General features: G+C 53.7%; 40 protein-coding genes and 1 rRNA gene. 32 read left to right on the forward strand and 9 right to left on the reverse strand.

All coding sequences use genetic code 11. The features are described from left to right. The first annotated feature begins 9 nt into the window (after positions 1 to 9). A 5S ribosomal RNA gene (gene rrf / locus ACFQI7_RS35380) occupies positions 10 to 126 on the forward strand. A gap of 231 nt (positions 127 to 357) precedes the next feature. Then, positions 358 to 1,233, forward strand: coding sequence for an AraC family transcriptional regulator (locus ACFQI7_RS35385; protein ID WP_218102011.1), 876 nt, complete (start codon positions 358 to 360; stop codon positions 1,231 to 1,233). 280 nt (positions 1,234 to 1,513) lie between these two features. Here ACFQI7_RS35385 and ACFQI7_RS35390 read toward each other — a convergent pair whose 3' ends face one another. Together ACFQI7_RS35390 and ACFQI7_RS35395 are read right to left on the reverse strand one after the other, a co-directional pair. Beyond that, on the reverse strand, positions 1,514 to 4,363 hold the full coding sequence (locus tag ACFQI7_RS35390) for a stalk domain-containing protein (RefSeq protein WP_218102010.1): 2,850 nt from the start codon (positions 4,361 to 4,363) through the stop codon (positions 1,514 to 1,516). Positions 4,364 to 4,612: 249 nt separating this feature from the next. Beyond that, positions 4,613 to 5,935: an ABC transporter substrate-binding protein gene (locus ACFQI7_RS35395; protein WP_218102009.1), complete on the reverse strand. Its 1,323-nt coding sequence runs from the start codon at positions 5,933 to 5,935 to the stop codon at positions 4,613 to 4,615. A 921-nt stretch (positions 5,936 to 6,856) separates the two neighbouring features. On the opposite strand from ACFQI7_RS35395, the gene alaS reads away from it, so the two are divergent. The 16 genes from alaS (at position 6,857) to ACFQI7_RS35475 (ending at position 27,076) form a co-directional block, all read left to right on the forward strand. Next, positions 6,857 to 9,472 (forward strand): alanine--tRNA ligase, encoded by a 2,616-nt coding sequence (gene alaS / locus ACFQI7_RS35400; RefSeq protein ID WP_218102008.1) that lies wholly within the window; start codon positions 6,857 to 6,859, stop codon positions 9,470 to 9,472. A gap of 212 nt (positions 9,473 to 9,684) precedes the next feature. After that, positions 9,685 to 9,945 (forward strand): IreB family regulatory phosphoprotein, encoded by a 261-nt coding sequence (locus ACFQI7_RS35405; protein ID WP_218102007.1) that lies wholly within the window; start codon positions 9,685 to 9,687, stop codon positions 9,943 to 9,945. Between the two features lie 112 nt (positions 9,946 to 10,057). Continuing rightward, positions 10,058 to 10,471, forward strand: a complete 414-nt coding sequence (gene ruvX, locus ACFQI7_RS35410; RefSeq protein WP_218102006.1) for a Holliday junction resolvase RuvX — start codon at positions 10,058 to 10,060, stop codon at positions 10,469 to 10,471. Further along, entirely contained in the window at positions 10,468 to 10,806 is a 339-nt protein-coding gene (locus tag ACFQI7_RS35415; RefSeq protein ID WP_218102005.1) for a DUF1292 domain-containing protein, read from the forward strand. The genes ruvX and ACFQI7_RS35415 overlap by 4 nt, the downstream gene beginning before the upstream one ends. Before the next feature lie 239 nt (positions 10,807 to 11,045). Further along, on the forward strand, positions 11,046 to 11,354 hold the full coding sequence (locus ACFQI7_RS35420; protein WP_218102004.1) for a DUF1292 domain-containing protein: 309 nt from the start codon (positions 11,046 to 11,048) through the stop codon (positions 11,352 to 11,354). Between the two features lie 116 nt (positions 11,355 to 11,470). Continuing rightward, positions 11,471 to 12,538: an endolytic transglycosylase MltG gene (mltG, locus tag ACFQI7_RS35425; protein WP_218102003.1), complete on the forward strand. Its 1,068-nt coding sequence runs from the start codon at positions 11,471 to 11,473 to the stop codon at positions 12,536 to 12,538. A gap of 47 nt (positions 12,539 to 12,585) precedes the next feature. After that, positions 12,586 to 13,524, forward strand: coding sequence for a peptidase U32 family protein (locus ACFQI7_RS35430; protein WP_218102002.1), 939 nt, complete (start codon positions 12,586 to 12,588; stop codon positions 13,522 to 13,524). Positions 13,525 to 13,555: 31 nt separating this feature from the next. Continuing rightward, the gene (locus tag ACFQI7_RS35435) at positions 13,556 to 14,842 is read left to right on the forward strand and encodes a peptidase U32 family protein (RefSeq protein WP_218102001.1); all 1,287 of its coding nucleotides are present in this window, start codon (positions 13,556 to 13,558) and stop codon (positions 14,840 to 14,842) included. Positions 14,843 to 15,090: 248 nt separating this feature from the next. Beyond that, positions 15,091 to 16,419, forward strand: coding sequence for an ABC transporter substrate-binding protein (locus ACFQI7_RS35440; protein ID WP_218102000.1), 1,329 nt, complete (start codon positions 15,091 to 15,093; stop codon positions 16,417 to 16,419). 144 nt (positions 16,420 to 16,563) lie between these two features. Next, positions 16,564 to 17,448: a carbohydrate ABC transporter permease gene (locus tag ACFQI7_RS35445; RefSeq protein WP_218101999.1), complete on the forward strand. Its 885-nt coding sequence runs from the start codon at positions 16,564 to 16,566 to the stop codon at positions 17,446 to 17,448. A gap of 14 nt (positions 17,449 to 17,462) precedes the next feature. Continuing rightward, positions 17,463 to 18,281 carry a carbohydrate ABC transporter permease gene (locus tag ACFQI7_RS35450; RefSeq protein ID WP_218102020.1) on the forward strand — a complete coding sequence of 273 codons (819 nt, stop codon included), beginning with the start codon at positions 17,463 to 17,465 and terminating at the stop codon, positions 18,279 to 18,281. Positions 18,282 to 18,328: 47 nt separating this feature from the next. Further along, positions 18,329 to 20,125, forward strand: coding sequence for a sensor histidine kinase (locus ACFQI7_RS35455; protein ID WP_230415485.1), 1,797 nt, complete (start codon positions 18,329 to 18,331; stop codon positions 20,123 to 20,125). Continuing rightward, on the forward strand, positions 20,100 to 21,725 hold the full coding sequence (locus tag ACFQI7_RS35460; RefSeq protein WP_218101998.1) for a response regulator transcription factor: 1,626 nt from the start codon (positions 20,100 to 20,102) through the stop codon (positions 21,723 to 21,725). The genes ACFQI7_RS35455 and ACFQI7_RS35460 overlap by 26 nt, the downstream gene beginning before the upstream one ends. 423 nt (positions 21,726 to 22,148) lie before the next feature. After that, positions 22,149 to 24,332, forward strand: a complete 2,184-nt coding sequence (locus ACFQI7_RS35465; RefSeq protein WP_218101997.1) for a methyl-accepting chemotaxis protein — start codon at positions 22,149 to 22,151, stop codon at positions 24,330 to 24,332. 163 nt (positions 24,333 to 24,495) lie between these two features. Next, entirely contained in the window at positions 24,496 to 25,071 is a 576-nt protein-coding gene (locus ACFQI7_RS35470; RefSeq protein WP_218101996.1) for an LOG family protein, read from the forward strand. Positions 25,072 to 25,201: 130 nt separating this feature from the next. Beyond that, the gene (locus tag ACFQI7_RS35475) at positions 25,202 to 27,076 is read left to right on the forward strand and encodes a peptidoglycan D,D-transpeptidase FtsI family protein (RefSeq protein ID WP_230415483.1); all 1,875 of its coding nucleotides are present in this window, start codon (positions 25,202 to 25,204) and stop codon (positions 27,074 to 27,076) included. A 99-nt stretch (positions 27,077 to 27,175) separates the two neighbouring features. Here the strand turns inward: ACFQI7_RS35475 and ACFQI7_RS35480 are convergent, their stop codons facing one another. The 3 genes from ACFQI7_RS35480 to ACFQI7_RS35490 all read right to left on the reverse strand — a co-directional run bounded on the left by ACFQI7_RS35480 (position 27,176) and on the right by ACFQI7_RS35490 (position 29,755). After that, entirely contained in the window at positions 27,176 to 28,231 is a 1,056-nt protein-coding gene (locus tag ACFQI7_RS35480) for a metallophosphoesterase family protein (RefSeq protein ID WP_218101995.1), read from the reverse strand. Positions 28,232 to 28,418: 187 nt separating this feature from the next. Beyond that, positions 28,419 to 28,613, reverse strand: coding sequence for a hypothetical protein (locus ACFQI7_RS35485; RefSeq protein WP_218101994.1), 195 nt, complete (start codon positions 28,611 to 28,613; stop codon positions 28,419 to 28,421). 68 nt (positions 28,614 to 28,681) lie between these two features. After that, entirely contained in the window at positions 28,682 to 29,755 is a 1,074-nt protein-coding gene (locus ACFQI7_RS35490) for a branched-chain amino acid aminotransferase (RefSeq protein WP_218101993.1), read from the reverse strand. Positions 29,756 to 29,882: 127 nt separating this feature from the next. On the opposite strand from ACFQI7_RS35490, the gene ACFQI7_RS35495 reads away from it, so the two are divergent. The 6 genes from ACFQI7_RS35495 to ACFQI7_RS35520 all read left to right on the forward strand — a co-directional run bounded on the left by ACFQI7_RS35495 (position 29,883) and on the right by ACFQI7_RS35520 (position 36,031). After that, positions 29,883 to 30,773 (forward strand): LysR family transcriptional regulator, encoded by an 891-nt coding sequence (locus ACFQI7_RS35495; protein WP_218101992.1) that lies wholly within the window; start codon positions 29,883 to 29,885, stop codon positions 30,771 to 30,773. A gap of 187 nt (positions 30,774 to 30,960) precedes the next feature. Beyond that, a complete protein-coding gene (locus ACFQI7_RS35500; protein ID WP_218101991.1) occupies positions 30,961 to 31,830 on the forward strand; it encodes a LysR family transcriptional regulator in 870 nt (289 codons plus the stop codon). A 163-nt stretch (positions 31,831 to 31,993) separates the two neighbouring features. Continuing rightward, a complete protein-coding gene (locus ACFQI7_RS35505; protein WP_218101990.1) occupies positions 31,994 to 32,683 on the forward strand; it encodes a type 1 glutamine amidotransferase domain-containing protein in 690 nt (229 codons plus the stop codon). Between the two features lie 25 nt (positions 32,684 to 32,708). Further along, positions 32,709 to 33,926 carry an MFS transporter gene (locus ACFQI7_RS35510; RefSeq protein WP_218101989.1) on the forward strand — a complete coding sequence of 406 codons (1,218 nt, stop codon included), beginning with the start codon at positions 32,709 to 32,711 and terminating at the stop codon, positions 33,924 to 33,926. 336 nt (positions 33,927 to 34,262) lie between these two features. Beyond that, complete coding sequence (locus ACFQI7_RS35515) at positions 34,263 to 35,498, forward strand: DUF2157 domain-containing protein (protein WP_218101988.1); 1,236 nt, start codon at positions 34,263 to 34,265, stop codon at positions 35,496 to 35,498. Further along, complete coding sequence (locus ACFQI7_RS35520) at positions 35,495 to 36,031, forward strand: GDYXXLXY domain-containing protein (RefSeq protein WP_230415481.1); 537 nt, start codon at positions 35,495 to 35,497, stop codon at positions 36,029 to 36,031. Before ACFQI7_RS35515 ends, ACFQI7_RS35520 begins: the two co-directional genes overlap by 4 nt. Before the next feature lie 98 nt (positions 36,032 to 36,129). Here ACFQI7_RS35520 and ACFQI7_RS35525 read toward each other — a convergent pair whose 3' ends face one another. Together ACFQI7_RS35525 and ACFQI7_RS35530 are read right to left on the reverse strand one after the other, a co-directional pair. Next, positions 36,130 to 37,014 carry an RNA polymerase sigma-70 factor gene (locus ACFQI7_RS35525; protein WP_218101987.1) on the reverse strand — a complete coding sequence of 295 codons (885 nt, stop codon included), beginning with the start codon at positions 37,012 to 37,014 and terminating at the stop codon, positions 36,130 to 36,132. 71 nt (positions 37,015 to 37,085) lie between these two features. Continuing rightward, a complete protein-coding gene (locus tag ACFQI7_RS35530; protein WP_218101986.1) occupies positions 37,086 to 38,438 on the reverse strand; it encodes a phytoene desaturase family protein in 1,353 nt (450 codons plus the stop codon). Between the two features lie 182 nt (positions 38,439 to 38,620). On the opposite strand from ACFQI7_RS35530, the gene ACFQI7_RS35535 reads away from it, so the two are divergent. Next, the gene (locus ACFQI7_RS35535; protein WP_218101985.1) at positions 38,621 to 39,550 is read left to right on the forward strand and encodes a lipoate--protein ligase family protein; all 930 of its coding nucleotides are present in this window, start codon (positions 38,621 to 38,623) and stop codon (positions 39,548 to 39,550) included. A gap of 27 nt (positions 39,551 to 39,577) precedes the next feature. On the opposite strand, the gene ACFQI7_RS35540 is transcribed toward ACFQI7_RS35535, so the two are convergent. Continuing rightward, positions 39,578 to 40,504, reverse strand: coding sequence for a LysR family transcriptional regulator (locus tag ACFQI7_RS35540; RefSeq protein WP_218101984.1), 927 nt, complete (start codon positions 40,502 to 40,504; stop codon positions 39,578 to 39,580). A gap of 159 nt (positions 40,505 to 40,663) precedes the next feature. On the opposite strand from ACFQI7_RS35540, the gene ACFQI7_RS35545 reads away from it, so the two are divergent. Beyond that, positions 40,664 to 41,620: a bile acid:sodium symporter family protein gene (locus ACFQI7_RS35545; RefSeq protein ID WP_218101983.1), complete on the forward strand. Its 957-nt coding sequence runs from the start codon at positions 40,664 to 40,666 to the stop codon at positions 41,618 to 41,620. A gap of 187 nt (positions 41,621 to 41,807) precedes the next feature. After that, positions 41,808 to 42,374: an HD domain-containing protein gene (locus ACFQI7_RS35550; RefSeq protein ID WP_218101982.1), complete on the forward strand. Its 567-nt coding sequence runs from the start codon at positions 41,808 to 41,810 to the stop codon at positions 42,372 to 42,374. Positions 42,375 to 42,563: 189 nt separating this feature from the next. Here the strand turns inward: ACFQI7_RS35550 and ACFQI7_RS35555 are convergent, their stop codons facing one another. After that, the gene (locus tag ACFQI7_RS35555) at positions 42,564 to 43,292 is read right to left on the reverse strand and encodes an alpha/beta hydrolase (protein WP_218101981.1); all 729 of its coding nucleotides are present in this window, start codon (positions 43,290 to 43,292) and stop codon (positions 42,564 to 42,566) included. A gap of 500 nt (positions 43,293 to 43,792) precedes the next feature. On the opposite strand from ACFQI7_RS35555, the gene pdhA reads away from it, so the two are divergent. The 5 genes from pdhA to ACFQI7_RS35580 all read left to right on the forward strand — a co-directional run bounded on the left by pdhA (position 43,793) and on the right by ACFQI7_RS35580 (position 49,830). Continuing rightward, positions 43,793 to 44,896 carry a pyruvate dehydrogenase (acetyl-transferring) E1 component subunit alpha gene (pdhA, locus tag ACFQI7_RS35560; RefSeq protein ID WP_218101980.1) on the forward strand — a complete coding sequence of 368 codons (1,104 nt, stop codon included), beginning with the start codon at positions 43,793 to 43,795 and terminating at the stop codon, positions 44,894 to 44,896. A gap of 25 nt (positions 44,897 to 44,921) precedes the next feature. Continuing rightward, on the forward strand, positions 44,922 to 45,902 hold the full coding sequence (locus ACFQI7_RS35565) for an alpha-ketoacid dehydrogenase subunit beta (RefSeq protein ID WP_218101979.1): 981 nt from the start codon (positions 44,922 to 44,924) through the stop codon (positions 45,900 to 45,902). A gap of 29 nt (positions 45,903 to 45,931) precedes the next feature. Further along, positions 45,932 to 47,269 (forward strand): dihydrolipoamide acetyltransferase family protein, encoded by a 1,338-nt coding sequence (locus ACFQI7_RS35570; RefSeq protein WP_218101978.1) that lies wholly within the window; start codon positions 45,932 to 45,934, stop codon positions 47,267 to 47,269. Between the two features lie 6 nt (positions 47,270 to 47,275). Continuing rightward, entirely contained in the window at positions 47,276 to 48,691 is a 1,416-nt protein-coding gene (lpdA, locus tag ACFQI7_RS35575; protein ID WP_218101977.1) for a dihydrolipoyl dehydrogenase, read from the forward strand. Positions 48,692 to 49,056: 365 nt separating this feature from the next. Then, positions 49,057 to 49,830: a class I SAM-dependent methyltransferase gene (locus ACFQI7_RS35580; RefSeq protein ID WP_218101976.1), complete on the forward strand. Its 774-nt coding sequence runs from the start codon at positions 49,057 to 49,059 to the stop codon at positions 49,828 to 49,830. The last annotated feature ends 246 nt before the right edge of the window (positions 49,831 to 50,076 follow it).

Here is a 50,076-nt window from a genome sequence, read left to right on the forward strand (position 1 = left end):
CATCAACCGTTTGGTGATGATGGCGGAAGGGAACCACGCGTACCCATCCCGAACACGAACGTTAAGCCTTCCAGCGTCGATGGTACTTGGACCGCAGGGTCCTGGGAGAGTAGAACGTCGCCAAGCAGCAGAAAATCCCCATGAATTGGGGATTTTTTTTATGAAGAGAAGAAAGTATAAAACTATTGAGGGATCCAGGGTTCGGGGAAGTATTTCTGCGCCACAGATCTCAAAAAGTTAAGGCGTGTCCAGTGAGACTAGAACATTTAGCTGTGACCGAGCGTACAACCGGCTTTTTCGTGATATAATAAGCAGGTATAGCTGTATTGTATCGTGGGGGGAAAGGAGGGCAAGCCGATGTTTACTGCGGCAAACAAGAAAATAGAAACATTCGAAGGTAAACGCTTTCCTTTCAAAATGAGCATACAGCGGGACAGGCATTTTCTGGTCAATTCACATTGGCACGAGCACTTGGAATTAATTAAAATTGTACAAGGACCGGCAAGGCTTCAGATCGATCAACATAGCTTTGACGCCGAAACGGGCGAAATTTATTTTATTAACAGCTGTCAGATTCATTCCGTCACCTCTTTCCCTGGAGCTAACTGCGTCATTCAAGGGATGGTGTTCGACAAGACGCTGTTGTTTTCTCAGGAAAATTTGGAAATGAGGCACCTGCTGTCCCTTTTCCTCAGGTCGGATAAAGTTGCAAACAGGTATGTAAAGACCCATCCACTGTGGCCGGGACTGAATTTCGAGATGGACACCGCATACCAGGAGTACACCGAAGCGGAAGTGGGGCATGAATACAGCATTCTCTCCAGCGTGTATAGAATCATTGTCCCCATGCTGCGTCTATATGAGAAAGACTTGAACAGCGGCCCTCCGCGCCATTACGCCAACCAATACATGCGGCTGAAGCCAGCCATCGATTACATGGAGGAACATCTTGCCGATAAAGTGTATATGGAAACGGTTTGCGAGAAGGTCAATATGAGCCTTTACTATTTTTCCAGCCTGTTTAAAAAAGTTTTCGGCATGCCTCCGGTACAATACTTGATCCAACTGCGTATCGATCACGCTAAGCGGCTATTGCTCGATGAGGAAAGGTCCATCACGGAAATTGCCGAGCTCTGCGGGTTTTGCAACATTAATTATTTTGACAAAGTATTTAAAGAGAAGAGCGGATTTACGCCAATGGATTTTCGCAAGCGGTATGTCCATCAGGGTTAACTATGGAGGAATCAAGCCATGTCTGTCCAAGCAGGCGGGCATTCGGTATAGTCCTCTCCGTTGAAACGAATATGAGTATAGCCACGTGAAAGAGGCTGCCGTATAATTGGCAGCCTCTGTTTGAAGTACGCGCAGCATGAGCATCATCTCTACAATGAAAGTCCGGAATCGGGACTGGCTACTTGGGACCGCTGTTTGCGACAGCATGTACGGTGGCATGAGAAGGCGGGACTAGCCGCCCCATTTACTCGAATGAATATACACCGATCCCAGCATAAAGCTATTCGACGAAAGTCGTTACGCTTTTCGGTGCAAGCGTGTACTCAAAGCTGCCGCCGCCCGTCGTATAGTTTCCGATCGATGCTATATTTTCCGTGCCACTCGTTCGGTATACCGCGACCGATGTGCCGGTCATCCCGTTAATCGTTACGGTTATAGGCTCGGAAGAACGATTGGCCGCAACGAGCGCCGCTTTGTTCGTTGCCGTGTTTTTGGCTGCCGTCACGGTGACGTAGCTGTTGCCGCTGTCTGCCTTCACGTTGCGATCTCCCGGCCGGATGAAGCGGCTGAATTGCCCCATCGTATACAGCCTCTTGTTGATGGTATACGTGCCATCGAGTTTCAGATCGACGAGCGATTGGCGAGAAACGCCGGAAGTGGCCGCGGTAGGCTTCGTAACAAACCACCAATACAAGTATGAGCTGTAGCCCTGCTCCAATGCGGCACTGATTTGATCGGCGACCGCAAGTCCCCCTTCAATCGTAGAATCGTTCGGATCAGGCATGCTGTATTCCATCATAAATAACGGTTTGTTAAACTTGCGCAGATCATAGTTATAAACGTCATAGGTATCCCATGCATAGAAATGAGTGGCGATATAATCGAGCTTTTGTATGACCGCCGAATCCATCTGATTTAACAATTTAAACGACGAGCCCAGGTGCCCGCCTTCAGGGGCTCCGATTCCTACATCGATTCCATCCATCTTGAACGCCTCATACACAGTGGATACCACGCTGCTCATCTCCGGTCCCGTATAAATCGCCGATGCATAATCCATCAACGCTTCGGGCTCATTCTGGATACTGAGCCAGTTGACGTCGTATCCGTAGTCTTCCTTGTATTTTTTGGCCCAGGTCAGCAAATACTCGGCAAAGTCGTCATAATGCTCCGGCTTCAGATGGCCTCCGCGAATCGCGGACGCGTTGTCCTTCATCCAGGCCGGAGGGCTCCAAACCGATGCGGCGAACCGCATAGTGGGGTTGCGGCTGATCGCCTGATCGGCGAACCACCTTTGATGGATATCCGTATCAAAGTCCCATACGCCCGGTGTAGGCTCTATCGAAGCCTGGAATGCATTTCTCGGATCGGGATCGCTTTTCGTGAACGGATTAATTTCAAGTCTGACGATATTGAGACCGGCTTCATCGTCTTCCATGCCGAAAAATTTATCAAGCAGCAATTGCTGCGTCGTCGTATCGATGCTCATGAAGTCGTAGACCGGGTCGTTGGCCGTAGCGCCGAAGCCCCATATTTCCTGCTGAACCGTATTTTTGTCCACCTGAATGAGATTGGCCTTCTTCGATACGATCGTAACAATCTTGTCTTCCGCATTCCATGATACCGTCGCTTCCAGCGCATCGGCGACAAAGTGCGCCGGCACCATCAGTACCCCATCCTTGAGGTATGCCGATCCAGCGAGGGCGACATTCGAGCCGTTCACCTGCGCAATGGATTCGCCGGCGGTTATCTGGCTCGTTCTGCCGTCCTTTACGGCCGTCGCCGTCAGCGTCTGTTCATTCCACGACACATCGGCTCTCAATGTGGCGAAGGTTTTGGGCAACTGCAGATATGGAATGCTGTTTTTCGTCTCCGGCTTGCCGTTCAAGTACACGACCGGTTTGCCGTCCACGACGGCCTGCATCGCTTTGGGAGGGATTCGCGAAGGCGGAATTTCCGTCGTCACGCCGGTCTTCACGACTTCCACATCGTCGATGTACAGCTTGCCGACAACGTCGGTATAACCGGGGAGCGACATTTGCTCGATCGCGATGCCGTAAACGGGGTCCACCCCGATCGTATACGGAAGCGTAATTTGCACCCAGTCCTGATCGGTGACGAGCGCCCGGTAATTGGCTCTGTCGTTGTAGTAGCCCGTGTTGGTTAGCGTGCCGTCAATATCGATGACGGAAAGGTGGAAGTAGCCGGCCTTTACGGGGCTGGTGGAATCCACTCTGGCATAGAGGGACAAGTTGTACTGCGTGCCCGGGGTCGCATCGAGCCCCGTGAAAGCGTCGTTTATTTTGACCCGGTTATACAATTCCGTTCGTCCGGCAATGTGAACGCTTTTGCCGCCATATACGCCGTGTACGACGGTATTGTCCAGCGACAAATTCCAGAGCGCTTGCCCGCCTCCAACGCCGATATTCGCGTTCTGTATGCTGGTAGCGTCATCGTACGTAATATGTTTCGAGGTCGGCGGCGGCACTTCGGCGATCTCTACGTCGTCAATATGGAACACCGGCACCGTTTGGGTCCAGCTTCCGGAGCCGATCTGTTCGACGGCTATCCCATACACCGGGTCTCCGGTCGCCAAGTACGGAAGCGTCAGCTTCGTCCAGCCGTCCTGGCCGACCAAAAATTTATAATTAGTCGTGTCGAAATAATATGGCGGGTCCGATGGCTGCTTCGTGCCAGGATATGTCACGACGGACAAGAAGAAATATCCGTTCGTCACGCTGCTGCTCGCGCCAACCTTTGCCCACACGGAAATGTCGTAATGCTTGCCTGCCTGCATATCGAGACCGTCAAAAGCATGCGTTATTTTTAACCGGTTATATGGCTGTGTGCGTCCGCCAATTTTAATGCTTTTCCCGGAATTGCCGCGGTAAACGGCGGAATCCAGACTAACATTGGACATGCTCAATCCACCGCCGGCTTCCAAATTCGCCTGCGAGATGTTCGAATACACGTCGAACGTAATGCTGACGGACGGCAAGGGTGATCCCGATCCGCCGCTTTCTTCGGCCTGTGCCTCGGAGACGAAACCGAACATTTGGAGCAATAAACTAAATACCAAACATAAGCGCAAATAGTAGCCTGTATATGGTCTCTTCCATGCATTTTTCATGACAGAGGCCCCTTTCGAATGGTTTTGATCGATGCGCCGCTATACGCATGCAGGATGTTTAGAGGGAAGGCGATGCGCGGAGAGGGGCCGGGCCGGGCGTTTTCCTGTCGAGGCGGTCCCAGCCAATGGCCTCTTGAGGCCCGTCCGAAGAGTTTCGCCAGACCCCGCAGCCGCCATGCTCATCGCAGTTCAGCGCAACTCGTTGTCGTCTTTCAGGTGCATCTGTACCGGGTTCAACAGGCCGCGGCGCTATTTAACTGCGTTCGCTTCCACGCGTTTGTTAACTTTGTCTTCGGCTTCCCTCAGGGCGGTGTTCAGATCTTTGCCGTTCATATATTCCTCGAAGCTTTTGAAAACCAGATCTCTGCCGAGCGAATTGTACTGCGAAAATTCCGGCGCCGTAGGAGACGTGCTTTTGAAAATGGATTGCAAATTTTTACCTTTGAGAAACGGCATATCCGCTCCGAGCGCCTTCTTCATCTCCGGATTTTTCAGCGAGGACAACCGCGCCGTTGTCTTCGCGCTCTGCATCTGCACCTCATCCGAGGACATGACGCTTAGAAACTGTGCCGCCTGATCCTTGTATTTGCTCGTTTTGGCAATGAGGAAAAGCTGCGAATCGACATGGTTGTACAGGTTCGGCTTCTCCTTGAAGCTCGGATATTGCGCCAAATCCCAGTTCAGGCCAAGCTTGGTTGCCTCTTCGAGACCGATATTGAGCAAATTGTTGTACGGAAGCATCGCGATCGTCTGATCTTTCATAAACCAGTTGCGGGCTTGGAACGAGTTCAGCTTTTCCGGCCTGTTGTGGGGAATACTCCAAATTTCTTTGGCTGTTGTAAATATGGTCCGCCATCCGTCCGTATTTACGACGGCCCGGTTCGTCTTGGAGTCGACGTAGGTAAGCGATAGCGGCATGGCCATGCGGGCGATCGTATCGGGATCAAGTCCCCGGTATTCGACGCCGTTGTCCAGGCGTGATACTTTTTTGGCGACCTCAATCGCGTCTTCCCATGTCATGCCGTCCTTTGGATAAGGGACGCCGAACTTGTCGAATATATTCTTGTTGTAATAAAGCGCGCTGAAGTGGGCGAAGAAGGGCAAGCCGTACAGTTCGCCCTTGTCTGACTTGGCGCTGGCAAGCATAGCCGAATCGAAACGTTCCAGATTCACCTGATGCTTCTTCATGAGCGGGGTTATATCCTCAAGCAGATCCAGCATCTTGTACGTGCCGATATCCATGTTGTTCGTATAGATGAGATCCGGCGGCTGCCCGGCTGCGACCAGCTCGGCAATCGTCGTTCCTTTGCCCTGCCGGATCGGCTCCACGCTAATTTGCGGAAATTTTTTCTTGAGCGGCGCCACAATCAGCGTGTTCAGATCTTCGTCGGTGATCGAGCTGTTGGATACATACACCTTCAAGGTCGCAGGGCTCGTATTGACAACCGGTGTGCCCGGCGCATCGGATTGGCCATTAACGCCGCCGGTTCCCGAATTGGTTCCCCCGCAGCCTGCCAACGCCGTAATCATGGCGAGCATGGATAATCCTGTTATCGTTTTGTTCGGCTTCATTCAAACTCTCCTCCTGATTAATATAATATAATACCGAAATAAAGCGCTTTCATTTAAATGCCTTTGAAGGTCAAGGGCAACGGCATCTGCGGTCGATCCACATTTGCCGGCATGAAGGCGTCAAAATTTCAGCTAGGTGCGGTCAACAACGGCGAGAACACGTTGCTTCCAGCAAGAAACGCCGATTCGACTCCCCTTATTGCATATACCTCGATGTTGGGGTATGCCTCCCTCCTTAAACTTACAGTTCGCTTTTCATTTATACTATAACGGATGATCTTTTTGAAATTCTACCTAACTTTATTGAAGAAATTTAAGTTTTTTTGCTGTTTTACAAGTTCGCGCTCAACGATTGAGAACGCAGAAGAGACAGTAGATATGTATCGCCTAAAGCAGCTCAGAAAGCTGCCTATGGCATTTAACGAATTCTCCATGTGCAAGCAAGCCGACATGAGCAGGCCGCGAGCAGCCGTCATATTGACATGACAGCACAAGGAAGGTTATAATTTATTTTCAATAGTGCATATTTGGAAAGCGTTGAAGAAATACAGTAGGTCATAGCCCATTAGCCAGAGAAAAGGCTTTGTACGGTAGTGTGCACGTCGTACGCACCGTCCAGCTGTGAAAGCCTTTCTAATGAAGGATGACTGAACGCTCATTTCTGAGCGCGGATGAGAAGGCCGGCGTTGATTGGGACGCATGGTTCGAAAAACCCGCCGGCGGGAGCCGTTACAATCCGTTCTGAGGAGATTGCGTTACGTTCCGTAAGGAAAGCGCAATAACCAGGGTGGTACCGCGAGCACATCGTCCCTGTTACAGGGGCGATTTTTTATGTTTTTTACACAAATATTCCATTTCAGATGGACAACTGACAACGTTGATTCATCGTTGCAGCAGTTGCAAATATAGGAGGAGCTATCGATGAAAGCCAGTGAAATTCGCGCAAAATGGTTGAAGTTTTTTGAAAGCAAAGGCCATAAGATCGAGCCGAGCGCACCGCTTGTTCCGCATAACGACCCGTCGCTGCTCTGGATTAATGCCGGGATGGCGCCGCTAAAGCCTTATTTTGACGGCCGTGTCGTGCCGGACAACCCGCGGATTGCCAACTCGCAAAAGTGTATCCGCACCAACGATATCGAAAATGTAGGGAAAACGCGCCGTCACCATACGTTTTTCGAAATGCTCGGTAACTTTTCGATCGGCGATTACTTCAAAGAAGAAGTGATCACGTGGGCGTGGGAATTTTTGACCGACCCGCAGTGGATCGGCTTCGATCCGAATCGTTTATCCGTAACGGTGTACCCGGAGGATACCGAAGCGTTCGAGCTGTGGAACAAAAAAATCGGTCTGCCGGCGGAACGCATTTACAAACTGCAGGAAAACTTCTGGGATATCGGCGAAGGCCCGTGCGGCCCGTGTACCGAGATTTTCTACGATCGCGGCGACGCATATGGCGACCTGAACGATCCGGAATGCTGGCCGGGCGGAGAGAACGAGCGGTTCCTTGAAGTATGGAACCTCGTATTCTCGCAGTTTAACCACAACAAGGACGGCAGCTACACGCCGCTTCCGAACAAAAATATCGATACGGGCGCAGGGCTGGAGCGTTTTGCTTCGATTCTGCAGGACGTTGACAGCAACTTCGACACCGATCTGTTCCAGCCGATCATTCAAAAAACGTGCGAGCTGGCCGGAGTGAAATATAAGCAAAATGAAGAGTACGATGTCGCGCTCAAAGTGATCGCCGACCATATTCGTACGGTTGCCTTCTCCGTAGGCGACGGCGTGCTGCCGTCCAACGAAGGACGCGGGTACGTTATCCGCCGTTTGCTGCGCCGCGCAGTGCGTTACGGCAAAGTGCTTGGCATGGATAAGCCGTTCCTGTACTTGCTGACGCCGATCGTAGGCGACATTATGGGCGTATACTATCCGGAAGTGGTGGAAAAGCGCGAATTCATCGAGCGCGTGATTCGCACAGAGGAAGAGCGTTTCCATGAAACGCTGTCCGACGGATTGGCCATTTTGGCGGAGCTTGTAGAGAATGCGCGCAAAGAAGGAAGCAACCAAATCAGCGGTCCGGATGCGTTTAAATTGTACGACACCTACGGCTTCCCGTTCGACTTGACGGAAGATTTCGCTGCGGAAAAGGGGCTTACGGTTGACCGCGACGGCTTCGACCGGTCGATGCAGGAGCAGCGGGACCGCGCCCGCGCCGCGCGCCAAGAGTCGGAAAGCATGAAGGTACAAGGCGGTCCGCTCGCCGACTTTACGGTTAAAAGCGAATTTGTTGGTTATACTGAATTGGTAACTACTGCTAAAGTGATCGCGATTGTGCATGAGAACCAATTCGTCGATTTGGTCGGAACGGGTGAAACGTGCCAAGTTCTACTGGATCAGACGCCATTCTATGCGGAAAGCGGCGGTCAAGTCAGCGACCACGGCTATATTACAGCTGGCGACTCAGTGCTCAAGGTGGAAGATGTGAGCAAGGCGCCGCACGGACAGCACGTGCATACGGTCGTCGTGGAAGCCGGCGTTCTGCGCAAAGGTGATTCCGTGCAAGCGACGGTCACGCAAGAAGTGCGTGAGGATATCATCAAAAACCATACGGCTACGCATTTGCTGCACAAAGCGCTGAAAGAAGTGCTCGGCGACCACGTAAACCAAGCGGGCTCGCTGGTGGCGCCGGAACGGCTTCGTTTCGACTTCTCCCATTTCGGAAGCATTACGCCGGAAGAACTGCAAGATATCGAACAGCGCGTCAATGCGCAAATTTGGAAGAGTACGGCGGTAAAAATTTCCCTGAAGCCGATCGCAGAAGCGAAGGCTATGGGGGCTATGGCGCTGTTCGGTGAGAAGTATGGCGAGGTGGTACGCGTTGTGCGCGTCGGCGGCTACAGCTTGGAATTGTGCGGCGGCTGTCACGTAGACAATACGAGTCAGATCGGATTATTCAAAATCGTAAGCGAGTCGGGCATCGGCTCCGGCATTCGCCGGATCGAAGCGGTAACCGGCCGCAATGCGTATCAATATTTGGATGGACAGCTGCAATTGCTTCGCGAAGCGGCCGGTCTGCTCAAATCGAACATTGCCGACGTACCGAAGCGGATCGAAGCTTTATATGTCCAGCTTAAGGATGTATCGCGCGAAAATGAATCGCTTAAGGCGAAGCTCGGCGGCATCGAAGCCGGTTCCTTGACGGAACAGGCCAAATCGGTGAATGGCGTGACATTGCTTACGGCGCAAGTAAATGCAGGCGACATGGAATCGCTCCGCAATATCGTCGACCAAATGAAAAATAAGCTCGGCTCGGCAATCATCGTACTCGGCGCGGCTGCGGAAGATAAAGTAAATCTCGTGGCTGCGGTAACGCCCGATTTGGTGTCCAAAGGCTACCACGCCGGAAAGCTGATCAAAGAAGTGGCTGCACGCTGCGGCGGCAGCGGCGGCGGTCGTCCGGACATGGCGCAAGCCGGAGGCAAGGACGCGTCCAAGCTGCAAGAAGCGCTGCAAAGCGTGGAACAGCTCGTACAATAGATTGCAATGGCAAGCGGCGAAAGCTTCGAGAGAAGCTTTTCGTCCGCGCGCAATTAAGGTGCGAACCACGCAATAATGGCTCGGAATTTGTGTCTGACAGCGGACAATTCTCTATAAAGAACGCTATTTCTCAATAAATTTCAGGCTGTCAAGAGGAATTATTAGGAAAATAGCGAATAGAGAGTTATAATAAGGTTAGGGGGTGCTGTAGTATGAGCTCGATGGATAAAACAATGAAGTTTAACGTCAAAGCAGAAGAGATTGAAACGTCGCCGAAAGAAGTTATTTTGGCAGTGTACGACGCACTTCAGGAAAAAGGCTATAACCCGATTAATCAGATTGTTGGTTATTTGCTTTCAGGCGATCCGGCATACATTCCGCGCCATAACAATGCAAGAAGCATTATCCGGAAACGGGAACGGGATGAACTGATCGAGGAGCTCGTCCGATCATACCTGCAGCAAAATAAATAATGACGTCATGTTGATAACGGACTCCTTTGTTTGATGGAGGACCCGTTGCGATATGTTGACAACTGTCTCTCTCTCTAGATTACGGAGTAACAGTTGCAACGGGGGAGCGGTTATGCGTTTAATGGGATTGGACTATGGGGACAAGACGATCGGCGTCGCGGTCAGCGATGAGCTCGGCTGGACCGCTCAGGGACTTGAAGTCATTCGACGGACGACCGCAGAGCGGGACACCGCTAGGCTGCGGGAGATCATGGCTGCTTACTCCGTCGGCGAAATCGTGGTCGGTTTGCCCAAAAATATGAACAACACGATTGGGCCGCGTGGTGAAATTTGCATCGCATTCGCCCAAAGTTTGCATGAAACACTACAAGTACCCGTGCATATGTGGGATGAACGGCTAACGACGGCTTCGGCGCAGCGAACGCTGCTGGAGGCGGACGTCAGCCGTAAGAAACGCAAGCAGGTCATCGATAAGATGGCCGCTGCGCTTATATTGCAAGGATATATGGATGCCCATTCTAAATGATCAAAGAGGTGATCGATTTGTCTAAGGATCAAACCAACGACCAGGAACAGCTTCTGGAGGAGCCGGAAATCATCATTATTCCGGACGACGAAGGCAATGAAGAGGAATTTGAAGTCATCATGAAGTTTGAAGTGGATGGCTCGGACAAAAAATACATGATGGTCGTTCCGGTTGATGCCGACGAGGAATCGGATGAAGTGTACGCGTTCCGTTACGAAGAAGACGGAGACGATCTTCAATTGTACACGATCGATGATGAAGAGGAATGGAACATTGTCGAGGAAACGTTCAACACGCTGATGGAAGAAGCGGACGACGAAGAAGAAACGAAATAACAGGGCATAACAGGCGCTTTTAACTCATGCGGTTAAGCGCCTGTTTTTTATATGGATGCCGCACACGGAAAAAAGAAGCAAGCGTTGAATATAATAACGGCTTACACGGCAAGCGGGGTCCGTATTATAACTTCCATGTCCGAATATGATATGATGGTAAGTAGCGGCAAGTTTATAAAAGTAAAAAGACCTGGAGCGATCCATTTGCGGGTAGTTGTCAGGTAAAGGAGGATATAGCGTTGTACCGGATTTCGGATGTCACACCTTCGCAGCAGTTGCGGGAAGCTTTCGGAGATGATATTATTTTGTATGACGAGCAACAGGAATCCGTCGTTTACCGCATTGTTTCCGAGTTTACGCTGCAAGGGCAAGGTTATGCCATGCTGGAGAAAGCGAAGCCCGGCAAAGAGGATGAACCGGAAATTTTCCGGGTCACGAAGGAAACGGACGGCAGCCTAACACTTCAAACGATCGAAGATGACGATGAATGGGAGACCGTCTCCGAACTCTTCGACGAGCTGACTTTTCCGGCTGACGAACAATTATAATTTACGGTTAAGGTAAATTGTTGCCCGAGCGGAGATGATCCGCTCTTTTTCGTTTGTATGCCGAGGCTTCGGGATCAGGCCAAGGCGGCTGACCGGTAGTGGAAGGACGAACTGCAATGAAACGGGTAGTGTTACGAATCAGCGCCATAATGATCATACTAATAATAGGCAGCGGAGCAGGCTTCGCTTTGCATGTCGGCAAAGCGCTTCAGCCCATGCCGGCAGCACCCGAGATACAGCGGATTTCTTATCCACCCGGCACGACGACAGCGCAGCTCGCCGCGCAGCTGCAAGACAAAGGAATCGTACGGGATGCGCGCATTTTTACATGGTACCTGAAATTCAAGAAAGAAGGCTCACGCTTTCAGGCCGGCGAGTACGATATGTCGCCCGGGATTGCCCCCGATCGCATTATCGGGCTGCTCAATCGCGGGGAAACGGTCAAAGAAGAAATGCTGCGTCTTACCGTACCGGAAGGGTACACGGTCCGGCAAATTGCCGAAAAGCTGCAGCCGTTCGGGATCGAAGCGGACGAATTTGTCCGGCAGGCGCAAAGCTTCAAGCCTAAAGGCGAATCGTTGGCGGCGTCCATTCCGAACGATCCGGCGCTCAAGTGGCGGCTGGAAGGGTATCTTTTCGCTGAGACGTATGAGTGGAAGAAGGACGTTAAGCCGCAGGACATGCTTGAGAAAATGATCGCCGAGCTGGACAAGAAGCTGGAGGGACTGCCTCCAGGCTGGCAGGAGACGCTGAAGCAGCGGGGGCTCAGCTTTCACGAGGCGCTGACACTGGCATCGCTGATCGAACGCGAAGTCGTGCTGGACGAAGAACGGGCGCTTGTCAGCGGGGTTATCGCCAATCGTCTCAAGCAGGGCATGCCGCTGCAAATCGACGCGACGGTGCAGTATTTATTCGATAAATCGAAGGACCGTCTTTTCGAGAAAGATTTGCAGATCGAAAGCCCGTACAACACGTATTTGAACAAAGGCTTGCCGCCGGGACCGATTTCCAGCCCAAGTCTGGCGTCGATTAGCGCCGCCATATTCCCCGCGGAAACGAACTATTTGTTCTACGTTACCAAAAAAGACGGCAGCAAAGGTCATTTGTTCGCTGAAACGTACGAGCAGCATAAGAAAAACATTGAGGACAGCAACAAAGTCGCCAGCAGCGGGACGAAGCCTTAATGATAACAAACAAGCAATGCAATAAACGATAAAGACGGTGATAGGTTATGCAAACGGAGCTGTTGATTACGGCCGGCTCAGTGGAAGAAGTCAGGCGTTATATCGCCGCGGGAGCGAATGCGGTCATTGTCGGTGAACACCGGTTTGCGCTGCGGATGCCCGGCGAAGTGACGCTGCCGGAGCTCGCTGACGTCGTGCCCTGGGTTCACGAGCAAGGAGCCAAAGTGTACGTGGCGGTCAATAATATTATGGAGAACGATATGCTTGGAGACTTGTCCGCGTATATCGCAAAGCTCGGCGAGCTCCAAGTCGATGCGATTGCGTTCGGCGATCCCGCCGTGCTGATGGCGGTGCGTCAGGCCGCGCCAGGATTGCCAATGCACTGGAACGCGGAGATGACGTCCACTAATTACGCAACCGCTCGCTATTGGGCAAGCAAAGGCGCAGGACGCATCGTGCTGGCGCGGGAGCTCAATCTGGACGAAACGCTCGAGATCAAGCGGCAGCTCGGCGATGAAATGGAAGTGCAAGTGCAGGTGCACGGCATTACGAACATTTACCATTCGAAGCGGAGCCTGCTGACGAATTATAAGGAGCATCAGGGCCGTCCGGAGGAGCTTGACAAGCTGACGCTCGGACAGGAGGAAGGGTTGTTCCTGATCGAGCAGGAGCGCCAAAATGAGCGCTATCCGGTGTACGAGGATCAGAACGGTACGCATATTATGAGCTCCGACGATATTTGCATGCTGGACAGTCTGCATGAGCTGCTGGAGGGCGGATTGGACAGCTTGAAGATCGACGGACTAATGAAGTCAGTGGAGTACAATGAGACGGTCGTCCGCAGCTACCGTCAGGCGATCGACGCTTACGAAGCGGATCCGGCCGGGTATGAATTTCAGGAACAATGGCTCGATGCGATCCGTGAGCTGCAGGACCCGAGACGCGAACTGTCGTATGGTTTCTTTTATAAAGAGCAAGTGTATTAATAAAAAATGGCTTTAAGCGAGGTGGAAAGAGATGACTTTGGTTCGGGAACAACTATTGGGCAAACGGGTGCGGCTGGAGAAGCCGGAGCTGCTGGCGCCGGCGGGCAGTCTGGAAAAATTAAAGTTCGCCGTACATTACGGAGCGGATGCGGTGTACATTGGCGGACAGCAATACGGCCTGCGGTCGAATGCGGACAACTTCACGTTCGAAGAGATGCGGGAAGGGGTCGAGTTTGCGGAAAAATACGGCGCGAAAGTGTTTGTCGCTACGAATATTTATGCGCATAACGAAGATATTTCCGGCCTGGAAGACTACTTGCGGGGCATTCAAGACGCAGGTGTGCATGCGATTATCGTAGCCGATCCGATTATTATCGAAACGTGCAAACGGGTCGCTCCGAAGCTGGAGATTCACCTCAGCACGCAGCAGTCGACGATGAACCGCGGCGCCGTGCAATTCTGGAAAGATGAAGGCATCGACCGCGTCGTGCTGGCACGAGAGGTGAGCATGGAAGAAATCGTCGATATCAAGAAGAACGTCGATATTGAAATCGAAGTGTTCGTGCACGGCGCGATGTGCAGCTCGTTTTCGGGCCGCTGCGTGCTGTCGAATCATTTTACCGACCGGGATTCGAACCGCGGCGGGTGCTCGCAGTCTTGCCGCTGGAAGTACGATCTATTTACGACCGAGGAAGACAGGTCGCAGCAGCAGATCGGTATGAAAGAGCTGCCGCTGTTCCAGGAAGGCGACAATCCGTTCTCCATGAGCTCGAAAGATCTTGCGATGATCGAGCATTTGCCGGAGCTCATTCGCTCGGGCGTGGACAGCTTCAAAATCGAAGGCCGGATGAAAAGCGTGCATTATGTAGCAACGGTCGTCAATGCGTACCGTCAGGCCATCGACGCTTATTTCGAAGACCCCGAGCATTACGAAATGAAGCCGGAATGGTTGTATGAAATCCAGAAGGCGGCGAACCGGCCGCTGAATACCGGGTTTTTCTTTGACCATCCGGGTCACGAAGATCATATTTTCGAGCCGGAAGACAAGGCGGCGCCGTACGATTTCGTCGGCGTGGTGAAATCGTATGATGCGGCAACGAAGATGGCACTCATTCAGCAGCGCAATCACTTCAAGCCGGGCCAGGAAGTCGAGTTTTTCGGGCCGAAGGGTACGTTCTTCAAGCAGACCGTCTCCGAACTGCACAGCGAGGATGGAGAACAACTGACGGCTGCTCGTCATCCGCTGCAGCTCATTCGCATGCAGGTGGATCATCCGGTGCACCCGATGGATATGATGCGCAAAAAGATTGGTAAATAACCTTAACAATAACGATATTTGACACCAGATAAAGCTCCTTACCAAGACGTTTTGTCCGACACAGTGGATGGCCGCATCCGCTTTTCGGGCAGAACGTCTTTTTTGCTTAACGGCCCGTTATCGATATTGAATTTGCGTTATTTATAGAAATCGCGATCTGGGATAATCTAAGCGTAGGCCCAATAGCGGTGATCGAATCCAATCATAACATCGAGGGCAATATGCAGCATTCCAGGGAGGTCCACGAAATGAATAATACATGGAAACGGATCATGAGCGTAAGTATGGCATCTGTCTTAACGGCAGGATTGCTGGCCGGATGCGGAGGCGGCGCGCAGAAACCTGCGGAAGGCGGGCAAGGGCAAGCCGCGGCGAAGCCGTTCCAAGGCAAGAAGCTGACGCTCGTCACGGCAAACCATCCGTGGGGCGAGGCAATCAAGCCGCTCATACCGAAGTTTGAGGAACAAACGGGGATGAAGGTGGAGCTGCAAAGCTTCTTCGAGGATCAGCTGACGCAAAAGCTGACCGTCCAATTCACGACGGGGGCGACAACGCCGGACGTGTTCATGTATCGTCCATTGCAGGAAGGCAAGCTGTTCTACAAGAACGGATGGGTACAGCCGCTTGACGAGTATGTCGGGAAAGATGCCAATTACGACTTCAACGATTTCTCCAAATCGGCCGTAGGCTCGACGACGGTAGACAAGAAGCTGACGGGCATACCGGTCATTACCGAGCAGGAAATCCTTTATTACCGCAAAGATTTGCTGCAAAAAGCGGGCATCGCGGTGCCGAAGACGCTTGACGAGCTCGTAGCCGCGGTCAAAAAGCTGCATGACCCGAAAAATGAAATGTACGGCTTTGTCGCCCGCGGCCAGCGCTCGCCGCTCGTAACGCAAGTATCCTCCTTCCTGTACTCGGAAGGCGCGGACTTCATGAAGGACGACAAAGCAACGGTCAATACGCCGGAGGCGCTCAAAGCTTTCGGAACGTACGCCACCTTGCTTAAAGATTACGGCCCTCCGGGCGTCATGAACATGTCGTGGCCGCAAGCGATCGGCATATTCGCGCAAGGGAAAGTCGCTTTTTATACCGATGCGAACTCGATCTACAACAACGCGACCGACAAGGAAAAATCGGTTGTCGCCGATAAAGTGGGCTTCGCGGTATTTCCGGGCGGAGCGGCGGGCTCCAAGCCTTACAATATTACATCCTGGGGTCTGGCGATGAACTCCAAGTCGGCGAACAAGGATGCGGCATGGGAATTCATCAAGTGGGCGACAAGCAAAGAAGTCGTTCTCCAGACGCAGCAAAAAGGCAACCCTGGCGCGCGGATGTCCGTATGGGATAAGCCGGAAGGCACAACCGGATTCCCTGCCGAGCTCGTTCCGGTCATTAAGGAATCGTCCAAAGGCGGCGTGGACCATGACCGTCCGACCGTCATCAGCGTAGGGGAAGCCCGCGATGCCGTTGGAGCGATCGTGCTCAAAGCGATTAGCGGCGAAGATATTAAGGCTGCTGCAGAGCAGGCGAATAAAGAGCTGCAGGCGATTATTGACAAAGATAAAACGAAGTGATGAACCAATAGCAATGAAAGCAATACGATGCGAGAGAGTGCTTTCCTGGCAGCTACAGAAGCCGACCTAACGGGAGGCCCTCTCTTTTGTTTTGTTCATCCGGGATGAACGGCTAAATCAAGAATGAAGGAGAGGGGTATGACGATGCCAACCAATTGGTTCGACCGTAACATCAAATGGATCTACACCCTGCCGGCCCTCCTCTTTGTTTTGCTCATGATGGTATTCCCTATTTTGTACACCTTGAGAATCAGCTTCTATGAGTGGAGCATGTCGGCGACCACGCCGCCGAAATGGGTCGGCTTGTCCAACTATATCGATTTATTCAAGGATGGCCGTTTCTGGCATGCGGTCACTTCAACGTTCTACTTTACATTCGCTGCGATCATCATGCAAACGATCCTCGGCGTGGCCATCGCGCTTTTGCTGTACCGCGAATTCCGCGGCAAAAACATCGTGAAGACACTGTTCCTGCTGCCGATGGTCGCTACACCGGTTGCGATGGGTCTTGTATGGCTGCTCATTTATGAGCCGTCGATCGGCGTAGCCAATCAATTGCTGAAAGCGCTGGGACTGCCGCCGATGCTATGGCTCGCCTCCCCGTCGCAGGTCATTCCGTCGCTCGTCATTATCGACATTTGGGAATGGACGCCGATGATCGCGCTGATCGTCATGGCGGGCTTATCCACCTTGCCGTCGGAACCGTACGAAGCCGCGGATGTGGACGGAGCGACCGCATGGCAAAAATTCAGTTACATTACGCTGCCGCTTCTTCGCCCGACGATTATCGTCGCCGTTATGCTGCGGCTGATCGATGTGCTGAAAACGTTCGATATCATTTACTCGACCACCCAAGGCGGGCCGAACCTGGCCTCGGAGACGTTGAACTTGTACGGTTACGTGCTCGGCTTCCAATACTTCAAGCTGGGGATGGCGTCATCGCTGCTCGTGATCTTCTTCGCTTTGGTGCTCGGTCTGACGCTCGCATTGATATGGATTCGTAAACGTCTGGAGGTGTCTTCATCATGAGCGCGACGAAAAGTATGAAAAAAGAACGGCGGGTCAAGGAGATCGTCCTGGGCATTCTGACGTTCATCGTCATCCTGAGTTTCTCGTTCCCGTTCATATGGATGCTGCTCGCCTCCTTCAAGACGCAAGCGCAAATCATGTCCACCAGCCAGTTTTTCTTTTTCACGCCGACGGGGAAAAACTACTCGAAAGTATTCGGGGAATACCAGTTTCTCAAATTCATTTGGAACAGCTTCATTGTCGCCGTAGGCTCAACCGTCGGTTCGTTGATTCTGGGCCTCCCGGCCGCCTATGCGATCGCGAGATACCGGCTTCAAGGGTTGGGGCTTATCATTTTGGTCGCCCGCATTATCCCGGGGATTACGTTCCTGATTCCGTGGTTCATCATTTTCTCGGGCCTCGGTCTGGTGGATACGTATACGGCGCTCATTTTAAGCCATATGCTCGTCGGGCTGCCGTTCATTATCTGGGTCATGATCTCCTTCTTCGAAGGGCTTCCGCATGAGATTGAGGAAGCGGGGCTAATCGACGGCTGCACGCGCAATCAGGTGTTCCGGCGAATCATTTTGCCGATTTCCGGCCCGGGCGTCATTACGTCCTCGCTGCTTTCGTTTATTTTTTCGTGGAACAACTTCATGTTTTCCATTATACTGGCGGGGGATAAAACCAAGACGCTTCCGATCGCCGTATTCAACTTCATGTCCTATTCCGAAATCAACTGGGGCGCTTTGATGGCGGCGGCATGCATGATCACGCTTCCGGTGCTCATCATTGCGCTGCTGGCTCAGCGGTATATCGTCAGCGGACTGGCTGCCGGCGCAGTGAAGGGGTAATCCGCGGCATACGATCGATCGACAGATCAAGGGGTTGACGCAAAAAGATGATGACCGGACCATTCACCATTTTTCGAAAGGCGCTGGCAGCGATCATTGTGCTGCTGGTGCCGATTCTGTTCTTATACAGCTATTCCTACAAGGTCAGCGTTGAGGTCGTGAAGAGCCAGATTCAATCTTCCAGCCTCAATCAGCTGTCCTTTTTCCTTAGCCAATTCGATTCAAACGTGGAGCAGTTGTCGCTCTTCCCAGTCATTCTCAGCTCGGACCCGTATGTCCGGGCTTTTGTCGAGCGGCGGGACGACGGCGGTTTTGACACGATTAAAGAACAATCGAAAGTGTTCGAGAAACTGAGCCTGCAAAGCGTCTCCAGCCCGTGGACGAACGAGTTGACGGTCTATTTGCCGAAAGACCGCAAAGTCGTGTCCTCTAACATTTTCAAAACGTACGACCAGACTTACGTAGCCGAACATGTTCCGATAGCGCAATGGACATATGAGAAAATATCGGTCGGCTCATCGATTGCCGGCCATTTCGCGCGGCAGATCGCCGTTCCGATCAAAGCGGTTACCGTGGAACAAACACAGGCGTTGTTCCAGGTGGCGTTTCCGATCGATAACATTACGCGGATGCTGGACAAAGTCAAAGCGGGGGGCGAGGGGGACCCGTTCTTTTATAAAACGGGATACGATCCTGTCGTCAGCAGCCATCCCGACAGCCGCAAAATCGGCTTGCTGGTGGAAGCGCTGAACGCGGATTCGCCGGATGCCGCGAAGCAAACGATCGGACATCGCGTCGTGCGGATCGAAGACCGCGATTATTCGGTCAATTACGTTCAATCTGCGCAGCTTGGATGGTACTTGGTCGATTATTTGCCGGTCGAGACGATCCTGAGGCCGATTACGACGAGCGGGACGCTTTTTTACGTTACGTTCGCTTTGCTGCTAATTATGGGCGTCGCCGCGGCCCTGCTGCTTTACCGGTATGTCCGCAATCCGATTCAGCGGTTGATGCATGCCGTTCAACGGATGCACAAGGGCGATTTATCCGTGAGGCTCCAGAGCCGGGCGAATAACGAATTCGACTTCCTGTTTCAGCGTTTCAACCGGATGGCGGAGCGGATTCAGGAGCTGGTGGAAGATGTGTACGAGGAAAAAATCCGCGCCCGCGAAGCGACGTTAAAGCAGCTGCAGGCGCAGATCAATCCGCATTTTTTGTACAATAGCCTATTCTTCATTATTAACACGGCGAAAATGGGCGACAAGGAATCGGTCGTCACGATGGCGCAAAGTCTCGCCGAATATTATCGTTACACAACGCGATTGGAAGAACAGAGCGTTCCGCTGCGGGAGGAGCTGGGACTCGTGCAGCATTACTTGAACATTCAAAACTTGCGCATGCAGCGGCTGTATTATGAAATCGACGTTCCGGACGAGATGCTGGAATTGAAAATTCCACGTCTGATGCTGCAGCCGATTGTCGAAAATGCCATTGTACACGGTATCGAACATCAGCCGGGCGAGTGTCTCATTTTTATTAGCGGCACGTCGGAGAACGGCAAGTACCGTCTCGTTGTCGAGGACAACGGGAGGGGCATGACGGAAGAAGAGATGAAGAAGCTGAGAAGGAAGCTGGCGCTGCCGATGGACCGGCATATGGGAACGGGCGTGTGGAACGTTCATCAGCGGCTGCAGTACGCTTACGGGACAGAAGCCGGCCTATTGCTGGAAGCGTCGCCGCTGGGCGGCATGCGCATTACGCTAGCATGGCAGGAAGCGGAGCGGCCCGGTCCGGGAGCAATAGAAGGAGGGGATGCGGATGGCGAGACTGCTGATCGTGGATGACGAAGCGCATGTGGTGGAACGGCTTGCCGGTCTGGTTCCTTGGGACAGCATTCGAGTGACGAAGGTGTACAAAGCGTACTCGGCCTTTGAAGCGTTGGAGCTGCTGGAAGAGCATCCGATCGAGCTGGTCATTACCGATATCCGGATGCCCGGCATGAGCGGATTGGAGCTGGCCGCGGAAATTCAGCGGAAATGGCACAAGACGCGCTGTATTCTGCTGTCGGGCCACGCCGACTTCGCTTACGCGCAGGAAGCGATCGTCCGCGGGACGGCGAACTATTTGCTGAAGCCGGTGACTGACGAGGAGCTGCTGCAGACGGCGCAGGAAGTGCTGCGCAAGCTGGAGGAAGAATGGGCGCAAATCATTTCCCAGGAACGGATCGAGCGGACGCTGCGCGAAAACTTGCCGCAGCTTCGCGGCCAGCTGCTGGCTGAGCTGCTGCAGGGACGGCGCTATTCGAGAGAGGGGCTCGCGAACAAATTAAAGCTGCTTCAGGCGCCCGACCTGATGGATTCCACTTTCGCCATGCTACTGATCCGGCTGGAGGATCCGTTTCCGGGCTACGATGCGCAAAGCATAGCGCTGGTGGAATACGGCATCGGCAATATGGCGGAGGAGCTGTTTGCGCAAGATTTTCAGCTGTGGCAAGGCAAAGATGCGCACGATAACGTCATTTTTCTCGTCAAATGCATCGTGGAGGCAGCGGAGGCGGAGCGAAGCGAGCGTTTGGAGCGAACCGCATCGCAGCTGCAGCATGCGATCCGAACGTACCTGAAAGGCCAAGTATCGATTTTGATCGGCGGGTGGGGCGCCTTCCCCGCCGATCTTACGACCGTGTACGACCGGACGCTCACCGCTCTTCGCCAGCGCGTCGGACGCGAGCAGGAGCTGATTTTGGCCGTTGGCGGTTCGAACGATTTGCCGGGCAAGCTGCCCTTGCTGCACAGCGTATACCAGCTTCCGACGCTCGCCCAGCTTCTTGAGGCAGGGCACTGGGGCAAGCTTGAAGAGCGGATCGATGCCATATTCGCCGAGCTGAAGGGGATGGGAGCGGAATCGGAGGAGTATTTGCTGGAAGTGTTCCTCGCGATTTCTTCGGCGATTACGCAGACGGCGCACAAAAGCGGAATACTGCTGTCCTCGCTGATCGGGACCGACTACGACCGGCTGCTTCAGGGAACGCCTTTCCGAACGTGGAAGCAGCTTCACGACTGGACGCAGGAGGTGTTCGGGCGGTTCAGAAGCCGGTCGGAGGCGGAAACGAAAGACTCGCGGATCGGCTTGATCCGGCAAGTTCGCGAGTTTATCGAGGAAAGCTTGTCCGAGGATGTCTCGCTGCAGGCGATCGCGGATCGCGTGTATTTGCATCCCGTGTACGTTTCCAAAATATACAAGCTGGAAACGGGGGAAAACATTAGCGACTATGTCTACCGTCTCCGTATGGAGAAAGCGGCGCAGCTGCTGCTGAACAGCCAGGAAAAAATATACGAAATTGCCGCGAAGCTCGGCTATCAGCGCGCGCATTCGTTCATCAACGTGTTTAAAAAGCATACGGGCTTGACGCCGCAGGAATACCGGGACCAGCATCTTCCGTCGTAAACAAGACGGTGAATATTTCATATGATGGAAGACAATGAGAGGACCGTGCGTGACTTACCGTCCCAGAGTCCGATGGAGGAAGAAAGTATAGGCATGAAGAACTGATTTAAATGGAAACGGCAGCCGCGGCTGCCGTTTTTTATTGTCGGAACAGCATAAATATGGCAATCTTTTTTCATAAAATCACCCGTATTGGAAAGGATTATCGGGTTTTGTGTCGAAAAACTAATCTATATATATTCGTAGGATGGATAGTTTTTAAGTCTGTAATCCTACTATTTTACTATTGATGGGGGGATATAAAGAAATCATTGTTTACAGGCCGAGCCGGTCGCGGCCATTTATTTGTTTCCTGCATAGTTTCCGTGTACCTTGTTATACGGCCAAATCAGACACATTATTACTTACAAGGCGGTGGACCCTGTGAAGGATAAAATATCCTCACTCAAAGCCAGTCTGCACAAGGCAGGCAAGTTGTTATCCAGCAAATTATCCGATGTTCAATTCAAACGAAAAATAGCGGGCGGAACCGGTTTTTCCGGAGGAGAAAACGTACTGAAAAGCATTGGCTTGCAAAACCTGCTCAAATCGGTCGGCGCCAAGCTGTTCCTCATCTTTTTCGTCAGCATATTGTTCTTTGTTTTGACGGTGGGCCTAACGTCCTATGTCATTTCCAAGGGCATTATCCAGAAAAAAGTGGCAAGCGCTACGGAGCAGACCATTACGTTGGCCGGCGAAAAGCTCGACCTGCTGTATGCGAATTACGAGGATCTGTCCATGCAAGTCGTGTTGGACAACGATTTGAAAAAGATGATTACCGACATTGAAGCGACCAGCAAAGGATCTTATGATAATTTGCTGCTGAGGCAAAAGATCGGCGAGAAACTGAATGTGTACTCCTACTCGAACAAAACGATCAAAGCCCTTTACTTGTTCAATGGCAACGGAGAGCCGATCAATACCGGTTCGACGTCGTTTAGCAAGGAGTCGCTGCTGCAAGAGAATTGGTTCAAGAAAATCGTAGAAAACAACGGCAAGGCGACCTGGCTTGAAACGCGGTCCAAAGGATTTGCCGAAGGCGGGACGACTTCCCCGGCTTTCGCCGTAGGGCGCGTGCTGAAGGGGCTAACCGGCACTACATCGGCGAGTGGGGATGCCGTGCTGATGATGGAGATCAATATTGACGCGATCGGCAAAGAACTTGGCGAAATTAATATGGGGGAAGGCGGCAGAACCGTTATCGTCGGCCCGGACGCCAAACTCCTGTATGATGCGAATCTGGCTTCCATCGGTGCCGACAGCGCCATTGGCGTAGCCTTGGATTCATTCAAAGAAGCGAACGGCAATTTGCTTAGCGACAAAAAAGACATGCAGCTCGTTTATTTTAAATCGGAGAAGACCGGCTGGCTGCTGATCGGGGCGATGCCGGTAGCTATGCTGGTGAAGGACGCCGGTTTCATTTTGATGATGACCTGGATTATGGCGGCTGTCGCAGCGGTCATTGCGGTCATCATCGGTTATTTGATCGCCCGGATGATCGGCAGGCCGATTATTATGCTGCGCAACCTGATGAAGGACGCCGAGGGCGGCGATTTGCGCGTACGCATGACCGTCATCAGCCAGGATGAAATCGGTCAGCTCGGCCTAAGCTTTAACGAGATGATGGAAAAAATTACAGCGCTTGTGCAGCAGACGAACCAGTCTGCGCAAGAGGTGCTGATCACCGCATCCGAGCTGTCGGAAGCATCCAAGCAGACGGCGACGTCAGCCAAAGAAATCGCCGTCGCCACCGAAGAAATCGCAAGCGGCGCTTCGAGCTTGGCCGTTGAATCCGAACGCGGCACCGAGCTGACGCACAACATCGGGCAGCAAATGAAAATCGTCGTCGAATCGAATGTCGTCATGGGAACCGCCGCATCCGAAGTGCAGCAATCTTCGGAGCAGGGGATTGTGTACATGTCGGAGCTGACGGGGAAAACGAACAAAACGGAATCGATGATCCGATCCATGGTCGAGAAGGTCGATCATTTGAAGGAGAGCACAGGCTCCATCCGTAAAATTCTCGAGATGCTGAACAACATTTCGAAACAGACCAATATTTTGTCTTTGAACGCTACGATTGAAGCGGCGCGGGCCGGTGCGGCCGGGAAAGGCTTCATGGTCGTTGCCGATGAAATCCGCAAGCTCGCGGATCAGTCGCGGCAATCCATCGCCGTTGTCGGCGAAATTACCGAGAAAATCCAAAGAGAAATCGATGAGACGGTCCAGGTGCTGTCGCAAGCTTACCCGATTTTCCAGGAACAGATCGTATCCGTCAAGGAAGCCGATCAAATCTTCAAAGAAGTGCAGTCGCACATGGGCGGGTTTATTGCGCAGCTGTCCGATGCGACCGAATCGATCAGCCAGCTCGAAGCATCGCAGCTTGTTTTGAACGATGCGATGACCAGCGTAAGCGCCGTGGCGCAACAGTCGTCCGCAACGTCGGAGGAAGTCGCATCGCTCAGCTCGGAGCAGATGAACATCAGCTCCGGACTCGTTCGCTTGTCGGACAAGCTCGAGGAGCTGTCGAACTCTTTAAAAGATTCGTTATCCCGTTTCCAAGTGTAGACTAGTTCTCAATAACGTCCGGCGTCCGTTCCTTTTGGGGAACGGACGCTTTTTTAGTATAATGCTATAAGATTGCCATCGTCTAAAAGAAAGTTTCGTCCAAAGCGCTATCTTATTACGGCAAGTCGACACCGTCAAATGTCCATTATCGGGGGGATTAGGTATGAAAAGAATATGTGTATTTGCAGGTTCCAACACCGGCAATTCTCCGGAATACGCTCAAGCTGCGAAGCTGCTGGGGCAAGAACTGGCTTCGCGAGAGATGGAGCTTGTCTACGGCGGCTCCAGAATGGGTCTTATGGGCTTGATCGCCGATACCGTGCTAGCCGGCGGGGGTAAAGCGATCGGCGTAATGCCGAAAGGGTTGTTTCGCGGGGAGATGGTCCATAGCGGGCTAACGGAGCTGCGGGAAGTGGACAATATGCATCAGCGAAAGGCTGCGATGTCCGAATTGGCCGATGCCTTCGTTGCTTTGCCGGGTGGGCTGGGCACGTTTGAAGAACTGTTCGAGGTGCTTAGCTGGTCACAACTCGGGATTCATCAAAAGCCGGTAGGGCTGTTGAATGTCAAACAATTTTATACCCCATTGTCCGCATTAATCTCACATGCGATTGGGGCTGGCTTTGCCCGTCCATCGAACATGGATCTATTTCTCGTGGAGGAACATCCTGCGGAACTAGTAAACGGCTTGCAGCGGTTTACCCGGACGGAGCAGCAAAATAAATGGGGGTCCGCTTGATATAAGAAGAAACCGGCTATTTCTGCCTTGACCGTGTCTTGCTGCAATTTCCGCTGCTTGCAGCGTTTGTCGAAACGTACTCCGGATCATAATGGTAGTAAAACTGCCGGAAGTAGGTGCCGTTTGACGAATGGACAGCGATAGTGGCAAAGACCGGATCGAGCGCGCAACGCCTATGGGTGAAGAGGGGAAGCTGAAGAAAAACCGCATTTTCATCGCCCTGCTCCTCATCGTCAGCGTGCTTTTGCTGTGGAATGCGCGTTTGTTCTGGATTCAGGTGGCGGCTTCCCGGAGTTTTGCCGGCCGAGGAATCGATCTGGTCGAGAACTCAGTCGTTCAGCGCGAGAAAGGGATTGTGCTGGACAGCGGAAGGGGCGACTTCTACGACCGCAGCGGCTTGTCCTTAACCGGTACGACGCTTCAAGTGCTCACGCTCTTTCCGATGAAGGAAGAACTATCGGACGAAGAGAAAAGCCGGCGGAGAAAAGAGACGGCTCAAGTCGCACAAATATTGAATATACCGGCGCAGCCGCTACATGATTTCATAAACGGCTTGAAATCGCCGCAAATCTGGAAGCGGGATGGACGTCCCGCTGCACTGACCGACGCTGAGGTGCAGCGCATAGAAGCGCTAGGGCTGGCGAACATAAGGGTCATGCCCTACAAGCTGCGCTACGGGGCGCCACAAGCTGCCGGGCAGGTGATCGGTTACATCGGTCAAAACCCGGAGCGGGTGACCCGGCAGTTTACGGATCAATTCCATAAAGGGGAGCTTCAGCTCACAAGCAAAATCGGCAACGCCGGGCTGGAAAAAACGTTCGAGCCTTGGCTGCAGGGCATCGGGGCAAGAACGGTTTCTTTATTTACCGATGCGGCCAAGCGGCCGCTGGGCGGTCTCGATCTACGGGAGGTCGCGCCGAACAATCCGTATTATCCGCTCAAAGTGATGACGACCCTTGATAGCGTGCTGCAGTCGCGCATTGAAGCGCGAATGGATCAGTTGGGTATATCGCAAGGGGCCGTAGTCGTGCTGGATGCAGGCAATGCGGATACGGTGGCGATGGCCAGCCGGCCGTATTTTGACCCGGAGCATATCGATTTGCAGCACGAGGACTGGAGCAACCGCGCCGTCAAGGCGGTCGCGCCGGGCTCGATCTTCAAGACGGTCACTGCCGCTGCGGCGTTGGAAGAGCACGTGACGGAGCCCGGAGAAACGTTTGAATGCGATGGGGAGCTCGGGGAGTACGGGTTCACATGCTGGAACAAAGAAGGTCATGGCCGCCTCACGCTGGAGGAAGGATTCGCGCAGTCTTGCAACATCGTCTTTGCCAAAGTGGCGCAGCGGCTAGGTGGGGACAAGCTGGAGCAATATGCGCGCAAGCTTGGGCTGGAGGTGCCTGTCGGATGGACGGGAGATGCTCCGGGCGTGAGCGTATTTCATCAGCTGGACGGCGAAGAGAAAGGCCAGATTTACCACAGCGACGCCTTGAAGAAAGACGGCGGCGCGTTGGTGCAAACCGCTATCGGGCAAAGGGATGTGCTCGTTTCTCCGCTGCAGGCGGCGAACTTGGTCGTCACGCTGCTGCATCAAGGCAAAGTGTTGTCGCCGCGCATCGTGGACGAAATACGTTTCCGCAATGATCGGCTGTATTACAAGTTTCCGGCTCAGCGGCTGGACACGGTGAAAGAGCGGGCGATTAAACCGGCAACGGCGAAGACGCTTCTGGAATTTATGGGAGAGGTTGTCGATTCCGGTACAGGCCAATCGCTTCGTTCCGCGAAGTGGGAGCTGGCCGGGAAGTCGGGCACGGCGCAAATGACGCTGAAGAATGGCCATCCGGGCGAAAATCATTGGTTTATCGGCTACGGTCCGGCCGATCACCCGCGCTATGCCGTCGCCGTATTGATCCAGAATGTGCCGGAAGGGCAGCCCAATAAGTCCGTTTCGCTGTTCAAGGAAGTGATGAATGTACTTGCCGGGAGCGGACAGGCGGCGAAGTCATAGCAGAGTGCGCTTCATCGAGGCAGCGATGCATGATTGCAAAAGCCGTTTAAGGCGATAGAAGCGGCATTCACCTTAAACGGCTTTTAACATGCATGGCGGTTAGACGAGTGGTACGGTCCACTCCGCCTTATCGATCCACGAGCGATCGGTGAATTCGCGGCCGCGGACGACAACCTGATGCGGATAAACCTGTACGTACATGCCTTGTGCCGAAGCGCCGCCGGAAGCCGATGTACCGCGGGTCCGGCCGACGGAAGCGTTGTTGAACCAGTGGAACGTGTTCTGCGTGTTGTAATGGTCTTCCCCTACAAAGCTGCGGTGCGTATGTCCCGACAGCACGAAGACGTTGCGGTACGGCTCCAAAATTTCACGGAACCGTGTAGCCCGGATCAGGCGGTGCGTTCCACCGTCGGTTCCGGGTTCGGGCAGCGGCTGATGAATGAACACGATCGCCGGTCTTCCGTCTTTATGCACTTTCATCGTCTCCGCCAGCCAGTCAAGCTGCTGGTCGGAATACCACGCGCCTTCGCCGACATCGGCTTTTTCCTGGACGTAAAGCTCCTGAGATACGAGGATGAGGTGCACGTCGTTCACCCATACGTCGATATACGGCAAATCTTTGTACCCGATAAATTGCTGAAACCGCTTCCTGGACATTGCGTCCGTTTTGCCGTTCGGCATCGTTTCGGTGGAGAAATGACCGTTCGCGTTCAACCAAATATCGTAATAATCGTGGTTGCCCATGTTGCCGTAAACTTTGGGCAGCTTGTATTCGTCCATGATGCGCCGAAGCAGCTTATAATCGCTTTCCCGGCCGAAGTCGGTTAAATCGCCGCCCAGTATGACGGTGTCCACCGGCGAATCGAAGTCGGATACATCCTTGAGCGCAAGATGCAGCTTATCCGTCATGGTCGAATCATCTACGGAAATATGCATGTCGCTGAGCAAAAAAAACGATAATAGCGGTTCTTTCGGTATTTCAGGTACGGCTTTCTCAGACGGGGCTTCTTCCGGTTGGCCGGCGGGTGCCGCTTCCGGGCCGCTTTCCGCTTTAAATTCCTCCTGTTTCAGCGCTTGAAATACCGCCGTGCCTCCCCCGGCGACCAGTGCGATGAGACCGAGCAATTGCTTGATGAACCTGCGTCGAGAAATCATAGATCAGACCCCTTCGGAACGATGCATTATATATTTGTTTAGTTAATTTATATTATATAGGAAAGGGAAACTTTTTTGAATAAGTGAAACATGCGGTTTTTCGCGAAGATGCCGGGAAATTAAAAAAATGCCGGCTCTCGGGAGAGCGGCATTTTTGGCGATGACGGAAACAAGAAACAAGGAGAGCTTATCCGTTCGATTCATGCGGCGGATAATCCGACTTCAGCGCTTCGACCGTATCGTACGACGCCGTTTCAAACACAAATTTGGCCGGTGCTTTATCCGTTTTATTTTTCACGATATGACCGTACACTTTGCCGTTTTTGTTGAATACGAACATCGTTTTATCGGGCTCATTCAACAGAATATACTTTTCGGACACGGACTGCTCACCTCCTTAGGCGGATAGTTCGCTATCGCATCGCAAAATCCTTCCGCCTATCGGTGAAATCAAGAGGAAATTTGTACCAGCCATCCGAACTCGTCTTCCAGCTCCCCGCGTTGTATGCCGGTTAACGTGTTGTAAAGCTTGGAAGACAGTTCGCCGGTCGTACCGCCATGGATGACTAGCCGCTCGTTATTCCAGTTCAACTCCCCGACGGGAGAAATGACGGCGGCCGTCCCTGTGCCGAACGCTTCTTCCAGCGTCCCGTTTTTGTGAGCTTCATACAGCTCGTCGATGGAAATTTGCCGTTCTTTGCACGGGATGTTCCACGAGCGGACCAATTGCAAAATGGAATTCCGGGTAACGCCGTCCAATATGCTGCCGTTCAAGGCCGGGGTCACTACGGTCCCGTTGATTTTGAAGAAAACGTTCATGCTGCCGACTTCTTCGATATATTTGCGATGGACGCCGTCGAGCCATAGCACTTGCGCGAAGCCGTGTTCCGCCGCCGCATCCTGCGCTCGGAGCGAAGCTGCGTAATTCCCCGCCGTTTTCGCCATGCCGACGCCGCCACGTACGGCACGAACATAGTCGGATTCGACATGGATTTTGACTGGATGGATGCCTTCGGCGTAGTACGAGCCGACCGGCGACATGATGATAATGAATTGATAGTGCGTTGAAGTCGACGCGCCCAAAGACGGCTGCGTAGCGATGATGAATGGACGGATATACAGCGATGTGCCTTGCTCCGCAGGGATCCAGTCCTGGTCAATGAGCAGCAGCTGCTTCAAGGCGTCAAGCGCAAACTCCTCGTCGATCGCCGGGATGCTGAGGCGGTCGTTGGAGTGGTTGAGCCGCTGGAAGTTTTTCTGCGGACGGAACAGCACGGTGCGGCCGTCCGGCGTACGGTAAGCTTTCAGCCCTTCAAATACGGTTTGGCCGTAATGGAATACTTTGGCCGCGGGATCAAGCAGGAGCGGTTGATACGGGATAATGCGCGGCCGATGCCAGCCCTGCTCCCCGTCATAATCCATAATAAACATGTGGTCGGTGAAATATTTGCCGAATTCAAGCTGGTCGGTAACCGGTTTCTTTTTTTTGTGAGAAGTAAGTTCAACTTCGATGCTGTTTGCCATCGGTACAGTCATCCCTTCTGAAAAGAGTGCTTTTGTTGAATTGTAGCACCTCTGAAGGTATATTTAAAATATCTTTTTTATCACATATTCATACCGAATAGGTATGGTAGTAGTGGAGGCGGATGAAATGGATATCCGGCAGTTGCGGTACTTTCTGGCCATCGCGAACGAGGGGCAAATTACGCGCGCGGCAAAGGCGTTAAACATCGAGCAGCCGCCTTTAAGCCGTCAGCTGAAGCTGATGGAAGAGGAGCTGAATGTGACGTTGTTCGACCGCAGCGGCCATCGGCTGAAGCTTACGCATGCGGGTGAGCTGTTGCGGCAAAAAGCGGAAGGGCTGCTGCTGCAGTTCTATGAAACGATTCAGGAAGTGAAAGAGGTGGACGAGGGCGTTCGAGGGGTGCTGTCGATCGGTTCGGTCGTCTCGTGCATCTCGCTTTTGCCGCCGATCATCGAAACGTTCCATGAACGGTATCCGGGGGTGACGTTCAAAATTAGCGAGGGCGATCATTTTCTGCTCGGGGAGCAGCTCGAGCGAAGAAGCATCGAGCTCATCGTCGCGAGGCTTCCTTTCGAAGCGGCGCATGACGCCCGGTCGTACTCGGTGCTGCCGCTGCCGTCCGATCCGTTCGTTGCCGTTCTGCCCGCGAGCTGGAGCCTGGCTTCCATGCATGAGGCGATCAAGATGATGGAGCTGGCGGATGTGCCCTTCCTGACTTTGAAAACCGACGAGACGACCGGCATGCACAACCGGGTGATGAACGAGTGCCGGCGGCACGGTTTCGAGCCGCGGGTCATCTGCGAATGCTCCAGCGTGGCGATCATTATCGCCCTTGTGGCGGCAGGCATCGGTGCAACGGTGTTCCCGAAATCCGTCATGGCTTCGTTCCCGCTGCCCGTTATAAAAATGCTGCCGATCGCGGACGCGGACTTTCAATACGATGTCGGCATTTTGTGGCTGAAGGACCGGTATTTATCGAAAAGCGCGCGGCACTTCATCGATATTTTCTCCGAATAGCGATGTACGGCGGCCAGAAGCGTTCCAATGGAGCGGGTTTGACAGACTCGCCCGGTCAAGGTAGTCGCTCGATCCATTCCCGCTTTTGGGTTGCCGCATGCATGAATCCGCCGGATCGGATAAAATGAGAGCAGGAACTTACACGCATCCGGTTCGGAGAAGCGATAATAATTAACGGGAGGATCATATGGTCGATTTTGAATGGTATCGAAGCTTCGTTTCGATTTATAAGCATAACTCGGTCTCGGAAGCCGCAAAGAGCCGCATCATGACGCAGCCGGCCATGAGTCAGCATTTAGCCGCGCTGGAGGCTGAGGTGGGCTGCCCTTTGTTCACCAGAACCGCAAGGAAGCTCGTTCCGACGGAAAGAGGGAAGGAGCTTTACTCGCAGCTGGCACCGCTCGTGGAGACGCTTGAGGAGACGACGATGAGCCTGAAATCCGCCTCATTGCCGGAGCTCAAAGTCATCCGGATCGGGTCGGCGCACGAGTTTTACCATGAAAAAATTCTTCCTCAGCTTACGAAGTACAAACTGTGTACGGTTTCGTATTTCGGAATGGCGGATGAATTGCTGGAATTATTGAAGGAAGACAAGGTAGACATTATTTTTACATCGAAAAAATTTGTCACCCCGGGTATCGAATATGTGAAGCTGTACGACGAGGAGTTTGTCATCGTGGCTCCTACAGAGCTGGATGTTCCCGACATGGCCGCTCTTCCCGCCAAAGAACGGTGGCTCTGCTCGCAGCAATGGATCAGTTACGGCTTGGAATTGCCGATTATACGGCGCATGTGGAGAGAACATTTCAAGAAACGACCGCTCATTAAGCCGGCGCATATCATACCGAACCTGCACATGATTTTGAAGGCGATCGAATACGGGGCGGGTATCAGTCTGCTGCCTACGTATCTATTGGAAAGCTCTGCGTGCGCCCGGGCAAAAGTCATATTCGAAGATTTGAAAGTACACAACGAGCTGTACATTGCTTATAAAATGAAACATAAACATTTGCCGCAAATGAAAGACATGTTGAACATCATCCGCGACGACGCCTAGGGTCAGCTGCTGAAGCACTGAGGCTGATCCTGCTTTTTTGCACGCGTTATATATAAATATATTTATGGATGTATTAATATTTCATAATTTGTTTTATATATGTTTTCGCCTTAAACTAACGATACGAAAGCAGAAATCAGTTAAATACAGGAGGCTGTAAAACATGGCAAAAAACATATTAATCGTCGTTACGAACCATACGGATATTGTGGAGGGCAAGCGGACCGGCATCTGGCTATCGGAATTTGCCGAGGCTTATTTAGGGTTCACCAAGCAAGGGTATGGGGTGACCGTGGCCAGCCCGCTTGGCGGAGCGGGTCCGGTCGATCCGGGCAGCATCGGCGAGAACACGCCGCAAGAGATGATCGAGACGAAACTGCACCTGGAGCATACGGTAAAGCTCGATGAAATATCGGCTGAACCGTTCGACGCGATCTTTTTGCCGGGCGGTCACGGAACGATGTACGACCTTCCCCGGAGTGAAAAGCTAAGGCAGCTGCTTCGCGAGTTTTATGAAGCAAACAAGGTGGTGGCGGCTGTTTGCCACGGTCCTGCGGGGTTAATCCATGCAACGCGATCCGACGGGCAGCCGCTTGTGGCCGGGAAGCGCATCAGCGCATTTACAAACCGGGAAGAAGCGGAAACGACGCTGGACCGGCATCTTCCGTTTTTGCTGGAGAGCAAGCTTCGTGAATTGGGAGCGATCCATACGGCGGCTCCGAACTGGACCGTTCATTACGAGGTAGACGGCAATCTGATTACGGGACAAAATCCGCAGTCTACCGTGGCTGTAACCGATACGGTCATCGCAAAATTGGAGGAAACGTCCGAAATGAGGAACACTACATTATAAATCTAAAGAAGAGGCGGGGGTTATCATGCGTTCAGACAGTACGGCCGGATCATCCGCAATGGCTTCGTCCAAAGGCTCGACCATTGCGTTATATGCTCTTACGCTTGGGGCTTTCGCTATAGGGATGACCGAATTCGTCATCATGGGGCTGCTGCCGGAGGTGGCATCTGATCTCCACGTTTCCATCCCCTCGGCCGGCCTGCTCATTACCGGCTATGCGCTTGGCGTCGCGGTCGGCGCACCGTTCATTACAATCGCCACGCACAAGATGCCGCGCAAAACGCTGCTTCTCCTGCTGATGGCGATCTTTATCGCAGGCAACGCGATCGCGGCGATCGCGCCCAATTATTCGATTCTGATGATCGCCCGCATCGTGGCGGCGTTGACGCACGGCTCCTTTTTCGGGGTCGGTTCCGTCGTCGCGGCGGAGCTGGTGCCCAAGGAGAAGCGCGCCGGGGCGATTGCCATCATGTTTACCGGGCTGACGCTGGCGAACATCCTGGGGGTGCCCATAGGGACGTTCATCGGCCAGGCGGCAGGTTGGCGCTCCACGTTCTGGTTAATTACGGCGATCGGCGTGATTGCGCTGCTCGGCGTCATCGCGCTCGTACCCAAAATTAAATTTGCCCATTCCAGTTTACGACAAGAGCTCGGCGTCTTGCGTCGGCCGGCTGTTCATGTGGCGCTGTTGATGACGGTGTTCGGATTCGGCGGCGTATTCACGGCATTCACGTACATTACGCCTATCCTGGTGGATATTTCGGGGTTCGCTTCGGGTACGGTATCCTACATTCTTGTGCTGTTCGGCATCGGCATTACGATCGGCAATATTTACGGAGGAAAGCTGGCGGACCGCAGCTTGCTGCCGTCGCTTACCGGGATTCTCGTGGCGCTTGCCGTCATTCTTGCTTTGTTCAGTATAACTGATCAGTATAAAATCCTTGCATTGATCACCGTCTTTCTACTGGGCATCGCGGCATTCGGCACCGTGCCCGGGCTGCAGCTCCACATGCTGAATACGGCGAAAGAGGCGCCGACGTTGGCATCTACGCTGAACATCGCGGCATTTAATCTCGGCAATGCGCTCGGCGCCTATTTGGGAGGCGTAGTCATCGACCTGCAATTCGGCGGGGGACTCCGTGCGGTTCCGTGGGTAGCCGCGCTCGTAACGGTCGTCGGCATTTTGTTTACGCTTTGGGGAATGCGGTTAAACAAAACGGTGCCGAGGCACACGATGGAGTAATCGTTATGATAGAATGATGTATCGCTCCGTTCGATAACGCGCTAATCATAGAAGATCAATCAATCGTAGGCTGCCGGGATTTCCCGGCGGCCTCTTGTCGATCTGGGGAAGGTGCCCAGGCTACCGAATATTAGGGAATTGATGATGCTGCCGTTCGGCGGGGCATAGACTATCAATGAATCGTTCAAGAACAACGGCTGTAGTTCATTTATTTGGAACGAGCGTTCGGGGTACTATGGCAAGTTAGTACTTTTCATTCCGGCGCATCAAGGTATACTGATAACAAAAGGACCCGCTTCCGAAAGAGGCGCGGTCCGGACAAGAGGTGGTGCAAGCATGAGCCGCAAATGGGTGGAAAAAGAAGGTCCTCTCTGGGTTGAACGGGGGATCGTCAGCCGGGAGCAGGTCAATCAAATAGTAAACTTGTATGAAGATAAAAAACATGCCGTCGGTCTGCTGCCGATATTGGGAAGTATTTTGGTAGGTCTTGGCATTTTGAGCTTTATCGCGGCCAATTGGCAGGATATCCCCGAGTTCGCGCGTCTGACGATGATCATCGTGTTTATGGCCGGTTTTTATGCCGCCGGAGAAAGGCTGGTGCGCCGCGGTCATGACAAACTCGGAATGGCCATCGTCAGTCTCGGAGTTGTCAGCTTCGGAGCCGGCATTATTTTAATCGGTCAAATGTTTCATCTGGTGGCTTACAATGCGTTTTCGTTTATTTTGTGGGCGTCGGCCGGCGCGTTAACCGCTTATTTGTACCGCAGCCGCTATTTGTATCTCATTAGCCTGCTGCTGTTTAATGTGGCGCAAATTTACAGCGTGTCCGAATTCGGCACTTTCAGCTACACTGCTTTTGTGTTGATGACGGTGGGACTCGGATGGTATGCCTGGCATCGACGCAATCCGCTGTTGATCGGTTGCCTTGCCTTTAGCATGACGCTGCACTCGATGCTGTGGACGACGTCCGGCGACATGAAATTCATTTGGATGTTCATCCCGGCTATGGCGCTGTATGCGCTCGGCGATTGGGTGAAGGAGCGTACGGAACGGTTCGCGCTGCAGTTCGCGCCGCTTGCCGCGGCATTCGTCTTCGGCATTTTCATGGTGCTGTTCTCGTTCGATTGGAGCGGTACGTACCTCCATGAGCATTTGCTGGCGCAGCCTGCCGCTTATTTGAGCCTTCTGGCTGTCTTGTTCGTGCTGTCCGTTGTCGGCAAGCTGCGAAGAGGCGCGGGGTCGGTGTCCAGCGCTTTCGAGTGGATATTGCTCGCTCCGTACTTGTATCTCCCGAATGGAATCGAGCTGATGTACCTGCTGGCGATGTTCTTTTTCTCGCTGTATGTGCTCTGGAGAGGATATGCGGAGGAATGGCGCTTCAAAATCAATGTCGGCACGGTGCTGTTTATTGTAGCTACGTTAATTGCCTATGGCAAGCTCACATGGGATTTCATGGACAAATCGTTGTTCTTTATTATCGGCGGCGTGCTGCTGCTGCTGCTCAGCTGGTTTTTGAACCGCCGCAAGAAACAGTTTTTTCATGACGGACGCGAAGGAGGGGAACGGTCATGATGGAATCGACCCGTACGAATAAGCGCCGTTCCTGGTTGCTCGCCGGACTTGTGCTCCTGCAAACGTTGGTATTGGCAGGTATCGCGGTCTCTTACTACGCGGTCGGCTGGTTTGGCCAGGAAATCCGCGTCAAGACCGTACCCGTGGATCCCCGGGATTTGCTCTACGGCGATTACGTGACGTTAAGCTACGATATCAGCCGGCTGGATCCGGGGCTGTGGAAAGAAGCCGGCCCTGCGCCGGAGCGGGGCGAGCCGATCTACGTCGTCTTGAAGCCGGGAGCAGACGGCTTGGCTCAGGCGGTCGGCGCTTACCGGACAAAGCCGGCGGTGCAGCCGGGGGAGATTGCGCTTCGGGGCAGCGTCAATTACAACTCGCCGGACTCGATCAGGGTGAAGTATGGCGTGGAAAAATATTATGTGCCGGAAGGTACCGGCAAATCGCTTGAAGAGAAGGCGGATCGGCTGGTCGTGCGCATGAAGGTCGCTCCGTGGGGGCAGGCGAAGATCGAGCAGTTGGAGGATCGGACGTAAAGAGAGAGGAGGCAGAGCCTCCTCTTTTGTTTTGGATTGGATTTGATTGGACTGGCTTGGCGCCATTTGCACCTTGATGTCTGAATCCAGTAGAGCGATCACATCTTCACATGCCGCATTTTATCCGGATTTCTGACCACATAGACGCGATGCACCCGGGAATCGAGAAGTTCAAACAGCATCATGCTGTAAGGCCGGCCGTTATGCAGGTGTACTATGCCGGGAGAGCCGTTGATGACCGCAGGCTGGGCGACCATAGAATCGGGGCGCTTCGAGTTGACGCCGAGCAGGAAGGCGGCCACCCGATCGGCGCCAAGGATGGGCCGGACAGCGGAGCGGACTTTGCCTCCGCCGTCGGAGAGCAAAATCGCATCCTCGGTCAGCAGGTGAAGGAACTGCTCCACGTCACCGGTATCGACTGCTTGAAGAAAACCGCGGACAAGCGGCTCCGTCGTTTGCAGTTCATCCGATTCCGCGGACGGCCGCTCCGCCTCCAGCTTCTCTTTGAGGCGGCTGAACGTTTTGCGGCAGGCGGCTTCGCTGCGGCCTAAAATTTCCGCGATGTCCTTGTAATCGTAGTCGAACGCTTGCCGGAGGACGAAAATCGCCCGTTCTACCGGGTTCAGCCGTTCCAGCAGCAGAAGAAGCGCGAAGGAAATATCGTCGTTGCGCTCTGCGAGCCATAAAGGATCGTCGCCGTGCGAAGCGGCGTCATACAGCAGCGGTTCGGGCAGCCACGGCCCGACATACTGCTCCCGCCGGACGCGGGCGGACTCCAGGTAATCGATGCAGCGGTGGGTGACGGCCTTGCATAAGTACGCTTTCGTATTGTGAATGGCTTCCGTGTGCAGCTTTGGGATCGTGAGAAACAAATCGTGCACGATGTCCTCGGCTTCCGACACGGCACCGAGCATCCGGTAGGCGATAGAAAACAGCAGCGGCTTATATTCTCGGTACCATTGTTCCATTGGAGGTTGTGACATGATGAGCCGCTCCTTTCTTTATGCGTTACATTCGATAATCGTGAATCGATGCCGCCCCTGCCGCCAAACCGTTATCCTGCGTAACCTTTGCCCTCGCCGTAAGCGGATGACGCCTCGCGAAGCTGCGCAAGGATGAGCTCCGCGGCCGTTTTGGCGCTGGCGCAGGACGCGTCGACGAGCATCGCCTCGCCGCCGACCCAGTCGCCTGCGGCGTAAAAGCCGGGAAGGCCGGTGCCGTCGCAGGCGATCCGGCCGCGCTCGCCGCCCGAATCGGCGGTCGGCAGCGCGTGCATGACCGTTACATGCGGCAGGAAGCGGCGCGTAACGACGCGGTCGCGCCAGCCGGGCTGCAGCAGCTCGAGCATTTGCTCCAGCTCGGCAAGATCGCGGTCCGCATCGGCGTCATCGTCGACGCTAAGATATTTGGCGGCGTGCAGCACCGCATGGCCCGGCTGTTCCGTCAGCAGCGCAGCCTGCGAATGGTTGGAGAAGTACAGCGGTCGATCCAGCCCGAGAGCGAAATTGCGGCTCGGGTGCGGCAAGGAGGCCAGCATGAGATCCAGGCAGGCCGCCTGCACCGGCCGCTGGGCGGCAGCAGCGAGCAGCGGGGCGGATGCGCGGCCGCCGATTAGAGCGGCGGTCTCCCGCGGGCCCGCAGCGGCGAGCACGCTTCGCGCACGGAGCGCACGGCCCCCGGCCAGCGCAACGCGCAGCTGAGGCTGCGCGCCGCTCACCGCTAGCGCCGGCGTACCGGCAGCGATGACCGCGCCGAGCTGTTCCACGCGCTCGCGCAGCAGCCGGACGACCGTCTGCCAGCCGCCATCCAGATAGAGCGCGCCGCCGCCGCTCATGCGGCGCAAGACGGTGCCCGCGCTGATCTTGGCCGGATCGGCGCTGTATGTGGACAAGCGGGCCAGCATGGTGAGCAAATCGCGGACCTTCGCGCTCCCTATATGCGCTTGAAGGAAATCGCTGAACGAGGTCCAGTCCCACTGGGCCGTGTACGTATGGCTAAGCCCGGTAATGAAGGCGGCGAACTCCGTTTTTTCCTTGAAGCCGAGCAAGGAAGTCATGAACAGCTTCCACGGGCTTCCCGGCAGTTCCGTCAATTGGCCATGTTCGATCAGCTGAGCGTTTTGCAGCGCAAGCAGCTTGCCTTGAGGCTCGATGCCGAGCGCGTTCCAGATGCGACTTGCTTCCGCTTTTTGATATAAGGCATGGGGGCCGAGATTCAGCATGCCGCCGTCCCGTTCCGTCGTCTGCGCTCTGCCGCCGAGCCGGGACGCTTTTTCAAGAACGATCAGGCGTTTCCCTTGGCTGGAAAGCAGGACAGCGGCCGTAAGGCCGGCTAATCCGCCTCCGATGATGACTGCGTCCCACTCCGTCTGTTCCCATTCGGTGTTCCAATTCGCACTGGCGTTCATGGTTTGTTCCATCCTTTGCACGTTGATGTACATGAGACGGAACAGCGCGTAATTTTGTGACATGGATGAACCAAGGTGAAAGAGTAGCTACATTGTAGCATGAAAAGCTTGCTATTTCGCATGACTCTTACTAAAATGTGAATAACTTGCAGGACGGAAACGGAAGGAGGGGTAACTGGACGATGAGTGAACAGCAGCCGTGGGATAAAGAACTGAATCGTATGCTTATTTTGGACCGAAGCGGGGATTTCGGGGAATCGGATGTGCTGTACCCTTTTGCGCTGGAGGAGCTGCTCTGCCGGCACGTCGGAGAAGGCGGCGCGCCGCTTCTTCATCTGTGGAGACACCCGCGCGCATTCGTGATGGGGCTTCGGGACAGCCGTCTGCCGGCGGCGGGGAAAGCGGCAGCATGGCTGGAGGGGCAAGGATACGCCGTTGCGGTGCGCAATTCCGGCGGCGCGGCGGTTCCTCTCGATCCGGGCGTGGTGAATGTGTCGCTTATATTGCCGAAGATGCGCCAGGGCGATATCGACTTTCATCAAGATTTTGAGAGGATGTACCGGCTGATCCGGGAAGCGCTTCGGGAAACGGGCGCCGGCGTGGACAAAGGAGAGATCCAGGGAGCTTATTGCCCGGGCGACTACGATCTGTCCATCCGCGGGCGCAAGTTTTGCGGCATTGCCCAGCGCCGTCAGGCGCATGCCTATGTCGTACAGGCCTTCGTCGTCGCTGCGGGCTCGGGCGAAGCAAGGGCGCAGCTGGCACGGGGTTTCTATGAGAGAGCGGCGGCGGCAGAAGGGGGAAACGCAGGCTCGGCGACAGCGGCCGCAGCGGACAGTACAAGCCCGGTTTCGGCGGCGGTTATCGGCATGTCCGCGACGGCGAACTATCCTCAAGTAACGGTGAGCAGCATGGCCAGTCTGGAGCAATTGACCGGTCTTGACGGCGGGCGCGCCGCGGAGCAATTCGCCGAAGCAGTGAAGCGGGTCATTCGACAGCGGCAGACGCAGGAAGGTTTGCAGTCTGCGTCCGAGCGCCTGTGGCTGCCCGGGCGGGAGCAGGTGACGGAGATGATAAACACGCTCCGAACCAGATACGGCATCCAACGTTGAAAAATGAGAGCAGGCGAGGCGGAATGATCATTCGATCGCGCCCCCTGCTCTCTTTTTGTTGCGCGGGTCTACCTGCAAGCTTTCGCATGTATACGTAACGAATTCTTTTGAAGCGTAAGAAAGGTAATTGTCCTTTTGCCAGCTGATCGCCAAATGCCACGGAATCGATGGCTCGATCAAGAGGATGGTCTTAACTCTTGTCGGATCCAGCAGCCGGCAAATGGTCTCGGGCAGCAGGGCGATTCCCAAATTTTCCGCGACCATTTCGCTGATGAAATCCCATTGGGAGCTCTCGCAAACGACCGCAGGGTCGAACCCCGCCTTCCTGCACTCCGCCGGGATCACTTCGTGAAGGTGAAACCCTTCCCGAAACAAAATGAAAGACTCATTCTGCAGATCGGACAATTTCACCGCATTGCAAGCGGAAAAGGGGTGCGCGGGATGGACGAGAAGCTGCAAGTCGTCATTAACGATTTCGATATAATCGAACGCATCCGGGGCAACGGGAAGCGCAAGCACAGCCAAATCCAAATTGCCTTGAAGCAGTTGTTTCTCCAGGCTTTTCGACCCGTCTTCTATGATTTTGATGCTGATGCCCGGGTATTTTTGATGAAAGCCGGAAATGATTTTGGAGAAAAACCGCGATCCGGTCATCGGCGGAATGCCCATGCGGATCGTTCCGGTTTTCATGTTTTTGATCGCATCCAATTCGCTCGCAATGTTGTGGAACGATTGAATGATCGCCTGTCCTTGCCGGTAGACGACATGACCTGCGTCGGTGAGCTCCAATTTTCTTTTTGTCGATCGCAGCAGCAGCGCCATCCCGATTTCGTCCTCCAGGTTTTTCACCATTTTGCTTACGGTAGGCTGCGATACATATAGCTTCTCCGAAGCTTTGGAGAAGCTTTGATGCTTGGCTACTTCTACAAAATATTGCAAATGCCTGATATCCATAGAATAGGTGTCCTCCATTTATAGATGATGTCTATATTATATATTCTATTTATTCATTTTACACATAAAAAACGCGCGATTATACTTAGTACTATGTTCAATGAATTCACAGCCGGCGGGCGGGAAATCGCAGCGGGCTGCCGATTGGAGAAATGCATCATGAGAATCGCTACCATTATTATCTCTCGTTTCATGCCGGTTTGGATTGTTGTTTTTGCCGCAGCCGGCGTTTTTTATTCCGAACGATTCGAAAGCTGGAGTATCGCCACCGGTCCGGCGCTAGGGTTGGTCCTGTTTCTTATGGGACTAACGATGGACCGGAGCCGTCTGGGCGTCCTGCTCAAGCACCCCAAAATGCCTTTGCTCGGTTCGCTCGGCAAATGGCTGATCGGGGCCGCCGTTTCCGTTGCGGTCGGTTTGTTGTTTTTCGGTTTTTCCGAATTTTATTACGGCATCGTGATGGCGGGCATCGTTCCTAGCGGGACGTCGGCCAACCTGAATGCGTTGATCGGGAGAGGTGACCTCGCTTTAAGCATTGCGATGTCGGCCTTCGACACGCTGATTGGGCCGCTGCTTACGCCGGTTTTAGCCAAATGGTTGATCGGCTCCGCCGTACACTTCGAATATTGGTCATTTCTATGGAAGATGATGAAGATCGTGTTTGTACCCTTACTATCCGGCATCGTCCTCCAACGCTTCTTCCCGCAATCGGGTCAAGCGGTGAAACCGTACGCTTCGATCTTGTCGGCCCTTTCGCTGTACGTGGTTGTGCTCGGGATCGCCGCGAACGGCAGTGGGCCGCTCTTAGAGCATGCGTCCGTTTTGCCGAAATTGTTTGCAGCCGTAAGCCTCCAGATCGTATTGCAGATGGTTTTAGGTTACGGGTATGCGGTATGGATCGGCTGCGGCGACGCGGAATGCAGGTCGATGCTGTTCGAAGTAGGCATTTGCAACACGGCGCTATCCACTGTGCTTGCCAATGATGCCTTCGGCCCGCTGGCCGGATTGGCTTCGATGGCGAACATGGTATGCAATTTGACGCTGGGAAGCTTGGCGGCAGTTATTTTAAGCTCCACTCCGCTCCGCTCTTCTACCGTATCGTCGGCATCGGCATAAACGGCAAAAAAACAAGGCCATACGTAACCCGGAATCTTTGCCGCTAGGTCGGTCAATCTGCGGTGCAGCGCCTCCATATGTACCAGGACAACCGCGTGTTGGGTCGATCCATTGAAGCAGGTTTCGTCCCAATCGGGCCTGAAGTATAATAAATGGAACGGACGACCGAAAGGGAGTGGAACTTCTCGTGGATCAACAGCTCAGCGGCATTGTTTCTTTTATCAAGGAGCTCGAACGCTTAAAGGATGTAACCCGGACCGCGTGGACGGCGGAAGGAAGGCAGGAAAGCGTAGCTGAGCATTCATGGCGGCTTACGTTATTTGCGTTTGCGCTGGAAGATTGTTTTCCGGACCTCGATATGAACAAAGCGATACGCATGTCTCTCATACACGACCTCGGGGAAGCATACGGAGGAGATATTTCCGCTGTCTTGCAAGTGAATGAGAAGGACAAGCTGCAGTCCGAGGAGGAGGCACTGCACCGATTATTGGCGCCGCTTCCGCAAAGCATGCGCGAGCAAATTTTCGAATTATGGCACGAATACAACCAAGGCGAGACGAATGAAGCCAAGTTCGTAAAAGCGATCGATAAAATGGAAACGATTATTCAACACAATCAAGGCTACACCCCTTCGAATTTCGATTATGCGTTTAATTTGGAATACGGAAAAAGATACGCTCTTCATGATCCTGTGTTGAAGTCATTGCGAGAGAAAATTGACGGAGAAACGATGGCTAAAATCAAAAAAACGTAGCATTGGGACTCGGAGCGTGTAACTAGAGCGGTCACGGGTAGATTAAATGATTGATGCATTGTTATAAAAAATGAAGCCTTCAATTTCCGCTTTGCCGGTGGTTTTGAAGGCTTTTTCGTGCATACCGCGGCGCGTATTATGCCCGCGCTGTTCCGCAGCAAACTTCTTACCGGTTTGCCGGGTAACCCGTTACCCCAAAAAGCGCTTTAACATCCAGGGCAGCTCCTTTTGCCAAAAGCCCCAAATATGCTTTCCCGGCTTCTCCGCATATTCGGGACAGCAGCCTTTTGTTGCCAGCGCTTGCCTCGTCATACGGTTTTCCGCGAGAAAATCAAACGTGCCGCGCTCCGTTTTGACTTCCGTTTCCTCGGTGCCGATCAATTGAAGCAGCGTGAGCCGCGACAAATCTGACTCGATCTCGATGCGGTCCCGAGTCGACTGTAAAAATGCACCGGATAAGGATATAACATTGCAAAATAGGTCACGATAATCTAAGGCAAGGTGCAGGGAAACCGTTGCGCCTAACGAATCCCCCGCCAAGATCCGTTCCTCGGCGAAAGGGCGTACCGGATAGGTCCCCTCTATATACGGGATAAGCTCCTCGGCGAAAAAACGGCAGTACGCGGCAAAGCGTTCTCCTTCCGGGGCGTACTCGGAAGTGCGGATTGTTTTGTCGACATCGACCCCTACGATGATGGCCGGTTCTACGCCTTCGTCGAAGATGAGCCGGTTCATCGTTGTGGAGATGCGTCCGAAATTGAAAAAATCTTCGCCGTCCTGACAGTAAACGACAGGATAGGACAGAAGTTCGTTATACCCTGGCGGCAAACATACCCTAACGGATCTTTCGTAGCCGAGCACGGCGGATGGAACTTCTTCTTTTACAATCGTGCGTTTGTAGTAATGCTGGTCGTCCAACGGAATTCCTCCTAATGACTGCATGTTCGTCTCGGTGATTGAGAAGCAATTTGTTGCCATGGAATCGAATTTACTAAAATATGGAAGATGCCGCGGTCCGATTAGGTTCCGTAATGGATGAAAATAATGGAAACAACTTTTCAGGGTTAACGGACTTCATAGCAAAAATTGAAGGAGTGTCCGCCCCATCATCAGCCATAGTCGGATGCGATCGGTGTTAATGTATCGGGCTTTTTTCAAGATCAACGATGTCGGTTGCACTGATCGCGGAATCTGTCCGGCGCTTGGTTGGTTACCGTTGTATTATAATAGTTTTGTCGTTTTTCTCGAACTGTACTATATAATTTACAAAACTGTTATAGTTATATTCATTGGACAAAATCATATTTTTCAAGTAAGTTCTTGTGCTTGGAACAAAAACAGGTTTATAATACTACTATAACAGAAAGTCTGAATTTTCGACATTCCATTCCAAATCTATCGTTGAGGTGAATATTGAAATGAGCAAGCCGTATGAAGTGGCGGTACAAGAAGCGAGCAAGCCGTATGAAGTGTCGGTTCAAGCGGTGAAGCCTTTGTCTGTACTGGCGACCGATGGTACTGTAGTGAATCCCGATGAAATGCCGAAGCTCACCGATGAGCAGTTGAAAGAATTAATGAGACGCATGGTGTTCACCCGTACATGGGACCAGCGCGCCGTCAACTTGACCCGTCAAGGCCGTCTCGGCTTCTTCGCACCGGTTTCCGGACAGGAAGCAACGATGGTGGGAAGCGAATTTGCGCTCAATAAAGACGATTTTATTTGCCCGGGTTACCGCGACATGCCGCAAATCGTGTGGCACGGTCTGCCGATGTACCAGGCGTTCCTATATTCCCGCGGACATCAGCATGGAGGCCAAATTCCTGCGGATGTGCACGTTCTTATGCCGCAGATCATTATCGGTGCGCAAATTTTACATGCGATGGGCGTTGCCATGGCGTTCAAGAAAAAAGGCGAGAAACGCGTAGCCATTACGTATACCGGCGACGGCGGCTCCTCCGAGGGCGATTTCTACGAAGGTCTGAACTTTGCCGGCGCGTTCAAGCTGCCTGCAATCTTCGTCGTGCAAAACAACGGCTACGCAATCACGACGCCGTTTTCGAAGCAAACCGCGGCGGAATCCGTTGCGCATAAAGCCGTTGCCGCAGGGATCAAAGGCGTGCAGGTCGACGGGATGGACGTTCTTGCCGTCGTCAAAGCCGTTCAGGACGCTGCCGAGCGCGGACGCAACGGCGAAGGGGCTACGCTGATCGAAGCGATTACGTACCGGTTCTTGCCGCACTCGATGTCCGGCGACGATCCGTCCAAATACCGTACGAAGGAAGAAACGGCTGAATGGGAGCAAAAGGATCCGCTGCATCGTTTCCGCGAATTCCTCACGAAGAAAGGCCTCTGGTCGGAAGCGGAAGAAGCGGCCGTCGTAGAGGACGCAAAAAACACGGTGGCTGATCAGATCAAGAAAGCGGAAGAAACGGAAAAAATGACGGTTCCCGGCTTGATCGACAGCATGTTCGAAACGACGCCGCATCATCTGGAAGAGCAAAAAGCGGATTACTTAGCGTAGAGGAAAAGGAGAGGAACAATCAGCCATGGCTCAAATGACTATGATACAAGCGATCAAGGACGCGATGCGCGTAGAGCTTCAGCGCGATCCTAACGTGGTAATATTCGGTGAAGACGTCGGTAAAGTAGGCGGGGTGTTCCGCGCGACGGAAGGGCTGCAAGGGGAGTTCGGCGAGGATCGCGTATTCGATACGCCGCTGGCCGAGTCCGCCATCGGCGGGATGGCTGTCGGGATGTCGACGCAAGGCTTCCGTCCGGTTATGGAAATCCAGTTTGTCGGTTTTATCTTTGAAGCGTTCGACCAAATCGCCGTACAGGCTGCGCGTCTGCGCTACCGCTCCGGCGGCCGCTACAATGCGCCGATCACCATCCGCACGCCGTTCGGCGGCGGGGTCAAAGCGGCTGAGCTGCATACGGACCCGCTCGAAGGGTTGATGGTGCAAACGCCGGGGATCAAGGTTGTCGTGCCTTCCAATCCTTATGATGCGAAAGGTCTTCTGATTTCGGCGATCCGCGACAACGATCCCGTCTTCTTCATGGAGCATCTGAACTTGTACCGTTCGTTCCGCGCGGAAGTGCCGGAAGGCGAATACACGGTGCCGATCGGCAAAGCAAACGTCGTGCGCGAAGGCTCCGACGCGACGATCATTACGTACGGCGCGATGGTTCATACTTCGCTCAAAGCGGCGGAAGAGATTGAAAAATCCCGCGGCGCGAAAGTGGAGGTTATCGACCTGCGCACCCTGATGCCGCTCGATATCGATACGATCGTCGAGTCGATCAAGAAAACGAACCGCGCGATTGTCGTGCAGGAAGCGCAAAAAACGTCGGGCATTGCAGCCGAAGTGATTGCGCAAATCAATGAGAAAGCGATTCTTCACCTGGAAGCGCCTGTGCTGCGCGTCACGCCTCCGGATACGGTGTATCCTTTTGCGCAGATCGAAGATCAATGGCTTCCGAATCCGGCCCGCATCGTAGCGGGATTAAATAAAGTATTGGACTTTTAATATAACGAAGCGAAGGAGGGTGAGAAGCAATGGCTACATTCGAATATCGATTCCCGGAATTGGGCGAAGGGATTCATGAAGGCGAAATCGTCAAGTGGCATGTGAAGCCGGGCGATACCGTGAATGATGAAACGATTTTGATGGACGTGCAAAACGATAAGTCGACCGTGGAAGTGCCGTCCCCGGTTGCAGGTAAAATCGTGGAGCTGAAAGTAGGTGAAGGTACCGTCTGTACGATCGGCGATGTGATCGCGGTCATGGAAGTGGAAGGCGAAGTGCCGCAGCAAGCGGGAGGCCACGGACATGACGCTGCAGCCGCTCCGGCTGCGCCGACAGCGCCAGCGGCGCCGGCCGCACCGGCACCGGCTGCAGCAGCCGCACCGGCGGCTCCAGCACCGGCAGCAGCCCCAGCCGCCGCGGCCAGCGGGCGGCTCGTACTGGCTACGCCGAGCGTGCGCAAGCTCGCGCGGGAGAAAGGCGTGAACATCGCGGACGTGCCTGCCACCGGCCGGAACGGCCGCGTGACACGCGAAGATGTTCTCGGCTTTGCCGCAGGCGGCGGCCAAGCGGCACCTGCCGCAGCACCAACGGCTGCAGCGGGAGCGGCAGCCGAAGCGAAGCCGGCAGCGGCTGTAAGCGCAGCTGCCGCGGCGGTCAGCGGCGAGCGCGTCGAAGAGCGCGTGCCGCTGAAGGGCATTCGCAAGGCGATCGCCAATGCGATGGTCAAGAGCGTCTACACGGCGCCGCACGTGACGCTGATGGACGAGGTCGACGTGTCGCTGCTCGTCAAGCTCCGCGAGAAGGCCAAGCCGGTCGCCGAGAAGAAAGGCGTCAAGCTGACTTACCTTCCGTTCATCGTGAAGGCGCTCGTGGCGGCGGCACGCCAATTCCCGGCGCTGAATGCGATGATCGACGAAGAGAAGCAGGAGATCGTGTACAAGAAGTACTACAACATCGGGATCGCGACGGATACGGATCAAGGGCTCATCGTTCCGGTCATCCAGGACGCGGACCGCAAAAATATTTGGACGATCGCTGAAGCGATCAAAGATTTGGCGACGCGCGGACGCGAAGGCAAGCTCGGCCCGAACGAAATGAAGGGCTCGACGCTGTCCATCACGAACATCGGCTCCGCGGGCGGCATGTTCTTCACTCCGGTTATCAACTTCCCGGAAGTGGCGATTCTCGGAACCGGCCGCATTACGGAGAAACCGGTGGTGAAAAACGGCGAGATCGTGATCGCCCCGGTTATGGCGCTTTCCTTAAGCTTCGACCATCGGGTTATCGATGGCGCAACGGGGCAAAACTTTATGAACTATATCAAGCAGCTGCTGGCCGATCCGGAACTGCTTGTCATGGAGGTGTAACCTGCTATGGTAGTTGGAGACGCATCGGTTGAAATTGACGTTCTCGTCATCGGCGCAGGTCCCGGCGGGTATGTGGCGGCCATTCGGGCCGCCCAGCTCGGCAGAAGCGTGCTCGTGGTCGACAAAGCGGAGCTCGGCGGCGTCTGTCTGAACCGCGGGTGTATTCCTTCCAAAGCTTTGATCTCCGCGGCACACCAATATGAAGTCGCGAAGCACGGCGAATCGATCGGCATCATGGCCGACAATGTAAAAGTCGATTTCTCCAAAGTGCAGGAATGGAAAAGCGGCATCGTCAAAAAGCAAACCGGCGGCGTCGGGATGCTGCTCAAAGGCAATAAGATTCAAGTGTTCAATGGCGAGGCGCTGTTCATCAACGAGCATGAAGCCCGCGTATTTAACGATAACGAAACAGCTCGCTACCGTTTCAACTATTGCATTATCGCCACCGGCTCCCGGCCGATCGAGCTCAAAGCGTTCCCGTTCGGCAAACGCATTCTGTCTTCGACGGAAGCGCTCAGCCTGTCCGAGCTTCCGAAAAGCATGGTCGTCATCGGCGGCGGCTACATCGGCATTGAGCTCGGCCAGACGTTCGCGAAGTTCGGGACGAAGGTGACCGTGCTGGAAGGGTCCGATTCGATTCTTCCGGGCTTCGAGAAAGAGCTGTCCCAGCTCGTGGCGCGCAATCTGAAAAAGTCCGAAGTCGAGATCGTAACCGAAGCGCTTGCGCAGGGCTGCGAACAAACGGATAACGAAGTGACCGTGACCTACACCGTCAAAGGCGAAGAGAAGAAAGTAACGGCAGACTATGTGCTTGTCACGGTCGGACGCCGCCCGAATACGGACGGCGATCTTTCCCTCGAGTTGGCAGGCGTGGAAGTCGGCGAACGCGGACTGATCAAGGTGAACGAAAAAGGCCAAACGAATGTGCCGCACATTTACGCGATCGGCGATATCGTACCGGGTCCGGCGCTCGCCCATAAAGCTTCCTACGAAGCGAAAGTGGCGGGTGAGTCGATCGCAGGCATGCCTAGCGTCGTCGATTACAAAGTGATTCCGGCCGTCGTGTTCTCCGATCCGGAAATCGCCGGCGTAGGCTTGAGCGAAACCGAAGCCAAGGCGAAAGGCATGAACGTGACCGTAGGCAAGTTCCCGTACGGCGCCAACGGACGCGCGCAGTCGATGAATGCGACAGATGGCTTCGTGAAGCTTGTGGCCGACAAAGACAGCGGCCTGCTGATCGGGGCGCAAGTGGTCGGTGCGGAAGCGTCGAACCTGATCGCGGAGCTGACGCTCGGCATCGAGATGGGCGCGACGCTCGAAGATATCGCGCTCACGATCCATGCGCATCCGACGCTTGGGGAAATTACGATGGACGCAGCCGAAGGCGCACTCGGCCATCCGATTCATCAATTAGGCAAATAAAAAAAGTGCTATAAAAAAGAGCCTGCGGAGCGTGGAAACCTTCAAGAAACATGAAGTTTTCCAGCGCCCGCAGGCTTTTTTTACTACCGGGCTCGATGCGGAAGCAGCCACTGCTTCCACACCGTCTACAAACAGTCGTATCCATATTTTTTTGCAACCAAGCGACTAGTATGTATGCTAGATGGCATGTTTCAGGTTATGCCGGGGAAATCGAAACGCAAATAGGGCACGACATCTGAATAGAGGTTTCGCCGAGTAGGGGTGGGCAGGCGGATCGGCTTTACAAAGTAATGAGTTTGGCATAAGATAATTGTATCGTTAGATAAAATTATGTTTCATTATATGAAACTAAGGCGGTGCTGAGCATGGATATCAAGAACAAAGTTCTTGAGCAATTCGGTAAAAACGCACAGGAATATGTGGAGAGTCCGATTCATTCTTCGCGTGACGATCTGGAGATTCTGGAAGCCTGGGTGAAGGCGGAGAAGCCCGCAGCTGCGCTCGATATTGCTACCGGCGGAGGACATGCGGCGAACACGGCAGCTCCGTGGGTGGGGCAAATGACGGCGCTTGACTTGACGCCCGAAATATTGAAGGCGGCGGAGACGTATATCGCCGGAAAAGGACATTCCAACGTTTCGTTCGTACTGGGGGATGCGGAATCGCTGCCGTTTGCTTCCGAAACTTTCGAGCTTGCCATGTGCCGCATCGCTGCGCATCATTTCCCGGACGTCGATGCTTTTCTGAATGAAGCGTTACGGGTGATCAAACCCGGCGGCTGCTTGCTGCTGCTCGATAATGTCGCTCCCGAAGCAGCTGCGCTCGATGAGCTTTATAACGATATCGAGAAAAGGCGCGATCCGAGCCATGCCCGAGCATGGAAAAAATCGGAGTGGATTCGAAAGGTAGAGACGGCAGGACTGGAGACAGAGCAGTTGCTTCAATTTCAGAAAACATTTCAGTTTGAATCCTGGTGCCAAAGAATGAAATTCGCCGGGGAGCCGAAAGAAGCGTTGGAAAGCTTGATGCTGGGGCAGCCATCGGATGTGCGTCGGGCTCTTGGAGTGCAAACCGAGGACGGGAAGCTCGTCCGTTTTCAAGGCAAGTACATGATGCTGCGGGCAAGGAAGCCGCAATAGTTTCATTTCATATAGGCAAACCATGTCCAGGGGCGCCCCAGGTACACAATCGTGAGTTTCCGGAGAAACACATGTAAGACATATGATACTAAACGATCAAAAGCAGCCGTATTGGCTGCTTCAGCCTGTTGAAAAACTTCAACAGGCTACTTTTATCTTTAATATCTTTATCAAATTACCGCGTTAATATGATATAATATAACTATACTGTAAAGGCGGTGGTCTTATGCTTCGTTCCAACCCGAA

The sequence above is a fragment of the Paenibacillus allorhizosphaerae genome (assembly GCF_042659105.1).
Classification (GTDB): domain Bacteria; phylum Bacillota; class Bacilli; order Paenibacillales; family NBRC-103111; genus Paenibacillus_G; species Paenibacillus_G allorhizosphaerae.

Bases quoted from the DNA above. Each gene is read 5' to 3' on its own strand.
- ACFQI7_RS35500 (WP_218101991.1), top strand. From the start codon at position 30,961: ATGGTCGATTTTGAATGGTATCGAAGCTTCGTTTCGATTTATAAGCAT.
- ACFQI7_RS35460 (WP_218101998.1), top strand. From the start codon at position 20,100: ATGGCGAGACTGCTGATCGTGGATGACGAAGCGCATGTGGTGGAACGG.
- ACFQI7_RS35495 (WP_218101992.1), top strand. From the start codon at position 29,883: ATGGATATCCGGCAGTTGCGGTACTTTCTGGCCATCGCGAACGAGGGG.
- ACFQI7_RS35580 (WP_218101976.1), top strand. From the start codon at position 49,057: ATGGATATCAAGAACAAAGTTCTTGAGCAATTCGGTAAAAACGCACAG.
- ACFQI7_RS35450 (WP_218102020.1), top strand. From the start codon at position 17,463: ATGAAAAAAGAACGGCGGGTCAAGGAGATCGTCCTGGGCATTCTGACG.
- ACFQI7_RS35505 (WP_218101990.1), top strand. From the start codon at position 31,994: ATGGCAAAAAACATATTAATCGTCGTTACGAACCATACGGATATTGTG.
- ACFQI7_RS35470 (WP_218101996.1), top strand. From the start codon at position 24,496: ATGAAAAGAATATGTGTATTTGCAGGTTCCAACACCGGCAATTCTCCG.
- ACFQI7_RS35570 (WP_218101978.1), top strand. From the start codon at position 45,932: ATGGCTACATTCGAATATCGATTCCCGGAATTGGGCGAAGGGATTCAT.
- ACFQI7_RS35535 (WP_218101985.1), top strand. From the start codon at position 38,621: ATGAGTGAACAGCAGCCGTGGGATAAAGAACTGAATCGTATGCTTATT.
- ACFQI7_RS35480 (WP_218101995.1), bottom strand. From the start codon at position 28,231: ATGATTTCTCGACGCAGGTTCATCAAGCAATTGCTCGGTCTCATCGCA.
- ruvX (WP_218102006.1), top strand. From the start codon at position 10,058: ATGCGTTTAATGGGATTGGACTATGGGGACAAGACGATCGGCGTCGCG.
- ACFQI7_RS35515 (WP_218101988.1), top strand. From the start codon at position 34,263: ATGAGCCGCAAATGGGTGGAAAAAGAAGGTCCTCTCTGGGTTGAACGG.
- ACFQI7_RS35405 (WP_218102007.1), top strand. From the start codon at position 9,685: ATGAGCTCGATGGATAAAACAATGAAGTTTAACGTCAAAGCAGAAGAG.
- ACFQI7_RS35540 (WP_218101984.1), bottom strand. From the start codon at position 40,504: ATGGATATCAGGCATTTGCAATATTTTGTAGAAGTAGCCAAGCATCAA.
- ACFQI7_RS35390 (WP_218102010.1), bottom strand. From the start codon at position 4,363: ATGAAAAATGCATGGAAGAGACCATATACAGGCTACTATTTGCGCTTA.
- ACFQI7_RS35525 (WP_218101987.1), bottom strand. From the start codon at position 37,014: ATGTCACAACCTCCAATGGAACAATGGTACCGAGAATATAAGCCGCTG.
- ACFQI7_RS35530 (WP_218101986.1), bottom strand. From the start codon at position 38,438: ATGAACGCCAGTGCGAATTGGAACACCGAATGGGAACAGACGGAGTGG.
- ACFQI7_RS35430 (WP_218102002.1), top strand. From the start codon at position 12,586: ATGCAAACGGAGCTGTTGATTACGGCCGGCTCAGTGGAAGAAGTCAGG.
- ACFQI7_RS35445 (WP_218101999.1), top strand. From the start codon at position 16,564: ATGCCAACCAATTGGTTCGACCGTAACATCAAATGGATCTACACCCTG.
- mltG (WP_218102003.1), top strand. From the start codon at position 11,471: ATGAAACGGGTAGTGTTACGAATCAGCGCCATAATGATCATACTAATA.
- ACFQI7_RS35510 (WP_218101989.1), top strand. From the start codon at position 32,709: ATGCGTTCAGACAGTACGGCCGGATCATCCGCAATGGCTTCGTCCAAA.
- ACFQI7_RS35475 (WP_230415483.1), top strand. From the start codon at position 25,202: ATGGACAGCGATAGTGGCAAAGACCGGATCGAGCGCGCAACGCCTATG.
- ACFQI7_RS35490 (WP_218101993.1), bottom strand. From the start codon at position 29,755: ATGGCAAACAGCATCGAAGTTGAACTTACTTCTCACAAAAAAAAGAAA.
- ACFQI7_RS35545 (WP_218101983.1), top strand. From the start codon at position 40,664: ATGAGAATCGCTACCATTATTATCTCTCGTTTCATGCCGGTTTGGATT.
- ACFQI7_RS35455 (WP_230415485.1), top strand. From the start codon at position 18,329: ATGATGACCGGACCATTCACCATTTTTCGAAAGGCGCTGGCAGCGATC.
- ACFQI7_RS35520 (WP_230415481.1), top strand. From the start codon at position 35,495: ATGATGGAATCGACCCGTACGAATAAGCGCCGTTCCTGGTTGCTCGCC.
- ACFQI7_RS35385 (WP_218102011.1), top strand. From the start codon at position 358: ATGTTTACTGCGGCAAACAAGAAAATAGAAACATTCGAAGGTAAACGC.
- ACFQI7_RS35440 (WP_218102000.1), top strand. From the start codon at position 15,091: ATGAATAATACATGGAAACGGATCATGAGCGTAAGTATGGCATCTGTC.
- ACFQI7_RS35415 (WP_218102005.1), top strand. From the start codon at position 10,468: ATGATCAAAGAGGTGATCGATTTGTCTAAGGATCAAACCAACGACCAG.
- pdhA (WP_218101980.1), top strand. From the start codon at position 43,793: ATGAGCAAGCCGTATGAAGTGGCGGTACAAGAAGCGAGCAAGCCGTAT.
- ACFQI7_RS35395 (WP_218102009.1), bottom strand. From the start codon at position 5,935: ATGAAGCCGAACAAAACGATAACAGGATTATCCATGCTCGCCATGATT.
- lpdA (WP_218101977.1), top strand. From the start codon at position 47,276: ATGGTAGTTGGAGACGCATCGGTTGAAATTGACGTTCTCGTCATCGGC.
- ACFQI7_RS35435 (WP_218102001.1), top strand. From the start codon at position 13,556: ATGACTTTGGTTCGGGAACAACTATTGGGCAAACGGGTGCGGCTGGAG.
- alaS (WP_218102008.1), top strand. From the start codon at position 6,857: ATGAAAGCCAGTGAAATTCGCGCAAAATGGTTGAAGTTTTTTGAAAGC.
- ACFQI7_RS35565 (WP_218101979.1), top strand. From the start codon at position 44,922: ATGGCTCAAATGACTATGATACAAGCGATCAAGGACGCGATGCGCGTA.